Origin of the sequence: Acidovorax sp. 94, from assembly GCF_003634645.1 — a bacterium.
Lineage (GTDB): Bacteria > Pseudomonadota > Gammaproteobacteria > Burkholderiales > Burkholderiaceae_C > Acidovorax > Acidovorax facilis.
Map to the genome: position 1 here is coordinate 2648018 of NZ_RBJA01000001.1, position 56712 is coordinate 2704729.

Here is a 56712-nt window from a genome sequence, read left to right on the forward strand (position 1 = left end):
AAATCGGTATAGACCTCGCCATGCCCGTCGGCCACCGTGGAGGCCACCAGCGTGTCCTCATGCAGCACATGCTTGACCAGCGACCCCGAACCAAAGGTGTGGGTGGGCAGTACCCACAGGTTCAGGCTGCACAGACAGTGCCCGGGCAAAGCCGCCAGCCACCCGCGGGGCACCGCGTCTGCGGCGCTGGCGGGCTCCCGCTCGCCAAAGGCGTCAGCCGCCATGGGCACCATGAAGGTCCAGGACACAAATTCGGTGTGCAGCTCCCAGCGCATGCGGTAAGCCCCCAGGTCCATGCGCAGGTGCGTGGTGTCCGCATCGGGCAATGCCAGGTGGTGGTCGCGCAACAGAGCCGCCACATGGGCCCGGCTCGCTTCACGCCCTGCGGCATCGGCCAGCATCACGATGTGTGCAATGGCCAGCGGGGCCGTCATGGCCTCGGGCGGACGGGCGTGGATTTCGTTGTGCAGCATAGCCCGGTGGGGATGCTGTGGCAGATGGAATGGAGTGGACATGCGGGCCTCTTGCCCGCCATTGTGTACTGGCGCTGAGGGCGTGCTGCGGCTGCAGATCACCAAAAAACAACGGCACCCGAAGGTGCCGTTGTTCTGGAGTCGGATGGAAAAGGCCGTGCCGTCAGTCTTCGACGAAGGCTTCCTCGCGCTTGCTCTTCACCGAAGGCAGCAGCACGATGATGAGCAGCAGCGCCGCAGCAGCCAGCAGGCCTGCCGACAGCGGACGCGTGACGAACACGCTCCAGTCACCACGCGACAGCAGCAGCGCGCGGCGCAGGTTCTCTTCCATCATCGGGCCGAGGATGAAGCCCAGCAGCAGAGGTGCGGGTTCGGTGCCCAGCTTGTGGAAGATGTAGCCGACCAGGCCAAACAGGCCAACCATCCAGATATCCCACGTGTTGTTATTGGTGGAATACACACCCACCGCACAGAACAGCACGATGGACGGGAACAGCCAGCGGTAAGGCACGGTGAGCAACTTGATCCAGATGCCGATCAGCGGCAGGTTCAGAACCACCAACATGGCATTGCCGATCCACATCGAAGCGATCAGCCCCCAGAACAGCTCGGGGTTGCTCGTCATCACCTGGGGGCCAGGCTGGATGTTGTGGATCGTCATGGCACCCACCATCAGAGCCATCACGGCGTTGGGGGGGATACCCAGCGTCAGCAGTGGGATGAAGGAGGTCTGCGAACCGGCATTGTTGGCAGCCTCGGGAGCAGCCACACCACGAATATTGCCTTGACCGAAAGGAACCTCACCAGGGTGCAGCTTGGTCTTCTTTTCAATGGTGTAAGCGGCAAACGCAGACAGCAGTGCGCCACCACCAGGCAAGATGCCCAGCGCCGATCCCAATGCCGTCCCTCGTATCACAGCGGGAAGCATGCGCTTGAAGTCGTCCTTGGTGGGGAACAGGCCTTCCACCTTGGCGGTGAACACCTCACGCTCGTCATCGGGGCGCGAGAGGTTGGCAATGATCTCGCCATAGCCGAACACGCCCATGGCGATGGTGACGAAGCCGATACCGTCGGTCAGCTCCGGAACGTCAAAGCTGAATCGTGCCACCCCCGAATTCACGTCAGTCCCCACCAGCCCCATCAGCAGGCCCAGCACGATCATGGCCACGGCCTTGAGCAGCGAGCCCGAGGCCAGCACCACGGCACCAATCAGGCCCAGCACCATCAGCGAGAAGTACTCGGCAGGGCCGAACTTGAACGCCACTTCGGTCAACGGAGGTGCGAAGGCCGCCAGGATCAGCGTACCCACGCAGCCGGCAAAGAACGAGCCCAGCCCCGCCGCCGCCAACGCAGGGCCCGCACGGCCCTTGCGCGCCATCTGGTAGCCGTCAATCACGGTCACCACCGACGACGACTCACCGGGCAGGTTCACCAGAATGGCCGTGGTCGAGCCACCGTACTGCGCGCCGTAATAGATACCGGCCAGCATGATCAGCGCAGCCACGGGAGGCAGCGCGTAGGTGGCCGGCAGCAGCATGGCGATGGTCGCCACCGGGCCGATGCCGGGCAGCACACCAATCAGCGTGCCCAGCAAGCAGCCCACAAAGCAGTAAATGAGGTTTTGGAACGTGAACGCGACGCCAAAACCCATCGAGAGGTTGTCAAATAATTCCATGGTCGGTGCTCCTGCTCAACCCGTGATGAAACTCGGCCACACAGGGAACTGCAGCTTGAGCGCCCAGACAAATGCCACGTAACTGCCGACGGCCAACACGGTGGCCAGGACAAACACGGACTTCGCGTGGAACTCCTGGCCCGCCAGGCTTGCGATGAAGGTCAGTGCATAGATGCCCACGATGAGGCCCATCGCCGGGACACCTATGCTGGGCAAGCCGCCCAGCAGGATACCGAACGCGAAGTTGGCAGCCAGGATGAAGAACAGCGGTTTCCAGGCCCACTTGCCGATCTTGTCGCCGTCCTGGGTTTCCACCGTAGTGGCTTTGAAGGTGATCAAGCTACCAATAAAGGCCAGCAAGATACCCAGCATCAGCGGAAAGTAACCCGGGCCCATGCGAGCCCCGTTTCCGACGTTGTACGTGGTGGCTCCCCACGCAAACGCAACACCAACCCCCATGAACATGAGGCCGGCAAAGAAGTCTTTTTGACTTTTGATTTTCACGAATTGTCTCCTTGGCGGGAAATCTCGACTGCGCGATTGTGCGTGCAACCAAGGCCCGCGCGGATGTGGATTCCACCTACATCCGGTAACGCTTGGGATGTCCTGCATAACCCTCGCGCGTCGGTGGTAGTGCGGATCGGGAAAGGCCGCAAGGCGTCTTTTTGCGGCCAATAGCATGGCTATTGGCAAGAAAAGCAACGCAGCGGACTGCCCGAGACCGCGCTATCACAGACCGCAGGGAGTTATGCAGGACATCCCTTGCTCCTGCGGAGCTGGTTCAAGGTCTTACTCCAGCGGCGGTGTCGCAGCAATCACCTCGTCCAGCGTGGTCAGGCCCTCTGCCACCCGCAGCGCGCCCGCCAGGCGCAAGGGCCGCATGCCATCCTGCACGGCCTGGCGGCGCAACTGGTCGATCGAGGGCGCCTGGTTGATCTTCTCCTTGAGCGCCTCGGTCACGGTGAGCAATTCATACAAACCCATGCGCCCCCGAAATCCACCCATGCGGCAGTCCACGCAGCCCACGGGCTTGTAGGGGTGGTAGCCGCCACTGAGCTTCCAGGGCTTGACCACCTCCACCAGCGTTTCGCGCTGCGCCGTTTCGTCCTTTTGTTTGCACTGCTTGCACAGCGTGCGCACCAGCCGCTGGGCCAGCACCCCCAGCAGCGTGGCATTGAGCAGATAGGGGGGCACCCCCAGTTCCATCATGCGGGTGATGGCCGACGGGGCGTCGTTGGTGTGCAGTGTGGAGAACACCAGATGCCCGGTCAGCGCGGCCTGGATGGCCATCTCGGCCGTCTCCAGATCGCGGATTTCGCCCACCATGATGATGTCCGGGTCCTGGCGCATGAGGGCACGCAGGCCCTCGGCAAAGTTGAAGTCGAGCTGGGGCTGCACCTGGGTCTGGTTGAAGCTGGGCTCGATCATTTCGATCGGGTCTTCCACCGTGCTCACGTTCACCTCTTCGGTCGCCACCCGCTTCAAGGTGGAATACAGCGTGGTGGTCTTGCCCGAGCCCGTGGGTCCGGTCACCAAAATGATGCCGTGCGGGCGCTTGACCAGCGCCTCCCAGCGCTCGGCATCGTGCTGGGCAAAGCCCAGGGCGTCCAGATCCTTGACGGCATTGTCCGGGTCAAAGATCCGCATGACCATCTTCTCGCCAAACGCCGTGGGCAGGGTGGACAGGCGCATTTCCACCTCGTCCCCGCGCTGGTTGCGCGTCTTGATGCGGCCATCCTGCGGACGGCGCTTTTCCACCACGTCGATGCGGCCCAGGAGCTTGATGCGCGACACCATGGCGTTGTGCACGCCCATCGGCATCTGGTAGACCGGGTGCAGCACGCCGTCGATGCGAAAACGGATCACGCCCTGGTCGCGCCGGGGTTCCAGGTGGATGTCACTCGCGCGCTGGTCAAAGGCATATTGCCAGAGCCAGTCCACCACCTTGACCACGCCCTGGTCGTTGGCGTCGAGCTGCTTGTTGCTCTTGCCCAGTTCCACCAGCTGCTCGAAGCTGCTGCCCCCGGAGTTACCCCCTGCCTTCTGCGCGGCACGCACGGACTTGGCCAGAGCAAAAAACTCTGCAGTAAACCGGTGAATGTCCAGCGGGCTGGCCACCACGCGGCGCACCGTGCGCCGGGACTGACGCTCCACCTCCGCCACCCAGTCCTCGATGAAGGGCTCGGCCGTAGCCACCACCACTTCCTTGGGGGTGACCTGCACGGGCAGCACCCTGTGGCGCTCTGCATAGGTGGCGCTCATGGTTTCGGACACGCGCCCCACGTCCACCTTGAGCGGGTCAATCCGCAAATAAGGCAGGCCTGCCCGCTTGGCCAGGTACTCAGACAACGCCTCGATGTCCAGCGGCTTGCCATCGCTGGCGCGTTCCATGGCCACGTTGGCCAGGCGCACCAGCGCATGCTGGGAGCTTTCCGCCTGCGAGCAGCGGGCGATGGTGCGTTGAGCTTCTTCCTGGGAGATGACTTCGTCATCGCTGAGCCACTGCACCATACGTCGCCAGTCCACCGGACCGACGTAGGGTCGCGCCGCAGTGCTGGCCAGGGACGCGGAGATTGTTTTCATCAGATATCTTTCCGAAACGGGGCTGTGGGCGGCCCGGGGGCTCAGGCCACGACGGGCTTGAATGCCCGCAGCCATTTGGTGGTCGGCAGGTCCCAGCGCGCCTGGATGGCCTGCGCCTGCACGTCGAGTTCCGCTCGCTTGGGGCGCGTAGGCGTCTTCTGGGCCAGCACCACGGTGTTGCCTTCTCGCGTGGGCTTGAAGGCCCAGAGTGCCTTGTCACCAAAGGCTGCCGCCATGCTCTGCAGGCTGCGCTCAAAGCTGGACGCCCGCCCGAACAGGTTGACCGTCATGCACCCCGTGTCGGTCAGCAAGGCGCGGCAGTCGGCGTAGAAGTCTGCGCTGTCGAGCACCGGCGCTGCGGCCTCATGGTCGTACAGGTCCACCGCCAGCGCATCCACCGTGCCCTGCCACATGGGGTTCTTGATCTCTTGCGCCGCATCGGCCAGCACCACCCGCAGCTTGGGGCCATCGGGCGGCAGCTTGAACCATTGCCGACATACCGCCAAGACCTGTGGGTTGAGCTCGATGGCCGTGGTGCAGATGCGCAGCTTCTTGTGGCAGAACTTGGTGATGGCACCGGCCCCCAGCCCGAGCTGCATGGCATGCCCCTTGGACACCTGGGGCAGGTCGGCAAACAACAGCCACGCCATCATGCGCTGCACGTACTCCAGTTCCAGTTCAAAAGGCTCTGCAACGCGCATGGACCCCTGAATCCACGGGGTGCCCAGGTGCAGGTGGCGCACTTCGCCGTCATCAGAGACGCTGACTTCGGGCAGTTCTTGTGATTTTTCTTTTTTGCGGGTCATTCACAACAATCAAAGCAGGCGGTGGGCCGCCATCAGGTCCGCCCAGGCAGCCAATTTACGTTCAAAACTCCAGGAGGCATTGGCCGGGCTGGTCGAGGGCAGGCGGTGCGATGCGATAGAGCGGGCGGAACCAGGCCCGGAACCCGTGCCCACGCGCTGATCGGAAAGCACATCATCATGCGCCGCAGCGCGGGGGGGCCGGAAGCTGCTGAGCACCGCCGGGGCATGCTTGAAGCTCTCACCCCCATTGTGGGCGACGGCGGCGAGCTGCGGACACACCGTCTGCAGGTGCGCAAAGTCGTTGACCTGCGCATTGCGGATGCTGGTGTCCAGGCTGCCCTCCCGCTCGCAGCTCTCATACACATCCCACAGGCCAAGCCCCCTTGCCAGCAACCAGTCGCAACGTGCGGCATACCCTTCGGCCCCTGCGGGCGGCAAGGGATGCTGCGGCCACAGCGCTTGCAAGATCTTCCAGAAATGGTTTTGCGGGTGTGCGTAGTACTGGCGCAGCCGCAAGGAGGCAGCCCCCGGAAAACTTCCGAGGACCAGCACCACCGTGCCTGCGGACACCACCGGCGGCAGCCCCTGGAGGCGCACCGGCGGGGCTGGCGCCGGAGCATCAGGGAGCGGAGGGGGCTGCGTCAGAGCGGCGTCGGGCATCCGCCGATTCTGAACCGAAACCCGTCAGCAACCCCGCGACATCCTCAAAAAAAACGATAGCTGTAAACCCTTTACCACAAAGCGCTAGCCTCCTAAAAACCTACCAATTGGTGGATCAGACAGAGACCAAAGCCTGCAACCGGGGCAGCGCCACCAGCGCATTGGCACAGGTGATACCCGCCAAATCCTCCAGCGGCTGACTGCGCAGCTCGGCCAATGCGCTTGCAATGCGCGGGAGTTCGCCGGGTGCATTGCGCCCTTGGGGCAGGCCTTCGAGCCGCTGGGCGGCGGTGGCATACAACCAATGGGGCGGGATGTCCGGCGCATCGGTCTCCACCACCAGGGCCTCTGCGGGCAGTTCTGCCGCCAGGCGGCGCAGCTGCAGCGCCCGGTCGTAGGTCATCGCGCCGCCAAACCCCAGCTTGAAGCCCAGGGCGATGAACGCCTGCGCCTGCTGCACGCTGCCGTTGAAGGCATGGGCGATACCGCCTTGTACCGGCAGCTCCCGCAGGCCTTTGAGCAGCCGGTCGGACGAGCGGCGCACATGCAGGATTACGGGCAGGTCAAACCGCCGTGCCAGTTGCAGCTGCGCTCGATAGAACCACTCCTGCCGCTCAGGGTCCAGGCCGGGCACAAAATAATCCAGGCCAATCTCTCCGATGGCCACCAGACGCTGGTCAGCCCGGTGTTGCTCCAGTTCCTGCGCCAGCAGCTCCAGATCTGCGTCGTGCGCGCGCCCTGTGTACAGGGGGTGAATGCCCAGCGCATAGCTGTCGCCATGCCGATGGGCCAGGGCGCGCACCGTGGCCCAGTTGCTGCGCTCAACCGCCGGAATCACACAATGGGCTACGCCCTGGGCCCGCGCCTGGGCACGCACGGAATCGCGGTCGGGGTCAAATTCGGGCGCATCCAGGTGGCAATGGGTATCGATCCAGACAGTCATGGAGTGATGATGCCCCATCAGCCCCGACCGCTCCCTCGGCGTGAAACCTTGCAAGTGCACTCTGCAGCGATCCGTGCTAACGTGAAAACCGTGCGCCGTCTCGCGGCGTCTTCCGTAGAAAAGGTGACAGGATGCCCCGGCCCGCCCTCTACAGCAGCTCCCGCCACACCCGCCGCGCCCCACCCGAGCCGGTTGAAAAAGTGCCTGCGCCCACCGAACAACCAGCGGCCAGTGTGATGGAGCCCTCTCCAAACCCTGCCACCAAGCCTGTGGCGGGCACGGCTCTGTCGCGGCGCCATCTGTACGCCCTGTGGGCATTGGTCGCGTTGCTGGCCACACTGCTGCTCTACAGCCTGTGGCTGCACCAGCGCCCCGCCGCCCAGCGGATCACCCAGGAAGACATCGACGCCGCCGTGCTGCGCACGCTGGAGACGACCACCCCGCCCTCCGCCGCCGCCCGCGCTGTGGAAGCGATCTCTCCCTCGATCGTGCGCGTGGTGGGCTACGGCCGCAGCAAAAACGGCAAGGAAGAAGTGGAACGCGGCATTGGCACGGGCGTGGTGATTGTGGACAAAGGCATCATCCTGACCAACCTGCACGTGGTGGCGGGCGCGGACCGCATTGCAATCACCTTCCACGATGGCCTGGAAACCACCGCCAGCATCACGGGCGCCCAGCCCGAAAACGACCTGGCCGTGCTGCAAGCCCACAAAGTACCCGATGACCTCTTCGCAGCCCCGCTGCGCTCCACCCAGGACCTGCGCCCCGGCGACCACGTGGTGGCCGTGGGCTTCCCGTTCGGCATCGGGCCTTCGGCCTCAGCGGGCGTGGTCTCGGGCCTCCAGCGCGAATTCACCTCGCCCGAAGGCAAGCGCCAGCTCAGCAACCTGATCCAGTTCGATGCTGCGGCCAACCCCGGCAACTCCGGTGGCCCGCTGGTCACGCTCGATGGCGAGGTGGTGGGCATCGTCACCGCCATCCTGAACCCGACGTCGGCACGCACCTTCATCGGCATCGGGTTTGCGGTGCCCATCGAGAACGCGGCTTCTGCCGTTGGCATGCCCCCCTTCTGATCCCGACCCTTCACAAGGAGCACCATGGAAACCACCCCATCGCCCTCTGCCATGAACAACGCCGCCACCGCCACCCTGATGGAGCAGGTGCTCTACGAAGTCAAGCGCGTGGTGGTGGGCCAGGACCGCTTTCTCGAGCGGGTCATGGTGGCCATGCTCGCACAGGGCCATCTGCTGGTCGAAGGTGTGCCGGGCCTGGCCAAGACGCTGACGGTGAAGACGCTGGCCAGCACCATCCAGGGCAGCTTCAAGCGCATCCAGTTCACGCCCGACCTGGTGCCTGCCGACCTGGTCGGCACGCGCATGTACAACCAGAAGACCGGCGAGTTCAGCACCACGCTGGGCCCGGTCTTCACCCACCTGCTGCTGGCCGATGAAATCAACCGCGCCCCAGCCAAGGTGCAAAGCGCCCTGCTGGAGGTGATGCAGGAGCGCCAGGTGACCATTGCGGGCGAGACCCACAAGGTGCCCGAGCCCTTCCTGGTCATGGCCACCCAGAACCCCATCGAGACCGAAGGCACCTACGCGCTGCCCGAAGCCCAGGTGGACCGCTTCATGATGAAAGTGCTGCTGGGCTACCCCACCGAGGAGGAAGAGTTCGTGATCGCCCAGCGCGCGCTCGATGTGCCCGTGCAGGTGCTGCCCGTGGCCACCACCGCGCAGCTGGCGGCGCTGCAGGCCGAATGCCGCACCGTGTATGTAGACCCGTCAATGCTGCAATACGCCGTGAAGCTGGTGGCCGCCACCCGCGAGCCCACGCGGCATGGCCTCAAGGACCTGACCGGCTACATCAGCTGCGGCGCCAGCCCGCGCGCCACCATTGCCCTCGCAGAGGGCGCCCAGGCCCTGGCCATGCTGCGCGGGCGCAACTACGTGCTGCCCGAAGACATGACCGACCTGGCGGCCGACGTGCTGCGCCACCGCATCGCGCTGTCGTACGAGGCGCTGTCCGAGGGGCTGGATGCCGATGCCCTCGTCAAGCGCATCATGGCCAAGATACCGGCGCCTGCCCGGCCTCTGCATCATGAGCAAAAAGTTGCCTGACACCACTTCAGCCGCGGTCCACACGCTGCCCACCCTGCCGGGGCAGGCGGACCGGTTGCTGCGCGAGCTGGAGTGGAAGGTGATCCGCCGCCTGGACGGCCTGCTGCAGGGCGACTACCGCACGCTGATGCGCGGCAGCGGCCTGGACCTGGCCGACCTGCGCGAGTACCAGCCGCATGACGACGTGCGCCACATCGACTGGAACGTGACCGCGCGTCTGAACATCCCCCACGTGCGCGTGTTCACCGAAGACCGCGAGATGTCCGCCTGGTTTTTGCTGGACCTGAGCCCGTCCATCAACTTCGGCCCGCAGGGCAACGCCAAGCGCGACATCCTGACCGGCTTTGTGGCCGTGCTGTCGCGCCTGCTGACGCGCCACGGCAACCGCGTGGGCGCCATGCTCTACGGCGCAGACAATGCACCCGCCCGCGCTGTGGATGCGGTGTTACCGCCCCGCAACAGCCGCGCCCATGTGCTGCATCTGGTGCACAGTCTGTTGACACCGCCCGCCCCTGCCACCGGCACATCCAAACCCGGCGGAGGCGCCACAGAACTGCACCGTTTGCTGCAAACGGGCCTGGCCAACCTGCGCCGCCGCTCCACGGTGTTTGTGGTGTCCGACTTCATCAGCGCACCCGGCTGGGAAAAGCCCCTGGCCCAACTCGCCCAGCGGCACGACGTGGTGGCCGTGCGCCTGCTCGACCCGCTGGAGTTGGAACTGCCCGATGTGGGCCTCATCACGCTGCGCGATGCCGAAAGCGGCGAGCAGCTGCAGGTGGACACCCACGACGCGGGCTTTCGCCGCCGCTTCGCCCGCTTGGCGGCCGAACGCGAGGCCGTGCTGCGCGAAGGCCTGACCCGCGCGGGCGCCGACACGCTGGAGCTGTGCACCGACGACGATCTGGTCGATGCCCTGCTGCGTTTCATGGACCTGCGCCAGCGCCGGGTACGCACCTCCCGAGCCGCGCCCTCCCGCGCTGCAGACCCGGCGCAGCACGCCGCCTGAACGAACCAAAACGCGCCCCGCCCGAAGGAACACACCATGGTTTTTCTCTGGCCCACCCTGCTCTGGCTGTTGCTGGTCGTGCCCCTGCTGGTACTGATGTACTGGTGGCTGCTGCACCGGCGCAAGAAAACGGCGCTGAGCTATTCGAGCCTGTCGCTGGTGCGCGAGGCCATGGGCCCCGGCCAGAACCTGCGCCGCCACATCCCGCCCGCACTCTTTCTGCTGGCGCTGGTGGCGCTGCTGCTGGCCACCGCACGCCCGCTGGCCGTCATCACCCTGCCCTCGCAGGACCAGACCATCATGCTGGCCATGGATGTCTCGGGCAGCATGCGCGCCGCCGATGTGGAGCCCGACCGCCTCACTGCTGCGCAGAACGCCGCCAAGGCCTTCATCGCCGAGCTGCCCCGCCATGTGCGTGTGGGCATCGTGGCGTTTGCCGGCAGCGCCCAGCTGGCCCAGCTGCCCACGCAAAGCCGCGAAGACCTCGTCAAAGCCATCGACAGCTTTCAGCTCCAGCGCGGCACGGCCACGGGCAACGGCATCATGCTGTCGCTGGCCACCATCTTCCCCGACGCGGGCATCGACATCTCCGCCCTGGGCGGCCGCCAGGCCATGCGCCCCAAGCCCATTGACGAAATTGGCAAACAAGACCCGGCCAAGGCTTTCACACCTGTGGCGCCTGGCTCCTACACCTCGGCCGCCATCATCATGCTGACCGACGGCCAGCGCACCACTGGCGTGGACCCACTGGAGGCCGCCAAATGGGCGGCCGACCGGGGGGTGCGGGTGTACACCGTGGGCGTGGGTACGGTGGCGGGGGAGACCATCGGCTTTGAAGGCTGGTCCATGCGGGTGCGGCTGGACGAAGAAACCCTGAAGGCCGTGGCCACGCGCACAAACGCCGAGTACTTCCACGCGGCCACCGCCGCGGATTTGAAGAAGGTGTACGAAACGCTCAGCTCACGGCTGACGGTGGAGAAGCGGGAAACCGAAATCTCGTCATTGCTGGCGCTGCTGGGGGCGACGTTGGCATTGCTGGCAGCCGGGCTGTCGGTGTGGTGGCACGGGCGGATTTTGTGAGATTTTTTGGCTCTATCGCTTACCAGACAAGCGTTAAAAGCTGCTATTTTTATAGCACATAGCCTGTATTGCATGTCTCGGGCGTGCTTGGAATGCGAGTAAGCGCCACCGTGCACTCCTCAGCTTTTTCCAAACGATAGACTTCAAAAAAGATAGCTGTCAGCGCAATACCAGCAAGCGCTACACCCCGAAATCTTTTGAAATCTGCTCACGCCGCTCCCAGCGCCATCCGCCCCGACGCCGTCGCCTGGCTCGCATGGCGCGTCTCTACCCGGTTGCGCCCCGCGCGCTTGGCGTCGTAGCACGCCATGTCGGCCGCATACAGCACCGACGGCACATCCTGCAGACTCGCATCCAGCACCACCAACCCGATGCTCACCCCCAGCGTGAAGCTGCGCCCCTGGTACGAAGGCTCCCACGCCTGTACCGAGGCGCGCAGCTGCTCCGCCACCGCCTGGCCCCGTGCCAGCGCGCAGCCGGGCAGCACCACCGCAAACTCGTCGCCGCCCAGCCGCGCGGCCCAGCCGATCTGGCGCACCTGTGATTCAAGCAAGCGGGCCACATGGCGCAGCACGTCATCGCCCGCGTCATGCCCGGCAATGTCATTGACCACGGTGAAGTGGTCCAGGTCCAGAAACAGCACCACGCCGTCCCCGGCTGCCTCGCTGCTGTCTGCATCCGGTGCGCGCGGGCGCGTCGAGCGTTCGGCCAGCAGCAGGCCCAGGCGCTCGTCAAACGCATTGCGGTTGTAAAGCTGGGTCAGGGCATCGTGCGTGCGCTCCCACGCCTGCTGCATCTGTGCCTCGCGTGCAGCGGTGATGTCCTCCAGAATCCAGACGGTGCCGCCCGCCATCTCGTCGGGCCGCACACCACGGCCCTGCACGCGGGCCCACACGGGGGTGCCATCCTTGCGCATGAAGCAGACATCGCCATCGAAGGCGCCATGTGCGGCGAACTCGGCCTGCACACGCTCGCCAATGCGGCCGTATTCGGCATCGTTGGCATACAGGGTGCGCGCCGGATGGCCCTGCAGTTCGCCCTCGGTGTAGCCCAGCATCAGGCAGGCCTGCCGGCTCACCACCTCCAGGATGCCGTGGCGCGAGATGACGATGCCCACGGAGGCACTGTCCAGCACAGCCTGGAACTGCCCGTCCAGCGTGGCCTTGTGCTGCTGCTGCAGGCTGCCCTGCTGCACCATGCCCTGGAACATTTGCACCAGTTCGCCCACTTCCCCCCCCGCACGTGGCCAGGCGACGGAGCCCTGCGGCGGGCCAGCTCGAGTGCTGCGCCGCAGCAGCTGGCGGGCACTGTGCGTGAGCTGCGCCAGCGGCTGCGCCATCCAGGCCATCAGCCCGGCCACGAGCAGCATGCACAGCGCCATGCTGGCGGCGGCCAGCCACCAGGCTTCGCGCTGTGCACCCTGCAGTGGCGCCAGCAGCGCCTGCGAGGGGCTGACCCGCGCCACGATCCATTGCGGCAGCGGCATGCCCGCCATGCTGACGATGTGCTGGTCTTCAAGATGGGTCGTGCCCCGCCCTACCACTGGCTGGGCCTGCTCCAGCCAGCGGCTGTAGACGGGCGCCAGGCCCGCCTCGTCGCTCACCTTGCCCATGATGCGGGTCGGGTCCGAGTGCGAGAGGATGGTGCCGTCGCGCGTAAACACCAGCAGCCGCGAATCATCGCGCGCGGGCAGCGTCATGGACGGCGGCAGCAGGCCCTGCGATTGCAGGCGCAACGCACCCGCGACCACACCCAGCACGGTGCCGTCTTCGCGGTGCAGCGGCATGGTGAACATCACACGCGCGTCGCTGGTGCGCCCGGCAATCAGCTCGGACACCAGCGGCTTGCCGTCGATGAGCGTGCGGCGCAGCGCATCGCGCTCGGCGGGGTCCAGGTTGGAGGCCTTGTCCAGCCGCCCCCCACGCAAGTTCAGCCGCAGTTCTCCATTGTCGCGGGCGACCTGCATCGCATCAAAGAACTGCACGGCGGGCAGGCCCTGCTGGAGCAGCCATTCGAGGGCCGAGGGTGATTCGAGCATGGCGGGCGTAATACCAGCAGCCACCGTGCGCAACACCTTCTGGCTTTGCTCGATCTTGCTGGCCAGCAGGCGGGCCACCACCTCGACCTCATCGGTCTGCTGGCTCACCACCCGCCGCATGGCCTCTTGCCCGGAGGCCCGCGTAACCAGCCACGCCGACACCGCCCCCGACAGCCCCACGGCCAGCACCGCCACCAGCACCAGCCGCAACACCAGCGGACCGGGCATCGACCAGCCCGGCGCGTCCTGTGGCGGCGCAGGGTAGGTCGGGGGCGTCATGGACACTCCGCGCAGGGAGCGCCCGATGGGCGCGAAGGGGTGGCGTTGGGCATGGGGACAGGTCAAACCGGACAGGTCCCAACAAATATACGCAGCCCCTGCAGCCCAGGGCTTGGGTAGAACCCTCAGTGAAACCCAAGGACAAACCCTGACGAGGAAGCCCCCCTGAGCCGCTGCGCGGCTTCCCCCGGAGGGGGGCGCACCCAGTGGCCTGGCAAAGCCAGTTCCACGGGTGCGCTGGCGGGCGGCGCGCCAGTAGCAGAGGCTGTGCGCGCTATTTTTCGCGCGGCGCCGAAGCCATCCACGCGGGGTTCAGTTCAGCAACCGGCCATCGACTGCAGCGCCCGGGGCTGAGGCAGGTTCAGCACATTGCCCGTGCCGTGGATAAGGCCCAGCTCCCGCAGATGGCGCAGCACGCGCGAGAAGGTTTCGGGGGCGATGCCCAACTGCGCCGCAATCAGGCGCTTGCGCTGGTGCAGCGTGACCTGCATGGTGCCGCTGTGGTCGGGCTCGGCGTGGTTGAGCAACCACTGCGCGCAGCGCGACTCGGCATCCTGCGCGAGGCGGCTCACGGCCAGCTCGGACTGCTGGCGGTAGCCCTGCGCCATGTCAAGCAACAGGCCCCGTGCACCCGCCGGCATTTCTGCAAGGCTGCGGCGAAACTCCTCGATGGGCAGGCGGCGCACCTGCACACGGGTGTCGGCCACCATGTCCACCGGCAGCGGCATGCCCATCAGGGCCGACGCGGCATCGAGCCAGAACGGCCCTTCCACGGCCCCCAGCTGGTGGCGCAGGTAGCCATCGTCGAGCACACCGCGCAGCACGCGGCCACTTTCGAGGTGCAGCACAGACGTCAGCACCTCGTTGCGCCTGCGCAGCACTTCACCGGCGGCAATCACCTCGGTTTCGGCAGGCAGTGAGAAATAGGTAGAGGGCAGCATGGGACGGACTGTGCCGCGCCCCGGACCGCCGGTCATTGAGCAAGATCAAACTGAACCTTCGCGGCAGCCCTGCCGCTGCGCCAGGGTTGAGCCAACGCATAAACAGCTTGCATGCCCCCCGGAACGACCACCCCAGGGAATAGCCTGTCACCTCACGGAAACAGTGTGTAACAAGGTTGTCACACCCGGCCGATATCGTGGGCACCTTGCTCAGAGCCCCCCATCTACCGTGACGCACAACCCCCTTTGGAGCCGACTGGAGGCGATGATGGCCTTGCTGTCCCCGGCTGCGCGCCATGGCAAGGGCCCTCTGGCACAACTCATGCGCGAAGGGGGCCTGCACTGCGTGTTCCAGCCCCTGGCCGACCTGCGCGAGGGCAGCGTGTATGCCCACGAAGCCCTGATCCGGGGCCCCGAGGGCACCCCTTTGCACACGCCCGATGCCTTGCTGGAGCTGGCGCGGCGCGAGCACATCCTTCAGGACTTCGAGCTGCTGTGCGTGTTCACCGCCTTGCAGCAGTGGGGCGTTCAGAAGGCGCCGGGCCGCCTGTTTGTGAACATCAGCGCCGACGCGCTGGTGCACGGGGTGGCCCTGGTGGGCGCGCCGATGCTGGGCGAGGCCGTGCGCAGCTTTGGCGTGAGCGCCCGCCTTCTGGTGCTGGAAATCACCGAGCACGAGCGCGTGACCGACATGCCCCAGCTGCGCCAGGCCATCAAGGCGGTGCACGCCTGCGGCGCGCGGCTGGCGCTGGACGACTTTGGCGACGGCCGCTCCAGCCTGCGGCTGTGGTCCGAGGTGAAGCCCGACTTCGTGAAGATCGACAAATACTTCATCCGCGACATCAGCAACCAGCCCGAGAACCTGCAGATGCTGCAGGCCATCAAGGGCATAGCCCATATGTTTGGCACCAAGCTGATTGCCGAAGGCATCGAGACACGCGACGACCTGCGCGCGCTGCGCGACCTGGACGTCCCTTACGGACAGGGCTGGCTGCTGGGCCGCCCTGCCAAGGCCCCGCGTGAAGCAGTGGAGAGCCCGGCACAGGAAGTGATGCAGGACCGCCGCGTGGCCGTGCTGCCGCACCTGGGCCAGACGGCGCGCCCCGGCATCCTGCGCAGCCTGCTGGTGGTGCAGGCGCCCACCGCAGCGCCCGCCACCAGCAACGATGCAGTGGCTGCCATGTTCCATGAGCGCACCGACCTGCACGCGCTGGCCGTGGTGGATGGCACCCGCCCCGTGGCGCTCATCAACCGCCAGCAGTTCATGAACCACTACGCCACGCTGTACTTTCGCGAGGTGCATGGCCGCAAATCGTGCCTGGCGTTTGCCAACCAGGCACCGCGCGTGGTCGAGCTGGACTGTGACGTGGACCAGCTCGTGGGCATCCTCACCTCGCAGGACCAGCGGTATCTGAACGACGGCTACATCGTCACCGACAACGGCCGCTACCTGGGCCTGGGCACGGGCGACCAACTGGTGCGCGCCGTGACCGAGACCCGCATCGAAGCCGCGCGCCACGCCAACCCGCTGACCTTTCTGCCCGGCAACATCCCCATCAGCCTGCACATGCAGCGCCTGCTGGACCACCACACCGAGTTCGTGGCGTGTTATGCCGACCTGAACAACTTCAAGCCCTTCAACGACCACTACGGCTACTGGCGCGGCGACCAGATGATCCGCCTCGTCGCCCGTCTGGCCACGGCGCACTGCGACGCGCGGCGCGACTTTGTGGGCCATGTGGGTGGGGACGATTTCATGCTGATCTTCCAGAGCAGCAACTGGCTGCAGCGCTGCAAGAACATCGTGGACGCCTTTGCCCGCGAAGCGCTCACGCTGTTTGACGACGAGGCCCGGCGCGCCGGTGGCATCCAGGCCGAAGACCGGCATGGGGTGCCACGGTTCTTTCCGTGCACCACGCTGGCCATTGGTGCGGTGCGCATCACGCCGGGGCGGTTTCGGCATGCCGAGGAAGTGGCCAACCTGGCAGCTGTGGCTAAACACGAGGCCAAGCAGGCAGCGACCGGGGTGGTGCTGCATGGTGGGTTTACAGAATCCTCCCTGGGCGCGCTAGCTGCCACGCGGGCGTTGCAGGATGTGCTGGCGGCGTAGAAGCTTGGGAAGCTACGCACGGATTCACCACGCTGGTTGATAGAGAACATTTAAAGCGCTGGCGCTTAGACGAGGCCAATCAAAAGATTCTGTGTCCGGCCCTGAACCACCATCAAAAAAATGTCATTCATATGCCGCACACAGAGCCAGTGAGTCCAGTTGGCTTGAAGCTCTTGCAACGGAGCACTTTTCAAAGATCGCTCTGTTACGCTACATGAATGACGAAGTACCTCATGCTCTTCTTGTTGGCGTTCCATCTTTCAACAGCTGCAGCTCAATCTGTCGCGCCTTTGGCAACGCAGGTGCCAACAAAAGAGGTAAACGGCAGCACGTTACCTATGGAACTCGCCGTATTGCGTGCGCAACTTGAAACCACTAAGCAGTTCCAAGATAGTTTCATGAGTATGGCGCAGTGGACTCTCGGAAGTGCGATTGCAATTGCGCTCGCCTTGGGAGCATTCGCTTGGCACACGAACAAGTCGAATTATGAAAGGGACAGGGAGTCCATTCAACGCGAGGCCCACGCAATGGCAATAGAAGTTCGTGCCGAGATGCTTGCCCAATTTCAGGCGGAGTCGCAGAAACTGGAAGACTCGCTTGGGGTACGTGAGCAGGCACTGAAGCAAGCCGTTGAGGACTCAATCAATCCGAAGCTGCAATCATTTGACTCAAGGGTCAAGTCTGTTGAAACCGAAACCCTCAAACTCAAAGATGAAGCACTGGAACGCAGCGCAGAAGAATCACTCAAAGAGGGCCGATATCGCACTGCCGTGCGCAGGTATTGCGAACTATTGGAACTCCAAGTCAGGCGAGGAATAGACCACTATTTCGCCGCAGAAATATTGGATAAGCTGAGGGAGATTGCGAAGAACTCGGCGGCAACTTTGGATGCAGACAGCGTGACGTTAGCGGTGAATACTCTCACCGAACTTCCTAAGGCGCACCACGCGGCTTGTGAGCCATTAATTGAGCTTTTTAAAAGGAAGCTGGCCTAGCCGGTCCTTCAATCGAAAAAGCGCTCAAGGCCCCGTAGCCGCCCCGGCCTCAAACCACCGCCCAATCAGCGCCCGCTCCGCATCGGTAATCTGCGTGGCATTGTTCATGGGCATGAGTTTTTGCACCACCACTTGCTGGTAAATCGCCTGGGCGTGCTGCTTGACACTGTCCGGCGAGTCGAGCCGCAGGTTCTTCATCTGCACCGCCTCGCCGTGGCACAGGTAGCAGCGTTGCTCCAGCACGGCTTGCACCGACTTGTAGTCATTTTGGCCGCTAGCGCTTGCTGCAATTGCGCTAGCAGCTCCTGAAACAGGAGCACCACTGACAGCAGCCATGGGCGCGGGGCGCATCCACACGATGGCGCCGACGATGACGGCCACGCCCACCAGCGCATAGGGCAGCGGGTTGCCGTTGCGGCCCAGCTTGTAGCCGTGGCGCATCACAAAGAACTGGCGGATGGCGGCGCCCGCAAACATCATCAGGATCAGCACCAGCCAGTTTTGCGGGTGGCTCCAGGTAAAGCTGTAGTGGTTGCTCAGCATGGCAAACAGCACCGGCAGCGTGAAGTAGGTGTTGTGCACGCTGCGCTGTTTGCCGCGCTTGCCGTGGATCGGGTCCACCGGTTCGCCCGCCTTGATCTGTGCGATCACGGTGCGCTGGCCGGGGATGATCCAGAAGAACACGTTGGCGCTCATGGCCGTGGCGATCATGGCACCCACCAGCAGGAAGGCGGCGCGTCCGGCGAACCAGTGGCAGGCCAGCCACGAGGCGATGCACACCAGCACGAAGACGAGCGCACCCACGATGGCGTCGCCGTTCTTCCTCTGGCCAAAGATGCGGCAGATGGCGTCGTACAGCAGCCAGAACACGACGAAGAACGCGAGCGCCACCGCAATGGCCGTGGCGGGCGCCCAGTCCATCTTCGACTTGTCGATGAGGTAGGTGCTGGCGCTGTAGAGGTACGACACGGTGAACAGCGCAAAGCCGCTGATCCAGGTGCTGTAGCTTTCCCAGAAGAACCAGTGGAGGTGGCCGGGCAGCTTGGGCGGCGATACGGCGAACTTGACCGGGTGGTAGAACCCGCCACCGTGCACGGCCCAGAGCTCGCCGCTGACGCCCTGTTTTTTGAGGTCTTCGTCTTCGGGCGGCGTGAGGCTGCTGTCGAGGAACACGAAGTAGAACGACGAGCCAATCCAGGCGATGGCGGTGATGACGTGGACCCAGCGCAACAGCAGGTTGGCCCAGTCGAGAAAGTAGCTTTCCATATCTCAACCTTGATGGCGCGTCAGCGCCAAACAGCAAACCTGCTCACCACTGCGGGCGCTCTGAGCAGAAATTTTGGTCGCGCACCTTGGCGGGCAAACCCGCCGGGGCACCGCTGCGACCCGTAAACCGTCAACAAATCCGTTGAAAAGTGTATGCAGGAATTGTTCCCGACTCCAGCCCCAATCCGAGGCATGGAGGCCCGGAATTACCCTCAGCCCGCCCCCTTCAGCGTCTGCAGCAGCTGCGCAGCCACCGCCACGGCGATCACTTCAGGCTCCTTGCCCTCAATGCCGGGGATACCAATGGGGCAGGTGACCTGGGCCAGTTCGTCCTGTGCAAAGCCGCGCCCATGCAGGCGATTGCGAAACGTCGCCCATTTGGTCTTGCTGCCTATGAGGCCGATGAAAGGCAGGTCGCCCTGTTCACGCTGGCGGCGCAGGCAGGCGGCCACCACGTCCAGGTCTTCGGCATGGCTGAAGCTCATGATCAGCACGCGGCTGCCCGGCGCCAGGCGGGGCACAGCCAGTTGCACGGGCTCGGAGTGTTCGCAGACCACGCCCTCGGGCGTGGGGCTAGGGAAGATGCCGTCGCGGCTGTCGATCCAGGTCAGCGCAAACGGCAGCGGCGCCAGCACCCGCGCCAGCGCGTGGCCCACATGGCCGCCACCGAACAGCGCCACGGGGTGCTGGTGCGGCGACAAGCGCGCGCGCAGACCCGCAGCGGGGGCCAGGTCGGCAGCGGTCAGCACCTCAAAACCCAGGTACACCACGCCCCCGCAGCATTGCCCCAGCGCCGGGCCCAGTGCAAAACGCATGGGTGGCTGCCCCGGGGTCGGGCCGGGCACACCGCCCAGGCGGCGGCGCGCTTCGGCAATCGCCTGCAGCTCCAGATGGCCGCCGCCGATGGTGCCCACGATACGGTCTGCGAACACGGCCATCCACGCGCCGGGTTCACGCGGGGCCGAGCCTTCGGTAGACTCCACCCTTACCAGACAGGCGGGGGCGGCTGCAAGGCCGTCCAGCAACAAAAGTACATCAGTCAATCCAGATCCTTAACGCCACCAAGGGTCGCCCGCCCCACGGGGCATCGTTCAGTTCACAAAAGCCATCATGCCGCCCACCCCCACCGAGCGCTCCTCCAGCCACCGCAGCCACTGGCTGCTTGCCGGACTCATGGCCGCCGTTGCATCGCTGGTGGCGGCCTGTAAGTCGGCCCCCGAGCCACCAGCCCCGGCGCAGGACAGCACCATGCCCAGCCCGGACACCGCCAGCGTCAAGGGGCCTGTGCCCGCTGCCGCAGGCGCGGCCCGCGCGTCTGCCGCCAGCACGGCACGCGCCTACCGCGAAGACGCCGCCACCCACCTCTATGGACTGAACGCACAGCGTGTGTACAAGGGCAAACTGCCGCCCATGCTGTATGCCATCGGCGTGCTGGAGGTGGATATCGACCGCGCCGGCAAGGTCACGCGCCTGCGCTGGATGCGTGCTCCCAAACACGCCCCCGAGGTGGTGGCCGAAATCGAACGCACCGTGCGCGCCGCAGCCCCCTTCCCTGCGCCCACGCGCATGGGCAAGGTCACTTACACCGACACCTGGTTGTGGGACAAAAGCGGGCATTTCCAGCTCGATACGCTCACCGAAGGGCAGCATTAGGTACATCCCCCTGAGCGGCTACGCCGCTTCCCCCTTCTCTCGAAATCGCTCCGCGACTTCGGGAAAGGGGACGATGCCCTCGCCGCGGGGCGGCCCTTGCTTGGCATCCCTGGTCCGGGCAGCGCCAGTAAAGACGGCCACGCGATGCCACGCACCGCAGCAGTACCTCTCACGACCCACGGTAGGTCGAATAGCTCCACGGGCTGACCAGCAAGGGCACGTGGTAGTGCTGGTCGGCGTGCGCAATGCCGAAGTCCAGGCTCACCTGGTTCAGAAAATTGGGTTCGGGCAACTCCACACCCCGGGCCTTGAAGTACCCCGCCACATCAAACCGCAGCCGGTAGGTGCCGGTGCGCAGGCTGGCGTTGTCAAACAGCGGGGCATCGGTGCGACCATCGTGGTTCAGCACCAGGCGCTTGATGAGGGTGGCGTTGTCGCCGTCGGTGGAGTACAGGGCCACCTCCATGCCAGCGGCGGGGCAGCCGTTCATGGTGTCCAGAACGTGGGTGCTCAATCCCATAGGGAATCTCCTGAAGTGGGGACCACGGCCCATCAGCGAAGGCTGCCGGACTGCAGTGTGTAGACCAAAAGTGTATACACTTTTCACCATCCACCGTATCATGCCGCCATGGAATCCTCATCCACCAGCGCCATTGTTGACGCTCTGACCCGCGCCATCGTAGAGCATCGCCTGCAGCCGGGCACCAAACTGGCCGAGCAGAAGCTGGCCGACCACTTTGGCGTGTCGCGCACGCTGGTGCGCCAGGCGCTGTTTCAGCTTGCGCAAAACCGCCTCGTCACGCTGGAGCCTGCGCGCGGTGCGTTCGTGTCCACCCCCTCGGTCGAAGAAGCCCGCCAGGTGTTCGCCGTGCGCCGCATGCTGGAGACCGAGATGACCCGCGCATTCGTGCAGAGCGTAACCCCCGCCAAGATCAAGGCGCTGCGCACCCATGTGGCCAGCGAGAAGGCCGCCATGGACACCGCCGACGCCAGCAGCCGCACCGAGTTGCTGGGCGACTTCCATGTGCGCATGGCCGAGCTGATGGGCAACGAGGTGCTGGCGCAGATGCTGGGCGACCTGATCTCGCGCTGCGCCCTGATCACGCTGATGTACCAGTCGGCCAGCGCCGCAGAACACTCGCACGAGGAGCACGCCGACATCGTTACAGCCCTGGCCGCGCGCGACGAAGAACGCGCCGTCGCCCTGATGCAAAGCCACCTCGAACATGTCGAAGCCAGCCTGACCTTTGACCGCAAGCGCCCGGCCAGCGACCTGGCCGCCGCCCTGGCCCCCATCACTGCCTGACCTTCCGACGTTTTCCGCATTCCCATGATCTACGACTCCACCCAAGCCTACCCCCGCGACCTCATCGGCTACGGCAAGACCCCGCCCCACGCGCAGTGGCCGGGCGGTGCGCGCATTGCCGTGCAGTTTGTGCTGAACTACGAGGAAGGCGGCGAAAACGCCGTGCTGCATGGCGATGCAGGCAGCGAGCAGTTCCTCTCCGAAATGTTCAACCCCGCCAGCTACCCCGAGCGGCACATGAGCATGGAGGGCATCTACGAATACGGCTCGCGCGCCGGCGTGTGGCGCATCCTGCGCGAGTTTGAAAAGCGCAACCTGCCGCTCACGGTGTTTGGCGTGTCCACTGCTCTGCAGCGCCACCCCGAGCTCACAGCCGCCTTGGTGGAGCTGGGCCACGAGATCGCCTGCCACGGCCTCAAGTGGATTCACTACCAGCACATCCCTGAAGAGGTGGAACGCGCCCACATGCAAGAGGCCATGGACATCATCCAGCGCATGACGGGTGAGAGACCCCTGGGCTGGTACACCGGCCGCGACAGCCCCAACACCCGCCGCCTGGTGGCCGACTTTGGCGGCTTTGAATACGACAGCGACTACTACGGCGATGACCTGCCCTTCTGGATGAAGGTGCGCAAAACGGATGGCAGCACGGCACCCCAGCTCATCGTGCCCTACACGCTGGACTGCAACGACATGCGCTTTGCCCTGCCACAGGGTTACTCGCACGCCGACCCGTTCTTTCAGTACATGAAGGACACCTTCGACGCACTGTATGCCGAGGGTGACCCCGACGGTGACAACGCCCCCAAGATGATGAGCATCGGCATGCATTGCCGCCTGTTGGGCCGCCCCGGCCGCATCACGGCGCTGCAACGTTTTCTGGACCACATCGCACAGCATGACAAGGTATGGGTGGCGCGGCGCATCGACATTGCGCGCCACTGGGCGCAGCATCATCCTGCGCCAACCGTGTGAGCCAATTTATGAACCAAATTGGCCTCCAGCGCTTATCCGACAAGCGCGAGATGCTCACTTTTTTGAAGCACCCACCATGCCACTGACCCTGGAACAACTCAACGCCGCCAGCCCCGCCGAGGCCTTGGCGCTGCTGGACGGGCTGTACGAACACTCGCCCTGGATTGCCGAGCAGGCCCTGGCGCAGCGGCCCTTCCGAACGCTGGCGCACCTGAAGCACGCGCTGGCGCAGGTGGTGCGCACTGCCGAGCTGGAGGCCCAGCTGGGCCTGATCCGCGCCCACCCCGAGTTGGCGGGCAAAGCCATGGTGGCGAAAAACCTCACGGCCGAATCCACCAACGAGCAAAGCACGGCGGGCCTGACCCACTGCACGCCCGAGGAGTTCGAGCGCATCCAGCAGCTCAACGCGGCCTACAACGAGCGCTTCGGCTTCCCGTTCATCCTGGCCGTGCGCGGGCCGCGCGGCACGGGCCTGCCCAAGCGGGAGATCATCGACACCTTTGCGCGGCGCCTGGACAACCACCCCGAGTTCGAACTGGCCGAGGCCCTGCGCAACATCCACCGCATTGCCGAGATTCGCCTGAACGACAAGTTCGCCGCCGAGCCCGTGCTGGGCAACGACGTGTGGGACTGGCAGGAAAAACTGGCCGAACACTCCGACCCCGGCTTTGCCGAAAAAGGCCAGCTCACCGTCACCTACCTCACCGACGCACACCGCGCCTGCGCACAGCGCATCAGCCACTGGATGCGCGACTGCGGCTTTGACGAGGTGGAGATCGACGCCGTGGGCAACGTGGTGGGCCGCTACCACCCGGCGGGCCCAGGCGCACGCTACCTCATGACCGGCAGCCACTACGACACCGTGCGCAACGGCGGCAAATACGACGGCCGCCTGGGCATCTTCGTGCCCATGGCCTGCGTGCGCGAGCTGCACCGCGCCGGCAAACGTCTGCCTTTCGGCATCGAGGTGGTGGGCTTTGCCGAAGAGGAAGGCCAGCGCTACAAGGCCACTTTCCTGGGCTCGGGCGCTCTCATCGGCGACTTCAACCCCGCTTGGCTCGACCAGAAAGACGTGGACGGTGTGACCATGCGCGCGGCCATGCAGCATGCAGGCTTGTGCATTGATGACATCCCCAAGCTACAGCGCGACCCGGCGCAGTACCTGGGCTTTATCGAAGTGCACATCGAGCAGGGCCCCGTGCTCAACGAGCTGGACCTGCCCCTGGGTGTGGTCACCTCCATCAACGGCAGCGTGCGCTTTCTGTGCGAGATGATCGGCACCGCCAGCCACGCTGGCACCACCCCGATGGACCGCCGCCGCGACGCGGCCGTGGCCGTGGCGGAGCTGGCGCTGTATGTGGAGCAGCGCGCCGCGCAAGATGGCGACTCGGTGGGCACCATCGGCCAGCTGCAGGTGCCCGCTGGCTCCATCAACGTGGTGCCGGGGCGTTGCCTGTTTTCACTGGATCTGCGCGCCCCTACCGATGCCCAGCGCGATGCGCTGGTGAGCGATGTGAAAGAGCAACTCGCCCACATCGCGGCCCGGCGTGGCCTGCGCTACACCCTGGAAGAATCCATGCGCGCCGCCGCCGCGCCCAGTGCGCCCGCCTGGCAGCACCAGTGGGAGCGCGCCGTGGACACCCTGGGCGTGCCCGTGTTCCGCATGCCCAGCGGCGCGGGGCACGACGCGATGAAGCTGCACGAAATCATGCCCCAGGCCATGCTCTTTGTGCGCGGCCAGAACTCCGGCATCAGCCACAACCCGCTCGAATCCACCACCAACAACGACATGCAGCTGGCCGTGGACGCCTTCACCCAGGTGCTGCGCCAACTTGCCGAGGAACCACAACCATGACAACGAATAACAACTACGCCGCGCTGGACGCCTGGATCGACCAGCACTTCGACGAGGAAGTGCGCTTTCTGCAGGCCCTGGTGCGTGTGCCCACCGACACACCGCCCGGAAACAACGCACCCCACGCCGAACGCACGGCCGAGCTGCTCAAGGAGTTTGGCTACGAGGCCGAAAAACACGCGGTGCCCGCTTCCGCTGTGCTGGCCTACGGCATGGAGTCCATCACCAACCTCATCGTGCGCCGCAAATACGGTGCGCAGGGCGACGGCGGCAAAACCATTGCCCTGAACGCCCACGGCGACGTGGTGCCCCCCGGAGAAGGCTGGACGCACGACCCCTATGGCGCCGAGATCGTGGATGGCGCCATGTATGGCCGCGCCACTGCCGTGAGCAAGAGCGACTTTGCATCGTTCACCTTTGCCGTGCGCGCCCTGGAAGCCGTGGCCAAGCCCACGAAAGGCGCGGTCGAGCTGCACTTCACCTACGACGAAGAGTTTGGCGGCGAGCTGGGCCCCGGATGGCTGCTTCAAAAGGGGCTGACGAAGCCCGATTTGATGATTGCCGCAGGCTTCAGCTACGAAGTGGTCACCGCCCACAACGGCTGCCTGCAAATGGAAGTGACCGTGCACGGCAAGATGGCCCACGCCGCCGTGCCGCACACCGGCGTGGACGCGCTGCAGGGCGCGGTGCACATCCTGAACGCGCTGTACGCGCAGAACGACGAATACAAGAAGGTTACGTCCAACGTCACCGGCATCAAGCACCCCTACCTGAACGTGGGCCGCATCGAAGGCGGCACCAACACCAATGTGGTGCCCGGCAAGGTGATGTTCAAGCTCGACCGCCGCATGATCCCTGAAGAGAACCCGGTGGAAGTCGAAGCCGCCATCCGCCGCATCATTGAGCAGGCGGCGGGCGAACGCGCTGGCATCAGCGTGGAGATCAAGCGCCTGCTGCTGGCCAACGCCATGACCCCGCTGGCGGGCAATGCACCGCTGGTCGAGGCGATCCAGAAACACGCACAGGCCGTGCTGGGCGAGCCCGTGCCCGCCGTGGGCACGCCGCTGTACACCGACGTGCGCCTGTATGTGGAGCGCGGCATCCCCGGCGTGATCTATGGGGCCGGGCCACGTACGGTGCTCGAATCCCACGCCAAGCGCGCCGACGAGCGACTGCAGCTGGAAGACCTGCGCCGTGCAACCAAGGTGATTGCGCGGGCGCTGTGCGATCTCCTGGCGTGAACTGTCAGGCAGAACTTGGGTGAAATTAGCCTCTAGCGCTTATCCATCAAGCGCTTGCAGCTACAAAATCAATAGCACACGGAAATCATTCACATTGGTGTGGGTAGGCCCCGTCACCACCAGATCCCCCAGGGGCTCAAAGAAGCCATAGGCGTCGTTGCGGTCCAGGTGGGCTGCGATGCGCAGGCCCGCCGCCTCGGCCCGCGCCAGCGTGTCGGGCGCCACGCGGGCACCCGCGTTGTCCTCCACGCCATCGATGCCGTCGGTGTCTGCGGCCAGCGCCCACACACCCGGCTGCCCCTGCAACGCCTGCGCCAGGCCCAGGCAGAACTCGCCCGCGCGGCCACCCCGCCCCCGGGGTGTGCTTGGCGGCTGTGGGCGTACCGTCACGGTCGTCTCGCCGCCCGACAGGATCACGCACGGCCTTGTGAAGGGCTGACCACGCCGCGCCACGGCCCGCGCCAGTGCGGCGTGCACCTTGCCCACCTCGCGCGATTCGCCTTCGATTTCGTCCGACAGGATGTGCGCCTGCACACCCGCCGCCCGCGCGGCCTCGGCCGCAGCTTCCAGCGACTGCTGGGGCGTGGCGGTCACGTGCACCACATGGTGGGCAAACACGGCGTCGCCGGGCTTCGGGGTTTCCAGCGCGCCTGCTTCGAGGGCTGAGCGCACTGCAGTGGGCACCTCGATGCGATAGCGGTCCAGGATCGCCAGCGCATCAGTGCAGGTGGTGGCGTCAGGCACCGTGGGGCCGCTGGCAATGACCGAAGGGTCGTCCCCCGGCACATCGCTGATGGTGAGCGTGACCACCCGCGCAGGCGCGCAGGCCGCCGCCAGCCGCCCGCCCTTGATGCGCGAGAGGTGCTTGCGCACACAGTTCATTTCGTCGATGGCAGCGCCGCTTTCGAGCAGCGCCTTGTTGATGCGCTGCTTGTCCTCCAGCGTGAGGCCGTCGCCCGGGAGCGTGAGCAGGGCGGAGCCCCCGCCCGAGATGAGGCACAGCACGAGGTCGTTTTCAGTCAGACCCTGCGTCAGCGCCAGGATGCGCTGCGCAGCAGCCAGGCCCGCCGCATCGGGCACGGGGTGGGCGGCTTCGACCACTTCGATGCGCTGCGCCAGGCCTTGCGGCCGGGGCGGTGTGTGGTGGTAGCGCGTGACCACCAGCCCCGACAAGGGTGCATGTGCAGGCCACAGCGCCTCGACGGCCTGCGCCATGGCACCGCCCGCCTTGCCAGCACCCAGCACCAGCGTGCGGCCTCCGCTTTCGCGGCTGGGCGGCGGGGGCAAAAAGGCTGCGGTGTTGTGCAGCGGCAGCGCGCGGCGCACGGCAACACCGTAGAGGTATTCGAGGAATTCGCCGCTCTGGCGAATGGGGTCCGGCACGGTGGGGGGGGTGGTCATGAATGGTCGTCTCCGCGAGCGATTGTGCGGGCACGGCCAGGGCATGACCGTGCGCAGAAGTCAAAACTACTTCAACCCAGCCCCCGGCGGCATGACGCGGTGGCGACGCGGTTACCACGCGCAGCGCGGGATAACCCCATGTTCTGGCCCGCAACTGTTGTCTACAGTTCTTGTATGCAAGATTGACCAACAGTATCGCCTTCCTATCCAAAGGGTTCACATGCTCCGCTTTCTCAACTCCTTGTTTGGCCGGGTGGTCCTGGCCTTGATTGCTGGCGTGGCCATCGGGCTGCTCTGGCCCGACACGGCCGTGCAGCTCAAGCCGCTGGGCGACGGTTTCATCAAGCTCATCAAGATGCTGATCCCGCTCATCGTCTTTTGTGTGGTGGTTCACGGCATCGCGGGCACGGGCGACCTGAAGCGTGTGGGCCGCGTGGGCATCAAGTCGCTGATCTACTTCGAGGTGGTCACCACCATCGCGCTGGTGCTGGGCCTGGCGCTCGCGTTCTGGTTTGAACCCGGTGTGGGCATGAATGTGGACCCGAAGGCGCTCGACCCCAAGGCGATGGGCGCCTATGCAGACAACGCCAGCAAGCTCACGGGTGGCGGCTTCAGCGACTTTTTGCTCAAGCTCATCCCCACCACCGCCGTGAGCGCCTTCGCCAATGGCGATGTGCTGCAGGTGCTGCTGTTCTCCATTGTGTTTGGCTGCGCGCTGGCGCTGATGGGCGAGCGCGGCGCGCGCGTCACCAGCCTCATCGAAGACCTGTCGCACGTGCTGTTCAAGACCATGGGCCTGATCATCAAGCTGGCGCCGCTGGGTGTGCTGGGCGCGATTGCGTTCACGGTGGGCAAGTACGGCATTGGCTCGCTCAAGCAGCTGGGCATGCTGGTGGTGCTGTTCTATGCGGCAGTGGCCATCTTCGTGGTGGTGGTGCTGGGCCTGATCATGCGGTTTTCGGGCTTCAGCCTGTTCAAGCTGCTGCGCTACCTGCGCGAGGAGCTGGCCGTGGTGTTTGCCACCACGTCGTCCGACAGCGTGCTGCCGCAGATCATGGCCAAGCTCAAGCACATGGGCATTCGCGACTCGACCGTGGGCCTGGTGATCCCCACGGGCTACTCGTTCAACCTGGACGCGTTCTCGATCTACATCACGCTGGCGGCCGTGTTCATCGCCCAGGCCACGAACACGCCCATCTCGATGGCCGACCTGCTGACCATCCTGGCCATCTCGCTGGTCACGTCCAAGGGCGCTCACGGTGTGCCGGGCTCGGCCATTGTGGTGCTGGCCGCCACGCTGCACGCAATCCCGGCCATCCCCGCCATCGGGCTGGTGCTGGTGCTGTCGGTGGACTGGTTCATGGGCATTGCCCGCGCCCTGGGCAACCTGATTGGCAACTGCGTGGCAACCGTGGCCATCGCGGCCTGGGAGGGCGACATCGACCGCGAGCGCGCACATGCCGTGCTGGACGGCCGCAGCACGCCGCCGCTGGCCCCCGAGGTCTCGCCAGAGATGGCGGCCCCGGTAGCGCCACAATCGGCCGCATGAGCATCAACCAGACCCAGATCGCCCAGCAGGTGGTGGAATCCATCCTTGCGCAAAAGCTCTCACCCGGCGAGCGCCTGGGCGAGCAGGAACTGGCCGACCTCTTCGGTGTGAGCCGTACCCTGGTGCGCGAGGCGCTCATGCAGCTGCAGGCCCGTGGTTTTGTCGAAGTGCGGCCACGCCGGGGCTGGTATGTGGTGGAGCCTACGGTGGAAGACGCACGCGATGCGTTCTCGGCCCGGCGCATCATCGAGTCGGGCATCCTGGCCGATGCGGGCCGCCCGCTGCAGAGCGTGACCCGCCGCCTGCGGGCGCACATCGCCGAAGAACAGCAGGCCATCGAAGGTGCAGATGCCGCCACACGCGCCTTTCTGCTCGCAGACTTCCACGTCTGCCTGGCCGAGGCGATGGGACACCGCAGCCTGAGCGACATCCTGCGCGACCTCACGGCGCGCACCACTTTGGCGGCCTCGCTGTACCAGTCGCAGCACGCGGCCAGCCAGTCGTGCGCCGAACACGCCGCCATCGTCGAAGCGCTGGAAGCAGGCAACACCACGCTGGCCCGCGAACGCATGCTGGACCACATCGGGCATGTGGAAGGCGCCCTCAACCCCGGCCAGCCGCTGGTGCGGGACCGGCTGCGTGAATCCCTCGCACCGCTGACCACCCAACGCACCAAGGCGGCATCGACAGCCCTGAGCTAGCCCAAGCCGGTCGCGCCCCGGCCACAAACCTTCCCATCGCCTGCATCCACTGCAGGCGGGTATTTTGCTGCGCCCCTCTAAGGGTTTACCGGGATAAGCGCGTCCGGTCATTTTGTATACGATTTTTGTATGGACACTTGTGCACCATCCGGCTCAGGTGTCCCTTCCGTATTCATACCCCCAACCCCCGAAAGACTCGCATGAACCCGCCTGTACACCCCGTGGACGAACACCTACCTTTGGGGCGACTCACGGCGCTAGGCTTGCAGCATGTGCTGGTGATGTATGCGGGCGCTGTAGCGGTGCCGCTCATCGTGGGCCGCGCACTCAACCTCACGCCCGATCAGGTTGCCAAGCTGATTTCGGCCGACCTGTTTGTATGCGGGCTGGTCACGCTGATCCAGGCGCTGGGCGCCTCGCGCTGGTTCGGCATTCAGCTGCCCGTGATGATGGGGGTGACCTTCGCATCGGTGGCGCCCATGGTCTCGATGGCGCAGACCACGGGCGGCACGGCCGGGGCCGGGTTGATCTTTGGCTCGGTGATTGGCGCGGGCGTGATTTCCATCCTGATCGCTCCGCTGGTCAGCCGCATGCTCCGGTTCTTCCCGCCGGTGGTCACCGGCACCATCATCGCGGTGATCGGCATCAGCCTGATGCGCGTGGGTATCAACTGGATCTTTGGCAACCCCGTGGGCCCCACGGCGCCCAGCGTGCCCAACCCCGAGCACCTCAAGTGGCTGGCCGATGCCCAAGCCGCTGCCGGAGCCCCCGGCTCTTCGCTGCCTCCGGTGCCCAAGGGCTTTGCGGTAGTGCCCACGGTGCCCAACCCCAAGTACGCGGACCTGACCGGCGTGGGCATCTCGGCCCTGGTGCTGCTGTCCATCCTGCTGATTGCCAAGTTCGCCAAGGGCTTCATTGCCAACATCTCGGTGCTGCTGGGCATCGTGATCGGCGCGGTGGTGGCCGTGGGCATGGGACTGATGAACTTCGACAAGGTGGCCAAGGCACAGTGGTTTGACCTGGTGCTGCCGTTCGAGATTGCCAACCCTGTCTTCGACCCCATCCTGATCCTGACCATGACCCTGGTGATGATCGTGGTCATGATCGAATCCACCGGCATGTTCCTGGCCCTGGGGGAGATGACCGACCGCAAGGTGGACCAGGCGGCCCTCACGCGCGGCCTGCGCACCGACGGCCTGGGCACGCTGCTGGGTGGCATCTTCAACACCTTTCCGTACACCAGCTTCTCGCAGAACGTGGGGCTGGTCGCCGTCACCGGCGTCAAGAGCCGCTTTGTGTGCGTGGCCGGCGGCGTGATCCTGATCGTGCTGGGCGTGCTGCCCAAGATGGCCGCGCTGGTCGAGTCGCTGCCCACCATGGTGCTGGGCGGCGCGGGCCTGGTGATGTTCGGCATGGTGGCGGCCACAGGCATCCGCATTCTGGGCGGGGTGGACTTCAAGACCAACCGCTTCAACGCCATGATCGTGGCCGTATCCATCGGCGTGGGCATGGTGCCGCTGATCGCGCCCAACTTCCGCCAGTGGATGCCGCATGCCATCCACCCGCTGATCGAATCCGGTATCCTCCTGGCCTCGATCACGGCGGTGGCCCTGAACGTTTTCTTCAATGGCGCCAGCCGCGACACCTCCGCCGCTGTCAACGCCGCACGCCAGGCCGACGCCCACTAGCGTCCCGCTTGCACGCTGCCGAAAACCTGACACCGCCCGCGTGGCTCCGCCCCCTGTCCGCCATGGCTGCCAGGGGGTTTTGGCCTTAGAGCCTGTTCAAAGTCTTTTTGGAGATCGCATTGGAGTGCAATCGGGAGGAGTGGATGCGTCGGATGCGCCGCATGGGCTCGTGCCCGTGCAAGCAGCCGGGGCGTCCAATCACCCGATTTCACTCCAACCCTTCGGGCAAGTGCCTTGCCGGGCGGTCTGCGGCGTTGCGGCGCTTGCCAATAGCACGGGCTATTGGCTGCGCACCGCGCCTTGCACCCCATCCCGGCAAGGTACTTGTGCGACTCCAAAAAGACTTCGAACAGGCTCTTATGCCGCATCCGCATAAACCTGCATGCCAGCCGCCCACGCCATCGGGTACCCTTGTTTTGCATTCCGCCGAGGACTTCCAGGATTTCCGTATGACACAGAACATTTCCGCCGCCGAACAGGCCCTGCGCGACGCTGCGCGCGAATACCACCGCAATCCCACCCGGGGCAAGATTTCGGTCACCCCCACCAAGCCGCTGTCCAACCAGCGCGACCTGTCGCTGGCCTACTCGCCAGGCGTGGCCTATCCGTGCCTGGACATCGCGGCCGACCCCTCCAAGGCGTTTGACTACACATCGCGCGGCAACCTGGTCGCGGTGATCACCAACGGCACGGCGGTGCTGGGCCTGGGCGACATCGGCCCACTGGCCAGCAAGCCGGTGATGGAAGGCAAGGGCTGCCTGTTCAAAAAGTTTGCCGGTGTCGATGTGTTCGACATCGAACTGGCCGAGCGCGACCCCGACAAGCTCATCGAGATCATTGCGGCGCTGGAGCCCACGCTGGGCGGCATCAACCTCGAAGACATCAAGGCGCCCGAGTGCTTCTACATCGAGCGCGAACTCAGCAAGCGCATGAACATCCCGGTGTTCCATGACGACCAGCACGGCACGGCCATCATCAGCAGCGCGGCGCTGCTCAACGGCCTGGAGCTGGTGGGCAAGCATATCGACCAGGTCAAGATCGCCGTGTCGGGCGCGGGCGCGGCCGCCATTGCCTGCCTGAACGTGATGGTGGGCCTGGGCGTGAAGATCGAGAACGTCTTCGTGTGCGACTCCAAGGGCGTGATCTACGAAGGCCGCCCCGGGGGCTACGATGAGTCGAAGGCGCGATACGCGCAAAAGACCGATGCCCGCACGCTGGCCGATGCCGTCAACGGCGCCGACGTATTCCTGGGTTGTTCGGCACCGGGCGTGCTCACGGCCGAAATGGTCAAGACCATGGGCCCCAAGCCCATCATCCTGGCGCTGGCCAACCCCGAGCCCGAGATCCGCCCCGAACTGGCCAAGGCCGTGCGCCCCGACTGCATCATTGCCACGGGCCGCTCGGACTACCCCAACCAGGTCAACAACGTCCTGTGTTTCCCGTACATCTTCCGCGGCGCGCTGGACTGCGGCGCGACCAAGATCACCGAGGCGATGAAGCTGGCCTGCGTGCGCCAGATCGCCGACCTGGCCAAGGCCGACATCAGCGAAGAAGTGGCCAGCGCCTATGCGGGCAAAGAGCTGACCTTTGGCCCCGACTACCTCATCCCTACACCGTTCGACTCGCGCCTGATCCTCAAGATTGCGCCCGCCGTGGCCAAGGCCGCAGCCGAATCGGGCGTGGCCACGCGCCCCATCGAAGACATGGAGGCCTACAAGGAAACGCTGTCGCGCTTCGTCTACCAGACCGGCATGCTGATGCGCCCCGTGATCATGGCTGCCAAGGCCCTGCCCGACGCGCAAAAGCGCGTGGCCTACGCCGACGGTGAAGACGAACGCGCCCTGCGTGCCGCGCAGATGGCCATCGACGACAAGATCGCGCAACCCATCCTCATCGGTCGCCCCGCCGTGATTGCTGCGCGCATCGCCAAGGCCGGTCTGCGCATGCAGCTGGGCAAGGATGTGGAGGTGTGCAACCCCGAGGACGACCCACGCTTTCGCCAGTACTGGGAGCACTACCACCAGCTCATGAAGCGCAATGGCGCATCGCCCGAAGTGGCCAAGGCCGCCGTGCGCCGCTCCAACACCATCATTGCCTCGCTGATGGTCAAGCTGGGCGATGCCGACGCGATGATCTGCGGCCTGGTGGGCACGTATGAAACGCACCTGGAACGCATCCACAGCATCATCGGCCGCCAGGAAGGTGCCCACAACTACGCTGCCCTGAACGCGCTGATGACCAACCGGGGCACGCTGTTCATTGCCGACACCTACGTGAACGAAGACCCCACGGCACAGCAGCTGGCGGACATCGCCTGGATGTCGGTGCAGGAGGTGCAACGCTTTGGCATCCCACCCAAGGTCGCCTTCCTGTCGCACTCCAGCTATGGCTCGTCCAAGCGCGCATCGGCCCGCAAGATGCGCGAGGCGCGCGACCTGTTCGTGGCCGCCCACCCCGAGATCGAGTGTGACGGTGAGCTGCACGGCGATGCCGCGCTGGAGCCGAACATCCGCAACGCCTACATGGCGGATTCGACCCTGACGGACTCGGCCAACCTGCTGATCTGCCCCAACCTGGATGCTGCCAACATCCTCTACAACGTGCTCAAGACGACCACCAGCGGTGGCGTCACGGTGGGCCCCATCCTGATGGGTGCCGCTGCCACGGCCTACATCCTGACCCCGGCTGCCACCGTGCGCCGGGTGCTCAACATGACGGCCCTGGCCGTGGCCAGCGCTGCCGCCCGGCCACGCTGAGCGCGCTGTGCCGTGCTGACCGTGCGCAGTCCATGATCAGGCCTGCCCACACACCGTTTCAACGGGGCCCACGGGCCCCGTTTTTCATGGGCAAGCCAACCCCTCACCCGGCGCATGCACCATTTCGGGAAACCCAGCATGCTGGCGCGCACCACTTCGGTGAACAATGGGGCACAGCAAAGCACCCGCGTACACAAACCGGGCATCGTTTTTGCTGACTGCAGGTGTATGGCCCCTGGATGGGGCCCATGCCTTCCCTCACCGCATTTCCCCTCGCCCGACAGGAGCCCCCGATGAAAAAGAGACTGTTCATGCAAACCGCTGCCGCCCTGGCCCTGATCGGCAGCACCTCACTGGCCCAGGCGCAGGCCACCACGCCCATCAAGTTCCAGCTCGACTGGCGCTTTGAAGGCCCCGCCGCGTTGTTCCTGCAGCCCGTGGCCAAGGGTTACTTCAAGGCCGCAGGCCTGGATGTGGCCGTGGATGCTGGCAACGGCTCGGGTGGTGCAGTGCAGCGCGTGGCCTCGGGCACGTACGACATGGGCTTTGCCGACCTGGCCGCCGTGATGGAGTTCCACGCCAACAACCCCGACGCGCAGAACAAGCCCGTGGCGGTGATGATGGTCTACAACAACACGCCCGCATCGGTCATGGCGCTGAAAAAGAGCGGCATCACCAAGCCCGCCGACCTGGCCGGCAAGAAGCTGGGCGCCCCCGTGTTCGACGCAGGCCGCCGCGCGTTCCCCATCTTCCAGAAGGCCAACGGCATTGGCGCTGTGACCTGGACGGCCATGGACCCGCCCCTGCGCGAAACCATGCTGGTGCGCGGCGATGTGGACGCCATCACCGGCTTCACCTTCACCTCGCTCCTGAACCTGGAAGCCCGTGGCGCCAAGGCCGCCGACGTGGTGGTGCTGCCCTATGCCGATTTCGGCGTAAAGCTCTATGGCAACGTGATCATCGCGTCTCCAAAGCTCATCAAGGAGAACCCGGCCGCCATCAAGGCGTTCCTGTCAGCCTTCACAAAGGGTGCCAAGGAAGTGATCGCCAACCCCGCAGCCGCCATCGAGCATGTGAAGGCACGCGACGGCATCGTGAACGTGCCGCTCGAAACCCGCCGCCTGCAACTGGCCATCGACACTGTCATCAACAGCCCCGACGCCCGCGCCGAAGGTTTTGGCCAAGCCAAGCCCGGCCGCCTGTCGCTGATGGCATCGCAGGTGTCGGACGCGTTCAACACCAAGACCCGCGTGAACGCCGACGATGTGTGGAACCCCAGCTTCCTGCCCCCTGCAGCCGAGCTGAACATCCTGCCCAAGAAGTAAAAATATCAATTTGATAGCAGCCAGCGCTTGATAGGCAGGCGCTGGCTGCCATTTTTATTCAAAAAGAAGAACAACCTTCCATGCAGGCTGCCGATTCCTATTTTGTGGACTTCCGCGATGTCTGGCTCGCGTACAACGACGAGCTGCGCGCCAAGAACCAGTTTGCGGTGGAGGCCATCGACCTGCAGGTGCGCCAGGGCGAGTTCATCGCCATCGTCGGCCCCTCGGGCTGCGGCAAGTCCACCTTCATGAAGCTGGCCACGGGGCTGAAGATGCCATCGATGGGCAAGATCCTCATCGACGGCCAGCCGGTGACGGGGCCGCTCAAGGTGTCGGGCATGGCGTTTCAGGCGCCCTCGCTGCTGCCCTGGCGCACCACAGTGGACAACGTGTTGCTGCCGCTGGAGATCGTGGAGCCCTATCGCAGCAACTTCAAGCAAAAGCGCAAGGAGTACGAAGAACGCGCCCGCAAGCTGCTGCAGAAAGTGGGCCTCGCGGGCTACGAAGACAAGTTCCCCTGGCAGCTGTCGGGCGGCATGCAGCAACGCGCCAGCATCTGCCGCGCGCTGATCCACGAGCCCAAGATGCTGCTGCTGGACGAGCCGTTTGGCGCGCTCGACGCATTCACCCGCGAAGAGCTGTGGTGCATCCTGCGCGACCTGTGGACCGAGCAGCAGTTCAACGTGATCCTGGTCACGCACGACCTGCGCGAGTCGGTCTTTCTGGCCGACACGGTGTATGTGATGAGCAAGAGCCCCGGCCGGTTTGTGGTGCGCAAGGAGATCGGACTGCCCCGCCCGCGCGACCTGGAGGTGACCTACACCAAGGAGTTCACCGACATCGTGCATGAACTGCGCGGCCACATCGGTGCCCTGCGAAAAGCAGGCGCGCCCATCCAGCAGTAACCCGAAGACCTTCCCACCATGCACAAGAAAACCGTAGAGCGCTGGTCCCCCTGGCTGCTGCTGACCGCCACCATTCTGCTGTGGCAAATCATCTGTTCGGCCTTCAGCGTCCCCGAATTTCTCTTCCCCAGCCCCTGGGTCATTGCCACGCAGCTGGTCGAGTTCAGCGGCGTGATCGCCGCACACGCTTGGCGCACCTACTGGGTCACGATGGCGGGCTTTGGCATTGCCATCGTGGTCGGCGTGCTGTTAGGTTTTGTGATCGGCAGTTCTCGCCTGGCCTATGCCGCCGTATACCCGCTGATGACCGCCTTCAACGCACTGCCCAAGGCGGCCTTTGTGCCCATCCTTGTGGTGTGGTTCGGCATTGGCGTGGGGCCTGCCATCCTCACGGCGTTTCTCATCAGCTTCTTCCCCATCATGGTCAACATCGCCACCGGCCTGGCCACCCTGGAGCCCGAGCTGGAAGACGTGCTGCGCGTGCTCGGCGCCAAGCGGTGGGACGTGCTGACCAAGGTGGGCCTGCCGCGATCCATGCCGTACTTCTACGGCTCGCTCAAGGTCGCCATCACGCTCGCGTTTGTGGGCACCACGGTGTCGGAGATGACCGCTGCGAACGAAGGCATCGGCTACCTGCTCATCAGCGCGGGCTCGTCCATGCAGATGGGCCTGGCGTTTGCGGGCCTGATGGTGGTGGGTGCGATGGCCATGGTGATGTACGAGCTGTTCAGCTGGATCGAAAAGCGCACCACAGGGTGGGCGCACCGGGGCTCGCAAGGCGAGTAGGTAGGGTATACCCCCCTGAGTCGCCTTCGGCGCCTTCCCCCTTCTCTCTAATCGCTGGCGCGATTCGAGAGAAGGGGGACACCGCCAGCGCAGCGGGGTGGCCCTTGCGCGGCGGTTCTCGACCAGGCCGCGCCGGTTTCGACGATTGCGCTCCTTGCCAGTGCAAAGGATGCGCCGGCACTTCCTCTTCAGAAGCAATGGGCCGTCTTTCCCGCGCTGCCAAAACGCCGCCGATATACTGCCCGCCCGTTGACCGCAGGACTCCCGGCATGCACCTGACCGCCCTTTTCCACCCCATCGCGGCGTTTGCAGCGCCCCCCGCCATCCGGATCGCCATCGTCACGGCGGCGACCCTCTGTCTGGCGGCATGTGGCAGCACGAGCACCAGCACCGCCCCCGCGCGCGCCGACGATTCCACCAGCGCACCGCTGGCGACATCTACCCCCGCCCCCATCCGCATCGGCATCGCCCTGGGCGGCGGCGCAGCCAAGGGTTTTGCGCACATCGGCGTGATCAAAATGCTGGAAGCCAACGGCTTCGCGCCCGCTGTGGTCTCTGGCACCAGCGCAGGCAGCGTGGTCGGTGCGCTGTATGCCAGCGGCATGAATGCGTTCGAAATGCAGGAAAAGGCTGTGGCGCTGGACGAAGCCAAGATCCGCGACCTGCAGCTCTCGTCCGGGGGCCTGGTGCTGGGCCAGAAACTCGAAGACTATGTGAACGAGCAGGTGCGCCGCAAGCCGCTGGAGCAGATGGCCAAACCGTTTGTGGTGGTGGCAACGCGCCTCGAAGATGGCGAGCGCACGGTGTTTGCACGCGGCAACACGGGGCAGGCGGTACGTGCATCGAGCAGCGTTCCCGGCGTGTTCCAGCCCGTCACCATCGGCAAATACCATTTTGTGGACGGCGGCATCGTGAGCCCGGTGCCGGTGGACGCCGCGCGCCAGCTGGGCGCCGACATCGTGATTGCGGTGGACATCTCCAACAAGGCCCGGGGCCAGACGCCGGGCAACATGCTGGGCGCGCTCAACCAGTCCATTGCCATCATGGGTCAGAAGCTGGGCCAGGCAGAACTGGCGCGGGCCGACGTGATCGTGCGCCCGCAGGTGCTGGACATTGGCGCCGCCGACTTCAGCCAGCGCGCCAATGCCATTGTGGAAGGCGAGAAGGCCGCGCTGGCCGTGATGCCGCAAATCCGCGAGCGTGTGGCCCAGCTCCAGGCCGAGCGCAGCAAGGCGGCGGCGCAGGCCCAGCAGAAGGCGGCCGAGGCGCAGTACCAGGCCTGTCTGGACAACCGCAGCCGGCTGCAGAAGCTGGCGGGCCTGGCCAAACTGGACGACTCCTGCCCGGCGCCCAAGTAGCGCGGCAAACAAACGACTCCGGCGCAGTGCCCTTCAGGTAAAGTCAACTGCGCCCCGGCCTGCCCGCACATCCCGGCACCGACTTCACGCCCCACTGCCCGCCCCGCCCATGTCTTCGCCGTTCTCCGCCGTCAAACCCAGCGCCAAGCTCTCCGACCAGGTGGCCAGCGCGCTGGAGGCCGAGATCCGTGCGGGCCGCATCCAGGCGTCCGAGAAGCTGCCTACCGAGGCGGTGCTGGCGCAGCAGTTCCAGGTCAGCCGCACGGTGGTGCGCGAGGCCATCTCGCGCCTGAAATCGCTGGGCCTGGTGGACTCGCGCCAGGGCAGCGGCGTGTATGTGCTGGCACCCGGCATCGAGCCGCTGCAGTTTGATCTGCCCCACGCGGCCTCGCGCGAGGCGGTCATGCAGATTGTGGAAGTGCGCCGCGCGCTGGAGGCCGAGGTGGCCGAGCTGGCAGCCCTGCGCCGCACTGATGAAGACATCGCGGCCATCCGCGCCGCCATGCAGCACATTGCCAACGCCGTTCGTGCAGGCCGCGATGGGGTGGAAGAAGACGTGCTGTTCCACCGCGCCATTGCCCAGGCGGCAGGCAATCCGTTCATGATCAGCACGCTGGACTACCTGGCGCAGTTCCTCAAGGGCGCCACGCGTGTGACCCGCGCCAACGAGGCGCGGCGTGCCGACTTTGCCGATGCCGTGACCCATGAGCACACGCAGATCGTGCTGGCCATCGAGGCAGGCGATGCAGTAGCCGCCCGCGCTGCGGCGGCGCAGCACATGAAGAACGCACTGGCCCGCATCGAACAGGCCGACCTGGCCTTCTGGGCCCAGGACGGCGCGCGGCTGGCACAGCCGCTGGTGGCGGCATCAGGTCCACTGGTCCTCTGACCTTGTTGGCCGCCCAGCGGCGCGGGGACCTTAAGGCGGGAAAAGATTTCTTCCGAACCGCTATTAAATCAATAGCTATTAGCGCTTAACAGATAAGCACTAGATAGCAAAAAGCCTTCTAAACACTAGCGTAGCGCCCGCCGCAGATGGCTACCGATACGGGTTAACCCGAAGCGGAATAGAACGAGATAATTTGTATGATAACCATATAAACAGACCAACCAAGGTGCCGACAGGAGCTGCAAATCGGCCGCTTGCACTCACCCGTTGCTCCGTCTGCCACCCTTCCATCCCGGAGATACCCCGTTCATGTCCACCCTCGCACTTCTCGGCATCGGCGCCGGCAGCATTGCCCTGCTCCTGTTGCTCATCATCCGCTGGCAAGTCCACGCTTTCGTGGCGATGATGCTGGTGAGCTTTCTCGTCGCCTTCGCCACGGGTATGCCCATCGGCGACATCATCAGCACGCTGATTGCGGGCATGGGCGGCACGCTGGGTTCGGTGGCCATCCTGGTGGCGCTGGGCTCCATGCTGGGGCGCATGATCGAGGTCTCGGGTGGCGCGGCCAGCCTGGCCAACCGCTTCACGCAGCTACTGGGCCCCACACGGGTACCCATGGCCCTCACAGCCGCAGCGCTGGTGCTGGCCATCCCGGTGTTTTTTGACGTGGGCTTCATCATCCTGGTGCCCATCGTCTACGGCTTTTGCAAGGCGGCGGGTGTCAACCCCATCAAGTTCGGCCTGCCCGTGGCGGGCATCATGCTGGCCGCGCACGTGGTGGTGCCACCGCACCCCGGCATCGTCGGAGGGGCGGCCATCGTCAAGGGCGACATTGGCTGGATCACCATCATCGGCCTGGCCATCTGCATCCCGCTGGCGGCGCTGTCCCAGGTCGTGTCGGGGTGGCTCAACCGCAAGGGCTACCCCATGCTGCCCACCACGGCAGAGCAGTTTGCGGCCTTTGGCAACAGCGAAGACAGCACCGCGTCCAAGGCCCGCAGCGCACCGGGCGTGGGCACAATCATGGCGCTCATCCTGATCCCACTGGCCCTCATCATGGCAGGCACCACCGGCGCCACCCTGCTGCCCAAGGGCGACAGCCTGCGCAACGTGCTGGGCTTCATCGGCTCGCCCATCTTTGCGCTGATGGTGGCCGTGGGCCTGGCCATGTTTCTGCTGGGCCGCAACCAGGGCTGGAACCGTGAACGCACCAACGCCATCATGGAATCCGCCCTGCCCCCTGCCGCCACCGTGATCCTGGTGACGGGCGCAGGCGGCGTGTTTGCCAAGGTGCTCACCGCCAGCGGCATTGGCACGGCGCTGTCGCAAAGCCTCACCGCTACTCATCTGCCGCTCATCCTGCTGGCGTTCATCATCTCGCTGGCCCTGCGCGCCGCCCAGGGCTCGGCCACCGTGGCCATCATCACCACCTGCGGCCTGCTGGCCGATGCGATGACAGGTGGCGGGTATTCCCCCTTGCAAGTGGCGCTGCTCACGGTTGCCATCGGCTTTGGCAGCCTGGGCCTGTCGCACGTCAACGATTCGGGCTTCTGGATCGTGACCCGCTACCTGGGCCTGAGCGTGGGCGATGGCCTGCGCACCTGGACCGTGCTGACGACCGTGCTGGGCCTGGCGGGGTTTGCCCTCACCGCCCTGCTGTGGGTGCTGGTGGCCTAAGTGCCCTCTTTTGAATTTCATTGAAGGACTGACAACATGACAAAACCCACCGTCGGCATCATCGGCCTGGGCGCCATGGGCGCTGGCATTGCCAAGACCCTGCGCAACAACGGTTTCACCATCCACGTCTGCGACGTGCGCCCCGGCGTGGCCGATGCCTTTGTGGCGGGCGGCGGCACGGCACACGCCACCACCGCGTCGCTGGCGGCGGCGAGTGATGTGGTGGTGTCGGTGGTGGTCAACGCCGCGCAGACCGAGAGCGTGCTGTTTGGCGACGACGGCAAGAGCGGTGCAGCCAGCACCATGCGCCCCGGCAGCACCTTTGTGATGTGCTCCACCGTGGACCCCAATTGGTCGGTGGCGCTGGAAGCGCGCCTCAACGCCCTGGGTCTGCACTATGTGGACGCCCCCATCTCCGGCGGCGCAGCCAAGGCTGCCTCGGGCCAGATGACCATGATGACCTCGGCCAAGCCCGAGGCCTATGCCGCAGCCAACGCCGTGCTCGACGGCATGGCCGGCAAGGTGTACCGCCTGGGTGACAAGGCGGGCGCGGGCAGCAAGGTCAAGATCATCAACCAGCTGCTGGCCGGTGTGCACATTGCTGTGGCCGCCGAAGCCATGGCCCTGGGCCTGCGCGAAGGCGTGGAAGCTGCAGCGCTGTACGAGGTCATCACCCACAGCGCGGGCAACAGCTGGATGTTTGAAAACCGCATGGCCCATGTGCTGGCGGGCGACTACACACCGCTGTCGGCTGTAGACATCTTCGTGAAGGACCTGGGCCTGGTGCTGGACACCGCACGCGCCAGCAAATTCCCCCTGCCGCTGGCCGCCACTGCGCACCAGATGTTCATGCAAGCCTCCACCGCAGGCTTTGCCAAGGAAGATGACAGCGCCGTGATCAAGATCTTCCCCGGCATCACACTCCCCGAAGGCAAGGACAAGGCATGACACGCGCACGTGCACTGCTGGGCTGCATTGCCGACGACTTCACCGGCGCGACCGATCTGGCCAACAACCTGGTGCGCGCGGGCATGCGCGTGGTGCAGGCCATGGGCGTACCCACGGCACCTTTGGATGCGGAGGCTGATGCCATCGTGGTGGCCCTGAAGTCGCGCACCATTCCCAAAGATGAAGCCATTGCCCAGTCGTTGGCCGCATTGCAATGGCTGAAGGCGCAAGGTGCTGAGCAGATCTACTTCAAGTACTGCTCTACCTTTGACAGCACGGCCGAAGGCAACATCGGCCCCGTGACCGATGCGCTGATGCAGGCCCTGGGCACCGACTTCACCATCGCCACGCCCGCCTTCCCCGACAACAAGCGCACCGTGTTCAAGGGCTACCTGTTTGTGGGCGATGTGTTGCTGAACGAGAGCGGCATGCAGAACCACCCGCTCACGCCCATGACCGACCCCAACCTGGTGCGCGTGCTGCAGGCGCAAACACCCAGCCGCGTGGGCCTGATCGACCACAGCGTGGTTGCACAGGGCGAGGCCGCCATCCGCGCGCGCATCGACCAACTGAAGGCAGAGGGCGTGCGCATGGCTGTGGTGGATGCGGTGTCCAACGCCGACCTGCTGCGCCTGGGCCCTGCGCTCAAGGGCATGCCGCTGGTCACAGCGGGCTCCGGCGTGGCCATTGGCCTGCCGGGCAACTTTGGCGTGGCTCCCAGCAACGAGGCCGCCCGCCTGCCCGCCGCGCAAGGGCTGCAGGCCATCGTGTCGGGCAGCTGCTCGGTGGCCACCCACCAGCAGGTGATGGATTTCATCAAGGCAGGCAAGCCCGCCCTGGCCATAGACCCGCTGCGCATTGCCGCAGGCGTGGACGTGGCCGCCGAAGCGCTGGCCTGGGCGGAAGGCCACATCGGCCAAGGCCCGGTGCTGGTGTATTCCACCGCCGAGCCATCCGCCGTGCGTGCCATTCAAGGCAAGCTGGGCTCTGAAAAGGCCGGAGCCATGGTGGAGGAAACCATTGCCGCCATTGCACGCGGCCTGGTGCAGCGCGGTGTGCGCCAGCTCATCGTGGCGGGCGGTGAAACCTCGGGTGCCTGCGTGCAGGCCCTCGGCATTACGCAGATGCGCATTGGCGCCCAGATCGACCCCGGGGTGCCGTGGTGCCATGCTGTGGCCCCCGATGCGAAGGACGGGCTGCACATCACGCTGAAGTCGGGCAATTTCGGTAGCACCGACTTCTTCACCAAGGCTTTTGCACAATTGTTGGCATGACCTCTACCCCCGCCTTCATGGACGAAAGCCAGGCCCGCGACGAAATCTGCCGCGTGGGCCGCAGCCTGTTTGAGCGGGGCTATGTGCACGCCACCGCAGGCAACATCAGCGTGCGTCTGGCCGACGGATACCTCATCACCCCCACCGATGCGTGCCTGGGCACGCTGCAGCCCGAGCGGCTGGCGCGCCTGGACGCACAAGGCCAGCAGGTGGCGGGCGACCGGGCCAGCAAAACCATTGCGCTGCACCGCCAGATTTACGAGGCATCGGCATCGACAGCCGTACCCGCCCGCTGCGTGATCCACACCCACAGCACGCACCTGGTGGCCTGCTCGCTGCAAGCCGACACGGCTGCGGGTGGCCAGCTGGCGCCCGATGCGCAATTGCTGCCCCCTATCACGCCCTACTTCGTCATGAAGGTGGGCCGTGTGCCGCACATCCCCTACCACCGCCCCGGTGACGCCGCAGCGGCAGCGCTGGTGGCGCAAACCATCACCCGCTATGCCGCACAGGGCAGCCCTGTATGCGCCGTGATGCTGGCGCGCCTCGGGCCCAATGTGTGGCACGACACGCCTGCCGCCGCCATGGCCGTGCTGGAAGAGCTGGAAGAAACCGCACGCTTATGGATGCTGTGCCAGCCCCGCCCCACGCCGCTGACCGAGCCCCAGATTGAAGAGCTGCGCCAGAGCTTTGGTGCCCACTGGTAACGGGCGGGCTGCGCCCATGGCGCGGGGACGAAAGAACACACACAAGGAGACAAACCATGACCCTTTCTTTCTGGCGCAAAGCCTTTGCCCCCGTGCTGCTGGGCGTGCTGGCCACAGGCGGCGCATCGGCTGCGGACTACCCCGCCCCCAAGCATGGCGAATGGGTCGTCAAGGACTTCCGTTTCCACACCGGCCAGACCCTGCCCGAACTCAAGCTGGCCTACTCCACCGTGGGCGAGCCCACCGGAGAGCCCGTGCTGGTGCTGCATGGCACCAATGGCTCGGCAGAGAGCATGCTCACACCCGGCTTTGCAGGCACGCTGTTTGGCCCCGGCCAGCCGCTGGATGCACGCAAGCACTTCATCATCCTGCCGGACGCCATCGGCACCGGCCGCTCCAGCAAGCCGTCAGACGGCCTGCGCGCCGCCTTTCCGGCCTACAACTACGACGACATGGTGCAGGCGCAGTACCGCCTGCTGACAGAGCACCTGGGCGTGCGCCATGTGCGCGCCATCATTGGCAACTCCATGGGCGGCATGCACACCTGGGTGTGGGCCCAGCGCCACCCCGACTTCATGGACATTGCCGTACCCATGGCCTCGCTGCCCGCCGCCATGTCAGGCCGCAACTGGATGATGCGCCGCCTGCTGGTCGAAGCCATCCGCAACGACCCCGAATGGCAGGGTGGCAACTACACCCGCCAGCCCCGCAGCCTGCAGTTTGCGTCGGTGTTCTTTGGCACCGGCACCAACGGGGGCAACCAGGGCTTGCAAAAGCTGGCCCCCAACCGCGCTGCGGCCGATGCACTGGTGGAACAACGCCTCAAAGCCCCATTCCGTGGCGATGCCAACGACCACATCTACCAGTGGGAAGCCTCGCGCGACTACGACCCCGAGCCCGGGCTGGAACGCATCACCGCACGCGTGCTGGCCATCAACTCGGCAGACGATGAGCGCAACCCACCCGAGCTGGGTGTGCTGGACAAAGCCATCGCCCGCATCCCCCACGCCCAGGCCTACGTGATCCCTGCCAGCGCCGACACCCTCGGCCACAGCACGGTGGGCCTGGCGCGCCTTTACCAAGACCGGCTGGCGCAGGTGCTCACCAGCGCACCGCGCCGCTGATCGCTTTTTTCTCAGGAACCTTTCATGCCCCGCTTTGCCGCCAATCTGTCCATGCTCTACAACGACGCGGACTTTCTCGACCGTTTTGCCGCCGCTGCCCGCGATGGCTTCAAGGCGGTGGAGTACCTCTTCCCCTACGCCTACCCGGCGCAAGAACTAGCCACCCGGCTGCAAGCCAACGGCCTGCAGCAGGTGCTGTTCAACGCGCCGCCCGGCAACTGGGATGCGGGCGAGCGCGGGCTGGCCTGCCTGCCGGGGCGTGAGGCCGAATTCCGCGAAGGCATTGCCAAAGCCGTGGAATACGCCCAAGCCCTGCAGTGCCCCCGCATCCACGTGATGGCCGGGCTGGTGCCCCAAGGGGCCGATGCAGCCACAGTGCGCGCCACCTACATCGCCAACGTGCGCTACGCTGCCGAGCAGGCTGCACCGCACGGCATCCAGATCCTGCTGGAGCCCATCAATGGCCGCGACATGCCCGGCTTCTTCCTGAGCCGCCAGGACCAGGCCCACGCGCTGATCGCCGAGATCGGTGCCACCAACGTCAAGGTGCAGATGGACCTGTACCACTGCCAGATCGTGGAAGGCGACCTGGCCATGAAAGTGCGCCAATACCTGCCGACCGGCAACGTCGGCCACTTCCAGATTGCCGGTGTGCCCGAACGCCACGAACCCGATGTGGGCGAGATCAATTACACCTACCTGTTCAAGCTGCTGGACAGCATGGGCTATGACGGCTGGATTGGCTGCGAATACCGACCCGCGCGCGGCGCGGCAGCCCATGCCACCAGCGACGGGCTGGGCTGGCTCCAGCCCTGGCTGTAATCCGCACGGCCACCGGCGGCCTACGCGCCATCAATACGCCTTGAAGTTCGCCGCCACCCGCTGGTTCAGGTAGTCACCCGCAGCAATCGCCGGGTACTTCTTGCCGGGCCCCGCGATGATGGCGTCGCGGTTGGCCTGGGCAAAGAAGGCAATGCTGTAGCGCGGGCCCATGTACTCGCCCGGCAGCGGGTTCTTCACACGGTGGAAGTTGCTGGGCAGCTGGTCGTCGCTCCAGCGCATCAGCATGTCCCCGATGTTGCAGGTGATGGCCCGCTCGTCGGGCTCCACCGAGGTCCAGGCCTGGGTGTCCATCTCCTTGCCCGGGCACACCTGCAGGCCGCCCTGGCCCTGGCGCTGAAAGAGCAGGGTCAGGCAATCAAAGTCGGTATGCGCCCCGGCGCGCCACAGGCCCAGGCTGGCTTGTTGCTCGAGCGGGGTCGCAAAGTAGTGCAGCAGGCGCAAGGTGCTTTGGTAGCTGGCCTGTGCAGGGTCGTGCGCGCGGGCAAAGAAGGCCTCGTCAAACCCCAGCTTCCATGCAAAACACGACAGCACCTGCATGGCCACCTGCCAGCACTGTTCCTCGAAGGTCAGCATGGTGGCCTGAAAGCCCGCCAGCTCCTCGTCAGTGGGCCAGAGGCCCGCCATGTGCGGGCGGGTGATCTGGTACGACTCCTTCTGGTCCGGTGTGCCGGTGGAGGGGCGCACCTGCGCGCGGCTCTCCCAGCCCACGTTGAGCGCCTTCTTGAGCGGGTACTGCGCCTTCACGGCATGCGGCAGCGCAAAGAAGCGCTCGGTCATCGCAAAGGCTTTGTGCACCTCGGCCAGGTCAATGCCGTGGTTCACGATCTGGAAAAAGCCGACATCGACTGCGGCGTCCCATAGCTGGTCGGCAATCTCGGTCTTGCGCTGAGCAAAGTGGCTGAGGTCGATGCGGCGGATCTCGCGGCTCGCGGTTTCCGAGCCCATCGCGCCCATGCGCGTTTCTTTTTGCAGCTCGGCGAGGTCGTAGGTGGCGGTGGTGGTGGTCATGCAGTTCTCCTGAAGACAAGTGGAAGGAAGAAAGGCCCTCCCGCTGGGTGCTCCAAGAGCGTCTGGCACCGCCTGCAGCGGCCGTCCGTTCAACCCTTGAAGCCACGGTGTGCAAGCGCACACCGCTGTGCGCACAGCGGGCTTCAAGAGCAATTTCCGACTGGCATCGCGTCGTGCAGGACTGCACAGGGGGCAACGCAGTGAACGCTTCTACTCTTGCCAATGGCGATGCAAGAAGAATGCCCACAACGCCTTGCGTTTGTGCCCGCGCAGAGTCAGAGCGCTTGTGTACAGCGCGCCGAAAGCCATGCATACATGTCACTGATTGTGATTGGCATGCCAAATGCATAGCGCCCCGCACCACAACGGCGGGCGTGCAGACGGCCTGGCGTTGAACAACGAAGAGCACACCACCACACCATCGACGGAGACACACCATGTACGCGCTCATGTCTGCACGCCCTGCCAGTTTTGACGACCCCACGCCCATCAACGACACCGACGGCACCTACCTGCGCCAGGCCATCGTCTGGTCGTGCACGGCACGAGCGCGCGGCAATCGTCCATTTGGCGCCGTGGTGGTGGGCGCAGGCGGCGAACTGCTTGCCGAGGCCTACTGCAACACCACCGAAACCGGCGACTGCACGGGCCATGCCGAAACCAACGCGGTGCGCCAGCTCAGCCCCCGCGTGGGCCGCGATGCACTGGCCAAGGCCACGCTGTACTCGTCGGCCGAGCCCTGCGTGATGTGCGCAGGCGCAATTTTCTGGTCTGGCATCGGTCGCGTGGTGTTTGGCATTGACGCCGTTCGCCTGCGGGTTTATCGCGGCGAGCGAGCGGAACAACGCGATGCAGAGCTGTCCTGCCGCGATGTGTTCGCAGCATCGCCCCATTCCATCGAGTGCATTGGCCCCGCGCTGATCGAGGAGGCCAGCGTTCCCCACATCGGCTTCTGGAAAGCGTGAAGCGAGCAGTAGCGCGCAAAATCGCTATCTTCTACCTGTTGTCTCTTGCAAGCCGCGCATCCCGCACCCCGCCCGTCCATGACTGAAACCGAAACCGATGTCGCCTCAGGCGCACTCCTGGGCCGCGCCAAACAAGGGCGCGAGCGCATCCTCACCGCCATCCGCGAGGCGGCGGTTGCCGAATTCAGCCGCCACGGGTTCAAAGGGGCATCCACCAAGGCTATTGCCGAGCGCGCGGGCCTCACCAAGCCGCAGCTGCACTACTACATCAGCAGCAAGGAAGAACTCTATGAAGAGCTGCTGTACTCGGTGCTCAACGGCTGGTCGGGCGCCTTCATTTTTGACAGCAACAGCGACGATCCCAAGAAGGTGTTGAGCAGCTACGTGCGCAAGAAGCTCGACTACGCGCTGGACAACCCGGGCCTGTCGCGCATCTTCACCACCGAGGTGCTGGGCGGTGGGCGCAACCTGGGCAAATACTGGCCCGTGGCCGTCAAGTCCACCCAGCAGAAGGTGGACCTCATCAACCGCTGGATTGCCGAAGGCCGCATGCGCAAGGTGGACGCCAAGGTTTTGCTGATGCAGATCTGGGGCATGACGCAGCACTACGCCGACTACGGCGTGCAGGTGCACATCATGCTGGGCCTGGCGCCCGACGAGCCAATCGACCGCGAGCCCATCGTGCGCGAACTCACCAGCTTTGTGCTACTGGGCTGCGGCCTCGCACCAGACTAAGGCCCCCGCCCCATTCTGGGCATGCCTCGGGTGCCCGAGGGGCGAATCCCAGGCAATTTGCACCAGCACGCGGCGTCAAAAGCCCCTTTCAGGCCGCGTTGATCCACCACAAAGACGTTTGACCGCTTTTTGTGGCTGGCACAGCCTTTGCAATAGTTTGACCAATCGATCAAATCACATGGTCAAACAATGCAGACAGCCCCTGACACCGCCGACGCCGCCCGCACAGAACACGCATTCGAGCTGATCCTGCAGCGCAGCCAGATGCGCTTGCCCGTCGCCCCCGGCGAGAGCATGGCCGATGTGCTGCAGCTCGCTGGCGTGCCGCTCGAAACCCTGTGCGAGCAGGGCGTGTGCGGCACCTGCGTGACCCGCTGGCTGGACGGCGAGCCCGACCACCGCGACAGCTGCCTGAGCACTGCAGAGCATGCCACCCACGTCGCCGTGTGCTGCGCACGCAGCCACAGCGCCACGCTGACGCTGGACCTCTAGGCCCATCCCCCACAACCCGAAGGACCCCCGCCATGCGCATCCTCGTGATCTATTGCCACCCGGTAGAGACCAGCTACAACGCAGCCCTGCACACCGAGGTGGTGCAGCAGCTGCGCGGCGCGGGCCACGAGGTTGACGACTGCGACCTGTACGCCGAGGGCTTCAACCCCGTGATGACACGCGAAGAGCGCCTGGGCTACCACGAGGTGCCCAGCAACCAGTTGCCCGTGCAGGGCTATGTGGACCGCCTGCTCTGGGCCGAAGCCGTGGTGTTTTGCTTTCCCACCTGGTGCTTTGGCATGCCGGCGATGCTCAAGGGATTTTTCGACCGCGTGCTCATGCCCGGCGTGGCCTTTGACATCAGCGATCCGCACAACGTCAAGCCCTCGCTCACGCACATCCAGCGCATCTCGGCAGTGGTCACCTACGGCCGCCCGCGCTGGACGGCCCTGTTCATGGGCGACCCGCCGCGCAAGTCCATCACCCGCTACATGCGCCTGCTCACGGGCGGCAAGGCGCGGGTGGACTACCACGCCTATTACCACATGAACGTGGCCACACCGCCCCGGCTGGCGGCCTTCAAGGCCCGCGTGGGCCAGGCGATGGCGCGCTTTGCATAAGACAACGTTCTAAGGGCCACGGCATGCACGCATCCAACACCCCCGACCACATCCTGCGCGCCCGGCTGCCGCGCTGGCTGCTGCCCTCCGCGTGGCCGCAGCAGGGCCACCAGCCCGCACTGGCCGATCTGCGCCTGGCCCAGGGCCGCATCTTGCAAGTGCTGCCCCACGGCACCCAGCCTGCGCTACACGGCGCTGTGTGGGACGTGGCAGGCGCGCTGGTGCTGCCCGGCCTGGTCGATGCGCACACCCACCTGGACAAGGCCTTCACCCTACCCCGCATGGGCGTGGTCAAACCAGGCCTGCTGGGCGCCATCGAGGCCATGATGGTGGACCGCCAGGGCTGGACCGAAGCCGACATCCACGCCCGCGCCAGTCGCGGGCTGCAATGGGCCTACGACGCAGGCACCGTGCACCTGCGCACCCACTGCGACTGGTGGGAGCCCGACGCGCAGCCACTGGCCTGGAACGTGTTGCGCGCACTGGCCCACGACTGGGCCGACCGCATCACGCTAGAGCGTGTGAGCCTGATCCCCTTGCACCTGTACGCAGACCGCAGCGCCGCCCTGCGGCTGGCCGCCACCGTGGCCGCCAGCGGCCCCGGCGCATTGCTGGGCGGCTTTGTGCATTCCACCAACTGGGACCCGCAAGCGCTGCGCCACCTGTTGGAAGCCGCACAACACCACGGGCTGAACGTGGACCTGCATGTGGACGAAGAACTGCACCCCGGCGCCCAGGGCTTGGCGACCACGGCCGCACTGGTCAAGGAACTGCGCTTTGAAGGCCATGTGGTCTGCGGCCACACCTGCGCCCTGGCCGCACAGGACGAGGCCACGGCCCTCGCCACGCTCGACGCGGTGGCACAAAGCCCGATCACGCTGGTCACGCTGCCCATCACCAACCTGCTGCTGCAGGACGCCACCACCGGCCGCACACCGCGCCAGCGTGGTCTGACGCTGGTGAAGGAGGCGCGCGCACGTGGCATCCCGGTGCTGGTCGCCAGCGACAACGTGCAAGACCCGTTCTGCCCCGTGGGCAGCTTTGACCCGCTGGAAGCCCTGGCCACGGGCGTGCTGGCGGCGCAGCTGGATGCACCTTTCGACCAATGGAGCGAATCGCTGTGCCGTGCCGACTGGCTGCGCACCGGCCGCACTGGCACCACGGCGCTGCCGCTGCAGCCCGGCACGGTGGCCGACCTGCTGGTCTTCACGCAGGCCGACCACTGGGGCTTTCCGTCGCGCACACAAGGCGCGCAGGGCCGCGTGGTGCTGCGCCAGGGCCGCGTCGCCAGCGGCCATGCACCGGCTGCCTGGCATGTGCCCACAACCCAATCCGCAAGGAGCCTTGCATGAGTCCCATATCTGCGCCCGGCATCGCCCAGCCCCTGGCCCGCTACGCCGCGTGGCGCCGCGCAGGCGACTTCATCTACCTGAGCGGGATCATCGCCGTGGACCCTGCCGCCAGCCGCATCGTGCGCGGGTATGCCGACATCCCTGACGAAGCCGCCACGCTGATTGGCCGCACGGGCGAGTTCAGCAGCGACATCAAGGAGGGCCCCATCCTCGCGCAGAGCTGGTACGTGCTCGACCGCATCCGCCAGACCATCGAGGCCGCAGGCGGCCAGATGTCCGACGTGTTCAAGCTGGTGCAGTACTTCAAGAACCTGGACCACTTCCCACAGTACAGCCGCGTGCGCAAGCTGTTCTTCCCCGGCGAGCCACCCGCGTCCACCGTGGTGGAAGTGAGCGGCATGTTGCCCACGCCCGACATCCTCATCGAGGTGGAGGCCACGGCCTACCTCCCTTTGCGCTAACAACGCCTTCCTTCACGAAAGACCCCCCAATGCTGCACGGCTACAACCCGCCCCACCGCTACCTGCCCTACCTGAGCTGGACCGAGATCGCAGACCTGCCGGACAAGGAGAACACCGTCATCGTGCTGCCCACGGGCGCCACCGAGCAGCACGGCCCGCACCTGCCCTGTGCGGTGGACACGGTGATCAGCGCAGGCGTGGTGGGCCATGCGCTGGCGCGCCTGCCAGCCGATGTGCCTGCGTTTGCGATGGCCCCCATCACCTACGGCAAGTCCGAAGAACACCTGCACTTCCCGGGCACCGTCACGCTGAGCGGCGAGACCCTGCTGGCCACCATGAACGAGGTGGGCGAGTCGGTGTACCGCGCGGGCTTTCGCAAGCTGCTGTTCGTCAACGGCCACGGCGGCCAGCCGCAGGTGATGGAGATGTGCGCCCGCGAGCTGCGCTTGCGCCATGGCGACTTCATCGTGGTGCCCAGCTTCACCTGGCGCGTGCCGCATGTGGCGGGCAAATTCCTCTCCGACAAGGAAAAACGCCTGGCCATGCATGCGGGCCACGGCGAAACCGCACTGATGCTGGCGCTGGCCCCCGACACCGTGCACATGGAACGCGCGGTGGTCAACTACCCGCCCGTTTTTGACTCGCCCCTGCTCTCACCCGACGGCCGCCCTGCTTGCGCCTGGAGTGCGCGCGACTTCGGCCCCAGCGGAATCATTGGCGACCCGCTGCCCGCCACGGCCGAGCAGGGCCACGCCATCCTCGACTCGCTGGCCGTGAGCTGGGCGGCCGCCATCACCGAGCTGCACAAGCTGCAGTGGGCACCGCGCGCTGAGCCCACCTGGGGCCGGGCCCATCACACCGGCCACATCGAGCACCCGTCCGCACTGGCCTGAAACCTGCGAACGCCACCGCAAAACCTTTTCGCCTTCCCCTTCGTTGTCCCTTCGTTCCACCTCCACCCCCTACCGGAGTACCACCATGATGAAGACCGCCTCCCGCCTTTCCAAAATTGGTGCAGCCGCGCTGCTCGCTGTTGGTGCCGTCGGCGCCATGTCGAGCACTGCCCACGCGCAGGAAAAGTTCACCTACATGACCAACTGGTACGCGCAGGCCGAACATGGCGGCTTCTACCAGGCGGTGGCTACGGGCCTGTACAAAAAGTATGGGCTGGACGTGACCATCAAGATGGGTGGCCCACAGGTCAACATCGTGCAGATGATGGCCGCCGGCCAGGCCGAGTGCGTGATGGGATCGAGCGACCTGCAGATGATCCAGATGCGTGAAGGCGGCGTGCCGGTGGTCAACGTGGCGGCGGTGTTCCAGAAGGACCCGCAGGTGCTCATCGCACACGAGGACGTGAAGAAATTCGAAGACCTCAAGGGCAAGACCATCCTGATCGCCTCGGCGGCCCAGCGCGGCTACTGGCCCTGGCTCAAGGCCAAGTACGGCTTCACCGACTCGCAGACGCGCCCCTATACGTTCAACATTCAGCCCTTCGTGGCCGACAAGAACGCCGCCCAGCAGGGCTACCTGACGTCCGAGCCGTTTGCGATTGCCAAGGCGGGCGTCAAGGCCAACACGCTGATGTTCAGCGACCAGGGCTACCCAGCCTACGCCACCACCATCTCGTGCATGGAAAAAACGGTGAAGGACCGCAGCGCCGCCGTGGCCTCGTTTGTGAAGGCCTCGATGGAAGGCTGGAAGAGCTACCTGGCCGACCCAGCCCCGGCCAACGCACTCATCAAGAAGGACAACCCCAACATGACCGACGAGCAGCTCGCCTACAGCGTGGCCAAGCTCAAGGAAATGGGCATGGCCACCGGGGGTGATGCCGCCACGATGGGCATCGGCATCATGACCGACGCACGCGCCAAGGCCAGCTACGACTTCCTGGTGGACGCCAAGCTCATCGACCCTGCCAAGGTGAAGCTGGCCGAGACCTACAACACGGCCTTTGTGAAGGACCTCAAGGTTCTTCCCTGATTGGATTCACGGGCTTCCATCCCCCCACCTCCACCGTTCACGCTGAGCCCGTCGAAGCGCCGCGCAAGGCTTCGACAGGCTCAGCCCGAACGGTGTGTGGAGTGAGGCCCAGTGGACCACCCGCACTACCCGCACCACCCGCTGCCACCCCAGCCCTGACACAGCCGCCGCACCCCACCCCACGGCCGCATCCATCGAAAGGCGACCATGACATCCCCCGCTGACTCTCCGCCGCTGGTGCACGCCCCGACGCCAGCCACCTATTCCACACCCGCCGTGGAGGTGCTCTCCGCCGAAAAAACCTACCCCAATGGCACCCAGGCCCTGCTGCCGGTGGACCTGACCATTGAGGAAGGCGAGTTCGTCACCCTGCTCGGTCCCTCGGGCTGCGGCAAGAGCACGCTGCTGAAAATGGTGGCGGGCCTGCTGGAGCCCACCGACGGCCGCCTGCACCTGTGGCGCAAGCCCGTGGCGCAGCTGGACGAAAGCGGCAAGAAGATGGCGTTTGTCTTCCAGTCGCCCACGCTCATGCCCTGGGCCAGTGTGCAGACCAACGTGCGCCTGCCGCTGGACCTGGCGGGCATGCCGCGCGAGGAAGCTGACGCCCGCGTGACCGAGGCGCTGGCACTGGTGGGCCTCTCCAAGTTCGCCAAAGCGCTGCCCCGCGCGCTGTCGGGCGGCATGCAGATGCGCGTGTCCATCGCGCGGGGCCTGGTCACCCAGCCCGACCTGCTGCTGATGGACGAGCCCTTTGGTGCACTCGACGAAATCACGCGCCACAAGCTCGACGCCGATCTGCTGGATCTGTGGCGCAAGAAGAAGCTGACCGTGATCTTTGTGACGCACTCGATCCACGAGGCGGTGTTCCTCTCCAGCCGCGTGGTCATGATGGCCGCACGCCCTGGCCGCGTGGTCGAAGAGTTCCGCATCGACGCGCCCTACCCCCGCACGGCCGACTTCATGGTGTCGCCCGAATTCAGCCGCTACGCCAAGCTGCTGCAGGACAGCCTGCTGCGCGCCAGCGTGGACACCGAGGAAACCGTCGCATGAGCACCCCTTTCCCTTCCGCACCGATGGCGTCGCCCGTGGTCACCGCGCACCCCACAGCCGCCCCGCGCTCAGCGCCTGCACCAGTCGCTGCCAAACCTGCCACCAAGACAACGCCCAAACGCCCGCCACTGATGGCCCAGCCCCGCGTGCAGCGCGTGGTGTACCCCGTGCTCGTCGGTCTGGTGCTGATCGCGCTGTGGCAGGGCCTGGTCACGGCCATGGAGCTGCCGCCCTACCTGGTGCCCTCGCCCATCCTGATGATGAAGACGCTGTTCACCGACTGGGCCGCCCTGGGCGGCTCGCTGTGGGTCACCGTCAAGATCACGGTGCTGGCCTTTGTGGTGGCCACGGTGGCGGGCGTGCTGATCTCGTTCCTGTTCGTTCAGAGCAAACGCATCGAGACCGCGCTCTTCCCCTATGCCGTGCTGCTGCAGGTCACGCCCATCGTGGCCGTGGCGCCGCTCATCATCATCTGGGTGAAGGACCCGACAGCATCGATGGTGATCTGCGCCGCACTGGTCGCCCTGTTCCCCATCATCAGCAACACCACGCTGGGCTTGCGCAGTGTGGAGCCGGATCTGCAAAGCTACTTCCAGCTCAACCGTGCCACGCGGCTGCAGACCCTGCTGCGCCTGCGCATCCCCAGCGCGCTGCCCTACTTCTTTGGTGGGCTGCGCATCTCCAGTGGCCTGGCGCTCATCGGCGCTGTGGTGGCGGAGTTTGTGGCGGGCACCGGGGGCCAGGGTGCGGGGCTGGCGTACCAGATCCTGCAGGCGGGCTTTCAACTCAACATCCCGCGCATGTTTGCTGCGCTGCTGCTGATCTCACTCACCGGCGTCGCGCTGTTTGTGCTGATGGCATGGCTCACGCGCGTCGCCCTGGGCGGCTGGCACGCCAGCGAAACGTCGCACGACTAGACCTTTCCCCCCACCGCCAACACACCGCGCGCAGCCACTGGCGCGCGGCACGGGCTTCCTTTTGCCCAAAACGGCCACCAGCGGCCAAGGAGATACCGACATGACCACCACCGCCCATCAACTGCCCGACCTGCTGCCCGACCTGGACTGGATTGCCGACCCGCTGCGCGTGGGCCGCCTCTCGCAGGACTTTGCCTGGTTCAGCCCCGTGCTCAAACGCGACCTGGCGGGCAAGCGCGGCGACATCGCCGTGCGCCCGCGCACCGAAGCAGAAATCCGCCAGGTGGTGGCCGCCTGCGCCAGCGCGGGCATCCCCCTCACCGTGCGCGGCAGCGGCACCGGCAACTACGGCCAGAGCACGCCACTGCACGGCGGCGTGATCCTGGACCTGTCGGGCTACAACGCTTTTGGCTGGGTGCGCGGCGGCGTGGGCCGCGCGCAATCGGGCATCCGGCTGGCGGACTTTGATGCGCAAGCCAAGCCCCTGGGGCAAGAGCTGCGCTGGCTGCCCAGCACCTACCGCAGCGCCACGCTGGGCGGGCTGTTTGGCGGCGGCTTTGGTGGTGCGGGCTCCATCAACCACGGCCCGCTGGCCGCGCCCGGCAATGTGCTGGCCGTGCGCGCGATGACGGTGGAGCCCGAGCCCCAGATCATTGAACTGCGCGGCCCCGAGGCCATGCTGCTGCACCACACCTACGGCACCAACGGCATCGTGCTGGAGCTGGAAGTGGCCCTGACCCCTGCCGTGGAGTGGACCGAATGCATCGCCACCTTCGAACAGTTTGACGCCGCGCTGGAGTTTGCCGACCGCTTTGGCAGCGCACCCGGGCTGGAGAAAAAGGAAGTGTGTTTTGTGGCCGCCCCCATCCCGCAGTACTTCACTAGCCTGGCCGAGCACCTGCCCGCTGACCAGCATGCGGTGCTGCTGCTGGTGGCCCCGCACTCCGAGGCGGGCATGCGCGACATGGTGGCGCAGCACGGCGGCCAGGTCACCTACCGCAAGACGGCCGATGAAGTGGCCAGCAGCCACAAGACGCTGCTCGAATACACCTGGAACCACACCACATTGCACGCCCTCAAGGTGGACAAGGGCCTGACCTATATCCAGAGCGGCTTCAACCCCATGCACCGCCTCAAGCAGGTGAAGGCGCTGGAGGCCGCACTGAAGGGCGAGGTGATGATGCACCTGGAGTTTC

The 56712-nt window shown here is 65.5% G+C and carries 51 protein-coding genes (2 of these 51 only partly in view); 37 read left to right on the plus strand and 14 right to left on the minus strand.

What is annotated here, in order from left to right; genetic code table 11:
* The 7 genes from C8C94_RS12155 to C8C94_RS12185 all read right to left on the minus strand — a co-directional run.
* A protein-coding gene (locus C8C94_RS12155) for a DUF3422 domain-containing protein (RefSeq protein ID WP_233573595.1) crosses the window boundary here: on the minus strand, nt 1–473 show its 5' portion. 784 nt of this gene lie to the left of the window's left edge; only the first 473 of its 1257 coding nucleotides appear in the window; the start codon lies at nt 471–473; its stop codon lies beyond the left edge, outside the window.
* Between the two features lie 163 nt (nt 474–636).
* Entirely contained in the window at nt 637–2148 is a 1512-nt protein-coding gene (locus C8C94_RS12160) for a tripartite tricarboxylate transporter permease (protein WP_121420885.1), read from the minus strand.
* A 15-nt stretch (nt 2149–2163) separates the two neighbouring features.
* Nucleotides 2164–2652, minus strand: coding sequence for a tripartite tricarboxylate transporter TctB family protein (locus tag C8C94_RS12165; RefSeq protein ID WP_121420886.1), 489 nt, complete (start codon nt 2650–2652; stop codon nt 2164–2166).
* Between the two features lie 285 nt (nt 2653–2937).
* Entirely contained in the window at nt 2938–4731 is a 1794-nt protein-coding gene (locus C8C94_RS12170; RefSeq protein ID WP_121420887.1) for a GspE/PulE family protein, read from the minus strand.
* A 41-nt stretch (nt 4732–4772) separates the two neighbouring features.
* Nucleotides 4773–5537 carry a spermidine synthase gene (locus tag C8C94_RS12175; RefSeq protein WP_121420888.1) on the minus strand — a complete coding sequence of 255 codons (765 nt, stop codon included), beginning with the start codon at nt 5535–5537 and terminating at the stop codon, nt 4773–4775.
* Nucleotides 5538–5546: 9 nt separating this feature from the next.
* The gene (locus tag C8C94_RS12180; RefSeq protein WP_199731244.1) at nt 5547–6197 is read right to left on the minus strand and encodes a DNA-deoxyinosine glycosylase; all 651 of its coding nucleotides are present in this window, start codon (nt 6195–6197) and stop codon (nt 5547–5549) included.
* A gap of 115 nt (nt 6198–6312) precedes the next feature.
* Nucleotides 6313–7140, minus strand: a complete 828-nt coding sequence (locus C8C94_RS12185; protein WP_121420889.1) for a TatD family hydrolase — start codon at nt 7138–7140, stop codon at nt 6313–6315.
* A gap of 131 nt (nt 7141–7271) precedes the next feature.
* On the opposite strand from C8C94_RS12185, the gene C8C94_RS12190 reads away from it, so the two are divergent.
* The 4 genes from C8C94_RS12190 to C8C94_RS12205 are packed head-to-tail and all read left to right on the plus strand — an operon-like array spanning nt 7272 to nt 11343.
* A complete protein-coding gene (locus tag C8C94_RS12190; protein ID WP_121420890.1) occupies nt 7272–8213 on the plus strand; it encodes a S1C family serine protease in 942 nt (313 codons plus the stop codon).
* 24 nt (nt 8214–8237) lie between these two features.
* Complete coding sequence (locus C8C94_RS12195) at nt 8238–9257, plus strand: MoxR family ATPase (RefSeq protein WP_055401455.1); 1020 nt, start codon at nt 8238–8240, stop codon at nt 9255–9257.
* Nucleotides 9238–10263: a DUF58 domain-containing protein gene (locus C8C94_RS12200; protein ID WP_121420891.1), complete on the plus strand. Its 1026-nt coding sequence runs from the start codon at nt 9238–9240 to the stop codon at nt 10261–10263. Before C8C94_RS12195 ends, C8C94_RS12200 begins: the two co-directional genes overlap by 20 nt.
* Nucleotides 10264–10299: 36 nt before the next feature.
* Nucleotides 10300–11343, plus strand: coding sequence for a VWA domain-containing protein (locus C8C94_RS12205; RefSeq protein WP_121420892.1), 1044 nt, complete (start codon nt 10300–10302; stop codon nt 11341–11343).
* 208 nt (nt 11344–11551) lie between these two features.
* Here C8C94_RS12205 and C8C94_RS12210 read toward each other — a convergent pair whose 3' ends face one another.
* A complete protein-coding gene (locus C8C94_RS12210) occupies nt 11552–13660 on the minus strand; it encodes a diguanylate cyclase domain-containing protein (protein WP_121420893.1) in 2109 nt (702 codons plus the stop codon).
* A 317-nt stretch (nt 13661–13977) separates the two neighbouring features.
* Nucleotides 13978–14601, minus strand: a complete 624-nt coding sequence (locus tag C8C94_RS12215; RefSeq protein WP_121420894.1) for a Crp/Fnr family transcriptional regulator — start codon at nt 14599–14601, stop codon at nt 13978–13980.
* A 265-nt stretch (nt 14602–14866) separates the two neighbouring features.
* Here C8C94_RS12215 and C8C94_RS12220 point away from each other — a divergent pair, with 265 nt between their 5' ends.
* Both C8C94_RS12220 and C8C94_RS12225 read left to right on the plus strand, forming a co-directional pair.
* Complete coding sequence (locus C8C94_RS12220) at nt 14867–16711, plus strand: phosphodiesterase (RefSeq protein ID WP_055401447.1); 1845 nt, start codon at nt 14867–14869, stop codon at nt 16709–16711.
* A gap of 218 nt (nt 16712–16929) precedes the next feature.
* The gene (locus C8C94_RS12225; RefSeq protein ID WP_121420895.1) at nt 16930–17706 is read left to right on the plus strand and encodes a hypothetical protein; all 777 of its coding nucleotides are present in this window, start codon (nt 16930–16932) and stop codon (nt 17704–17706) included.
* 24 nt (nt 17707–17730) lie between these two features.
* Here C8C94_RS12225 and C8C94_RS12230 read toward each other — a convergent pair whose 3' ends face one another.
* Together C8C94_RS12230 and xdhC are read right to left on the minus strand one after the other, a co-directional pair.
* Complete coding sequence (locus tag C8C94_RS12230) at nt 17731–18972, minus strand: urate hydroxylase PuuD (RefSeq protein WP_121420896.1); 1242 nt, start codon at nt 18970–18972, stop codon at nt 17731–17733.
* 212 nt (nt 18973–19184) lie between these two features.
* Complete coding sequence (gene xdhC / locus C8C94_RS12235) at nt 19185–20015, minus strand: xanthine dehydrogenase accessory protein XdhC (protein WP_121420897.1); 831 nt, start codon at nt 20013–20015, stop codon at nt 19185–19187.
* Nucleotides 20016–20082: 67 nt separating this feature from the next.
* On the opposite strand from xdhC, the gene C8C94_RS12240 reads away from it, so the two are divergent.
* Nucleotides 20083–20625, plus strand: coding sequence for an energy transducer TonB (locus C8C94_RS12240; RefSeq protein WP_121420898.1), 543 nt, complete (start codon nt 20083–20085; stop codon nt 20623–20625).
* 169 nt (nt 20626–20794) lie between these two features.
* Here the strand turns inward: C8C94_RS12240 and uraH are convergent, their stop codons facing one another.
* Nucleotides 20795–21145, minus strand: coding sequence for a hydroxyisourate hydrolase (gene uraH / locus C8C94_RS12245; protein ID WP_055394878.1), 351 nt, complete (start codon nt 21143–21145; stop codon nt 20795–20797).
* A 108-nt stretch (nt 21146–21253) separates the two neighbouring features.
* On the opposite strand from uraH, the gene C8C94_RS12250 reads away from it, so the two are divergent.
* From C8C94_RS12250 to C8C94_RS12265, 4 genes are all read left to right on the plus strand, one after another.
* Nucleotides 21254–21931 (plus strand): GntR family transcriptional regulator, encoded by a 678-nt coding sequence (locus tag C8C94_RS12250; protein WP_055394876.1) that lies wholly within the window; start codon nt 21254–21256, stop codon nt 21929–21931.
* Nucleotides 21932–21955: 24 nt separating this feature from the next.
* Nucleotides 21956–22906 (plus strand): allantoinase PuuE, encoded by a 951-nt coding sequence (puuE, locus tag C8C94_RS12255; RefSeq protein ID WP_121420899.1) that lies wholly within the window; start codon nt 21956–21958, stop codon nt 22904–22906.
* Between the two features lie 76 nt (nt 22907–22982).
* Nucleotides 22983–24761 (plus strand): 2-oxo-4-hydroxy-4-carboxy-5-ureidoimidazoline decarboxylase, encoded by a 1779-nt coding sequence (uraD, locus tag C8C94_RS12260; protein WP_121420900.1) that lies wholly within the window; start codon nt 22983–22985, stop codon nt 24759–24761.
* On the plus strand, nt 24758–26002 hold the full coding sequence (locus tag C8C94_RS12265) for an ArgE/DapE family deacylase (RefSeq protein WP_121420901.1): 1245 nt from the start codon (nt 24758–24760) through the stop codon (nt 26000–26002). Before uraD ends, C8C94_RS12265 begins: the two co-directional genes overlap by 4 nt.
* Nucleotides 26003–26062: 60 nt before the next feature.
* Here C8C94_RS12265 and C8C94_RS12270 read toward each other — a convergent pair whose 3' ends face one another.
* Complete coding sequence (locus C8C94_RS12270; protein WP_121420902.1) at nt 26063–27403, minus strand: glycerate kinase; 1341 nt, start codon at nt 27401–27403, stop codon at nt 26063–26065.
* A 220-nt stretch (nt 27404–27623) separates the two neighbouring features.
* On the opposite strand from C8C94_RS12270, the gene C8C94_RS12275 reads away from it, so the two are divergent.
* The 15 genes from C8C94_RS12275 to otnI all read left to right on the plus strand — a co-directional run bounded on the left by C8C94_RS12275 (nt 27624) and on the right by otnI (nt 45912).
* Nucleotides 27624–28952, plus strand: a complete 1329-nt coding sequence (locus C8C94_RS12275; protein ID WP_121420903.1) for a C4-dicarboxylate transporter DctA — start codon at nt 27624–27626, stop codon at nt 28950–28952.
* Nucleotides 28949–29653, plus strand: coding sequence for a GntR family transcriptional regulator (locus C8C94_RS12280; protein ID WP_121420904.1), 705 nt, complete (start codon nt 28949–28951; stop codon nt 29651–29653). The genes C8C94_RS12275 and C8C94_RS12280 overlap by 4 nt, the downstream gene beginning before the upstream one ends.
* A 200-nt stretch (nt 29654–29853) precedes the next feature.
* A complete protein-coding gene (locus C8C94_RS12285) occupies nt 29854–31341 on the plus strand; it encodes a nucleobase:cation symporter-2 family protein (RefSeq protein ID WP_121420905.1) in 1488 nt (495 codons plus the stop codon).
* 449 nt (nt 31342–31790) lie between these two features.
* Nucleotides 31791–34097, plus strand: a complete 2307-nt coding sequence (locus C8C94_RS12295; protein WP_121420906.1) for an NADP-dependent malic enzyme — start codon at nt 31791–31793, stop codon at nt 34095–34097.
* Between the two features lie 293 nt (nt 34098–34390).
* A complete protein-coding gene (locus tag C8C94_RS12300; protein WP_055394860.1) occupies nt 34391–35422 on the plus strand; it encodes an ABC transporter substrate-binding protein in 1032 nt (343 codons plus the stop codon).
* Nucleotides 35423–35502: 80 nt separating this feature from the next.
* Entirely contained in the window at nt 35503–36327 is an 825-nt protein-coding gene (locus C8C94_RS12305) for an ABC transporter ATP-binding protein (protein WP_055394858.1), read from the plus strand.
* Between the two features lie 18 nt (nt 36328–36345).
* Nucleotides 36346–37113, plus strand: a complete 768-nt coding sequence (locus C8C94_RS12310) for an ABC transporter permease (protein ID WP_055394856.1) — start codon at nt 36346–36348, stop codon at nt 37111–37113.
* A 269-nt stretch (nt 37114–37382) separates the two neighbouring features.
* Entirely contained in the window at nt 37383–38471 is a 1089-nt protein-coding gene (locus C8C94_RS12315; protein WP_233573456.1) for a patatin-like phospholipase family protein, read from the plus strand.
* A 109-nt stretch (nt 38472–38580) separates the two neighbouring features.
* Nucleotides 38581–39360: a FadR/GntR family transcriptional regulator gene (locus C8C94_RS12320; protein WP_121420907.1), complete on the plus strand. Its 780-nt coding sequence runs from the start codon at nt 38581–38583 to the stop codon at nt 39358–39360.
* Nucleotides 39361–39669: 309 nt separating this feature from the next.
* Nucleotides 39670–41037: a GntP family transporter gene (locus tag C8C94_RS12325; RefSeq protein ID WP_121420908.1), complete on the plus strand. Its 1368-nt coding sequence runs from the start codon at nt 39670–39672 to the stop codon at nt 41035–41037.
* A gap of 36 nt (nt 41038–41073) precedes the next feature.
* Nucleotides 41074–41985: an L-threonate dehydrogenase gene (gene ltnD, locus C8C94_RS12330; RefSeq protein WP_121420909.1), complete on the plus strand. Its 912-nt coding sequence runs from the start codon at nt 41074–41076 to the stop codon at nt 41983–41985.
* Nucleotides 41982–43259: a 3-oxo-tetronate kinase gene (gene otnK, locus C8C94_RS12335; RefSeq protein ID WP_121420910.1), complete on the plus strand. Its 1278-nt coding sequence runs from the start codon at nt 41982–41984 to the stop codon at nt 43257–43259. The genes ltnD and otnK overlap by 4 nt, the downstream gene beginning before the upstream one ends.
* Nucleotides 43260–43276: 17 nt before the next feature.
* The gene (locus C8C94_RS12340) at nt 43277–43966 is read left to right on the plus strand and encodes an aldolase (RefSeq protein ID WP_121422831.1); all 690 of its coding nucleotides are present in this window, start codon (nt 43277–43279) and stop codon (nt 43964–43966) included.
* Between the two features lie 56 nt (nt 43967–44022).
* Nucleotides 44023–45090, plus strand: a complete 1068-nt coding sequence (locus tag C8C94_RS12345; RefSeq protein ID WP_121420911.1) for an alpha/beta fold hydrolase — start codon at nt 44023–44025, stop codon at nt 45088–45090.
* A 24-nt stretch (nt 45091–45114) separates the two neighbouring features.
* Nucleotides 45115–45912, plus strand: a complete 798-nt coding sequence (gene otnI / locus C8C94_RS12350; RefSeq protein ID WP_121420912.1) for a 2-oxo-tetronate isomerase — start codon at nt 45115–45117, stop codon at nt 45910–45912.
* 30 nt (nt 45913–45942) lie between these two features.
* Here otnI and C8C94_RS12355 read toward each other — a convergent pair whose 3' ends face one another.
* The gene (locus tag C8C94_RS12355; protein WP_121420913.1) at nt 45943–46941 is read right to left on the minus strand and encodes an isopenicillin N synthase family oxygenase; all 999 of its coding nucleotides are present in this window, start codon (nt 46939–46941) and stop codon (nt 45943–45945) included.
* 437 nt (nt 46942–47378) lie between these two features.
* Here C8C94_RS12355 and C8C94_RS12360 point away from each other — a divergent pair, with 437 nt between their 5' ends.
* The 11 genes from C8C94_RS12360 to C8C94_RS12410 form a co-directional block, all read left to right on the plus strand.
* Nucleotides 47379–47906, plus strand: coding sequence for a nucleoside deaminase (locus C8C94_RS12360; protein WP_121420914.1), 528 nt, complete (start codon nt 47379–47381; stop codon nt 47904–47906).
* A gap of 78 nt (nt 47907–47984) precedes the next feature.
* Nucleotides 47985–48641 carry a TetR/AcrR family transcriptional regulator gene (locus tag C8C94_RS12365; protein WP_121420915.1) on the plus strand — a complete coding sequence of 219 codons (657 nt, stop codon included), beginning with the start codon at nt 47985–47987 and terminating at the stop codon, nt 48639–48641.
* Between the two features lie 189 nt (nt 48642–48830).
* A complete protein-coding gene (locus tag C8C94_RS12370; protein ID WP_121420916.1) occupies nt 48831–49133 on the plus strand; it encodes a 2Fe-2S iron-sulfur cluster binding domain-containing protein in 303 nt (100 codons plus the stop codon).
* Between the two features lie 32 nt (nt 49134–49165).
* Entirely contained in the window at nt 49166–49753 is a 588-nt protein-coding gene (locus tag C8C94_RS12375; RefSeq protein WP_056641493.1) for an NAD(P)H-dependent oxidoreductase, read from the plus strand.
* 23 nt (nt 49754–49776) lie between these two features.
* Nucleotides 49777–51105, plus strand: coding sequence for an amidohydrolase family protein (locus tag C8C94_RS12380; protein ID WP_121420917.1), 1329 nt, complete (start codon nt 49777–49779; stop codon nt 51103–51105).
* On the plus strand, nt 51102–51566 hold the full coding sequence (locus tag C8C94_RS12385) for a RidA family protein (protein ID WP_063463092.1): 465 nt from the start codon (nt 51102–51104) through the stop codon (nt 51564–51566). The genes C8C94_RS12380 and C8C94_RS12385 overlap by 4 nt, the downstream gene beginning before the upstream one ends.
* 29 nt (nt 51567–51595) lie before the next feature.
* A complete protein-coding gene (locus tag C8C94_RS12390; protein WP_055394830.1) occupies nt 51596–52459 on the plus strand; it encodes a creatininase family protein in 864 nt (287 codons plus the stop codon).
* Between the two features lie 85 nt (nt 52460–52544).
* The gene (locus tag C8C94_RS12395) at nt 52545–53549 is read left to right on the plus strand and encodes an ABC transporter substrate-binding protein (protein WP_055394828.1); all 1005 of its coding nucleotides are present in this window, start codon (nt 52545–52547) and stop codon (nt 53547–53549) included.
* A gap of 207 nt (nt 53550–53756) precedes the next feature.
* Nucleotides 53757–54599 carry an ABC transporter ATP-binding protein gene (locus C8C94_RS12400; RefSeq protein WP_055394826.1) on the plus strand — a complete coding sequence of 281 codons (843 nt, stop codon included), beginning with the start codon at nt 53757–53759 and terminating at the stop codon, nt 54597–54599.
* Nucleotides 54600–54730: 131 nt separating this feature from the next.
* Nucleotides 54731–55516 (plus strand): ABC transporter permease, encoded by a 786-nt coding sequence (locus C8C94_RS12405; protein ID WP_043566071.1) that lies wholly within the window; start codon nt 54731–54733, stop codon nt 55514–55516.
* A gap of 100 nt (nt 55517–55616) precedes the next feature.
* Nucleotides 55617–56712: the 5' portion of an FAD-binding oxidoreductase gene (locus C8C94_RS12410; RefSeq protein ID WP_121422833.1), read on the plus strand. It continues 290 nt past the right edge of the window; only the first 1096 of its 1386 coding nucleotides appear in the window; its start codon is at nt 55617–55619; the stop codon falls past the right edge of the window.

What these genes read in the sequence shown, in the direction of transcription:
- C8C94_RS12190 (WP_121420890.1), top strand. Translation starts at nt 7,272, where the DNA reads ATGCCCCGGCCCGCCCTCTACAGCAGCTCCCGCCACACCCGCCGCGCC.
- C8C94_RS12280 (WP_121420904.1), top strand. Translation starts at nt 28,949, where the DNA reads ATGAGCATCAACCAGACCCAGATCGCCCAGCAGGTGGTGGAATCCATC.
- C8C94_RS12270 (WP_121420902.1), bottom strand. Translation starts at nt 27,403, where the DNA reads ATGACCACCCCCCCCACCGTGCCGGACCCCATTCGCCAGAGCGGCGAA.
- C8C94_RS12360 (WP_121420914.1), top strand. Translation starts at nt 47,379, where the DNA reads ATGTACGCGCTCATGTCTGCACGCCCTGCCAGTTTTGACGACCCCACG.
- C8C94_RS12305 (WP_055394858.1), top strand. Translation starts at nt 35,503, where the DNA reads ATGCAGGCTGCCGATTCCTATTTTGTGGACTTCCGCGATGTCTGGCTC.
- puuE (WP_121420899.1), top strand. Translation starts at nt 21,956, where the DNA reads ATGATCTACGACTCCACCCAAGCCTACCCCCGCGACCTCATCGGCTAC.
- C8C94_RS12250 (WP_055394876.1), top strand. Translation starts at nt 21,254, where the DNA reads ATGGAATCCTCATCCACCAGCGCCATTGTTGACGCTCTGACCCGCGCC.
- ltnD (WP_121420909.1), top strand. Translation starts at nt 41,074, where the DNA reads ATGACAAAACCCACCGTCGGCATCATCGGCCTGGGCGCCATGGGCGCT.
- otnK (WP_121420910.1), top strand. Translation starts at nt 41,982, where the DNA reads ATGACACGCGCACGTGCACTGCTGGGCTGCATTGCCGACGACTTCACC.
- C8C94_RS12400 (WP_055394826.1), top strand. Translation starts at nt 53,757, where the DNA reads ATGACATCCCCCGCTGACTCTCCGCCGCTGGTGCACGCCCCGACGCCA.
- C8C94_RS12215 (WP_121420894.1), bottom strand. Translation starts at nt 14,601, where the DNA reads ATGCTGCCCTCTACCTATTTCTCACTGCCTGCCGAAACCGAGGTGATT.
- otnI (WP_121420912.1), top strand. Translation starts at nt 45,115, where the DNA reads ATGCCCCGCTTTGCCGCCAATCTGTCCATGCTCTACAACGACGCGGAC.
- C8C94_RS12210 (WP_121420893.1), bottom strand. Translation starts at nt 13,660, where the DNA reads ATGACGCCCCCGACCTACCCTGCGCCGCCACAGGACGCGCCGGGCTGG.
- C8C94_RS12345 (WP_121420911.1), top strand. Translation starts at nt 44,023, where the DNA reads ATGACCCTTTCTTTCTGGCGCAAAGCCTTTGCCCCCGTGCTGCTGGGC.
- C8C94_RS12180 (WP_199731244.1), bottom strand. Translation starts at nt 6,197, where the DNA reads ATGCCCGACGCCGCTCTGACGCAGCCCCCTCCGCTCCCTGATGCTCCG.
- C8C94_RS12300 (WP_055394860.1), top strand. Translation starts at nt 34,391, where the DNA reads ATGAAAAAGAGACTGTTCATGCAAACCGCTGCCGCCCTGGCCCTGATC.
- C8C94_RS12315 (WP_233573456.1), top strand. Translation starts at nt 37,383, where the DNA reads ATGCACCTGACCGCCCTTTTCCACCCCATCGCGGCGTTTGCAGCGCCC.
- uraH (WP_055394878.1), bottom strand. Translation starts at nt 21,145, where the DNA reads ATGGGATTGAGCACCCACGTTCTGGACACCATGAACGGCTGCCCCGCC.
- C8C94_RS12200 (WP_121420891.1), top strand. Translation starts at nt 9,238, where the DNA reads ATGAGCAAAAAGTTGCCTGACACCACTTCAGCCGCGGTCCACACGCTG.
- C8C94_RS12395 (WP_055394828.1), top strand. Translation starts at nt 52,545, where the DNA reads ATGATGAAGACCGCCTCCCGCCTTTCCAAAATTGGTGCAGCCGCGCTG.
- C8C94_RS12375 (WP_056641493.1), top strand. Translation starts at nt 49,166, where the DNA reads ATGCGCATCCTCGTGATCTATTGCCACCCGGTAGAGACCAGCTACAAC.
- C8C94_RS12275 (WP_121420903.1), top strand. Translation starts at nt 27,624, where the DNA reads ATGCTCCGCTTTCTCAACTCCTTGTTTGGCCGGGTGGTCCTGGCCTTG.
- C8C94_RS12225 (WP_121420895.1), top strand. Translation starts at nt 16,930, where the DNA reads ATGACGAAGTACCTCATGCTCTTCTTGTTGGCGTTCCATCTTTCAACA.
- C8C94_RS12370 (WP_121420916.1), top strand. Translation starts at nt 48,831, where the DNA reads ATGCAGACAGCCCCTGACACCGCCGACGCCGCCCGCACAGAACACGCA.
- C8C94_RS12160 (WP_121420885.1), bottom strand. Translation starts at nt 2,148, where the DNA reads ATGGAATTATTTGACAACCTCTCGATGGGTTTTGGCGTCGCGTTCACG.
- C8C94_RS12285 (WP_121420905.1), top strand. Translation starts at nt 29,854, where the DNA reads ATGAACCCGCCTGTACACCCCGTGGACGAACACCTACCTTTGGGGCGA.
- C8C94_RS12325 (WP_121420908.1), top strand. Translation starts at nt 39,670, where the DNA reads ATGTCCACCCTCGCACTTCTCGGCATCGGCGCCGGCAGCATTGCCCTG.
- C8C94_RS12195 (WP_055401455.1), top strand. Translation starts at nt 8,238, where the DNA reads ATGGAAACCACCCCATCGCCCTCTGCCATGAACAACGCCGCCACCGCC.
- C8C94_RS12220 (WP_055401447.1), top strand. Translation starts at nt 14,867, where the DNA reads ATGATGGCCTTGCTGTCCCCGGCTGCGCGCCATGGCAAGGGCCCTCTG.
- C8C94_RS12385 (WP_063463092.1), top strand. Translation starts at nt 51,102, where the DNA reads ATGAGTCCCATATCTGCGCCCGGCATCGCCCAGCCCCTGGCCCGCTAC.
- uraD (WP_121420900.1), top strand. Translation starts at nt 22,983, where the DNA reads ATGCCACTGACCCTGGAACAACTCAACGCCGCCAGCCCCGCCGAGGCC.
- C8C94_RS12405 (WP_043566071.1), top strand. Translation starts at nt 54,731, where the DNA reads ATGGCCCAGCCCCGCGTGCAGCGCGTGGTGTACCCCGTGCTCGTCGGT.
- C8C94_RS12340 (WP_121422831.1), top strand. Translation starts at nt 43,277, where the DNA reads ATGGACGAAAGCCAGGCCCGCGACGAAATCTGCCGCGTGGGCCGCAGC.
- C8C94_RS12265 (WP_121420901.1), top strand. Translation starts at nt 24,758, where the DNA reads ATGACAACGAATAACAACTACGCCGCGCTGGACGCCTGGATCGACCAG.
- C8C94_RS12320 (WP_121420907.1), top strand. Translation starts at nt 38,581, where the DNA reads ATGTCTTCGCCGTTCTCCGCCGTCAAACCCAGCGCCAAGCTCTCCGAC.
- C8C94_RS12295 (WP_121420906.1), top strand. Translation starts at nt 31,791, where the DNA reads ATGACACAGAACATTTCCGCCGCCGAACAGGCCCTGCGCGACGCTGCG.
- C8C94_RS12365 (WP_121420915.1), top strand. Translation starts at nt 47,985, where the DNA reads ATGACTGAAACCGAAACCGATGTCGCCTCAGGCGCACTCCTGGGCCGC.
- C8C94_RS12185 (WP_121420889.1), bottom strand. Translation starts at nt 7,140, where the DNA reads ATGACTGTCTGGATCGATACCCATTGCCACCTGGATGCGCCCGAATTT.
- C8C94_RS12310 (WP_055394856.1), top strand. Translation starts at nt 36,346, where the DNA reads ATGCACAAGAAAACCGTAGAGCGCTGGTCCCCCTGGCTGCTGCTGACC.
- C8C94_RS12380 (WP_121420917.1), top strand. Translation starts at nt 49,777, where the DNA reads ATGCACGCATCCAACACCCCCGACCACATCCTGCGCGCCCGGCTGCCG.
- C8C94_RS12170 (WP_121420887.1), bottom strand. Translation starts at nt 4,731, where the DNA reads ATGAAAACAATCTCCGCGTCCCTGGCCAGCACTGCGGCGCGACCCTAC.
- C8C94_RS12390 (WP_055394830.1), top strand. Translation starts at nt 51,596, where the DNA reads ATGCTGCACGGCTACAACCCGCCCCACCGCTACCTGCCCTACCTGAGC.
- C8C94_RS12175 (WP_121420888.1), bottom strand. Translation starts at nt 5,537, where the DNA reads ATGACCCGCAAAAAAGAAAAATCACAAGAACTGCCCGAAGTCAGCGTC.
- C8C94_RS12240 (WP_121420898.1), top strand. Translation starts at nt 20,083, where the DNA reads ATGCCGCCCACCCCCACCGAGCGCTCCTCCAGCCACCGCAGCCACTGG.
- C8C94_RS12355 (WP_121420913.1), bottom strand. Translation starts at nt 46,941, where the DNA reads ATGACCACCACCACCGCCACCTACGACCTCGCCGAGCTGCAAAAAGAA.
- C8C94_RS12230 (WP_121420896.1), bottom strand. Translation starts at nt 18,972, where the DNA reads ATGGAAAGCTACTTTCTCGACTGGGCCAACCTGCTGTTGCGCTGGGTC.
- C8C94_RS12205 (WP_121420892.1), top strand. Translation starts at nt 10,300, where the DNA reads ATGGTTTTTCTCTGGCCCACCCTGCTCTGGCTGTTGCTGGTCGTGCCC.